The organism is Ruegeria sp. CDSA193, assembly GCF_059611885.1.
Window position 1 is genome coordinate 1 of the sequence record NZ_JBXWPN010000009.1, and the last position, 57,671, is coordinate 57,671.

At 55.0% G+C, this 57,671-nt stretch carries 52 protein-coding genes and 3 pseudogenes (1 of these 55 running past the window's edge); 26 read left to right on the top strand and 29 right to left on the bottom strand.

Annotated features, from left to right (window positions below; genetic code table 11):
- Positions 1–228, top strand: a 228-nt coding sequence (locus tag AC2FLG_RS16355; RefSeq protein ID WP_496707086.1) for a hypothetical protein, incomplete at its 5' end; no start/stop codon positions are given.
- Between the two features lie 127 nt (positions 229–355).
- Here AC2FLG_RS16355 and AC2FLG_RS16360 read toward each other — a convergent pair.
- The 8 genes from AC2FLG_RS16360 to AC2FLG_RS16395 form a co-directional block, all read right to left on the bottom strand.
- Entirely contained in the window at positions 356–1,660 is a 1,305-nt protein-coding gene (locus AC2FLG_RS16360) for an aminotransferase class III-fold pyridoxal phosphate-dependent enzyme (RefSeq protein WP_496707088.1), read from the bottom strand.
- 52 nt (positions 1,661–1,712) lie between these two features.
- Positions 1,713–3,275, bottom strand: a complete 1,563-nt coding sequence (locus tag AC2FLG_RS16365; RefSeq protein ID WP_496707090.1) for a trimethylamine methyltransferase family protein — start codon at positions 3,273–3,275, stop codon at positions 1,713–1,715.
- On the bottom strand, positions 3,268–4,500 hold the full coding sequence (locus AC2FLG_RS16370) for an aromatic ring-hydroxylating oxygenase subunit alpha (protein WP_496707091.1): 1,233 nt from the start codon (positions 4,498–4,500) through the stop codon (positions 3,268–3,270). The genes AC2FLG_RS16365 and AC2FLG_RS16370 overlap by 8 nt, the downstream gene beginning before the upstream one ends.
- Positions 4,500–6,560: an oxidoreductase gene (locus tag AC2FLG_RS16375; RefSeq protein ID WP_496707243.1), complete on the bottom strand. Its 2,061-nt coding sequence runs from the start codon at positions 6,558–6,560 to the stop codon at positions 4,500–4,502. Before AC2FLG_RS16375 ends, AC2FLG_RS16370 begins: the two co-directional genes overlap by 1 nt.
- Before the next feature lie 61 nt (positions 6,561–6,621).
- Positions 6,622–7,683, bottom strand: a complete 1,062-nt coding sequence (locus AC2FLG_RS16380; RefSeq protein WP_496707092.1) for an extracellular solute-binding protein — start codon at positions 7,681–7,683, stop codon at positions 6,622–6,624.
- A gap of 17 nt (positions 7,684–7,700) precedes the next feature.
- On the bottom strand, positions 7,701–8,798 hold the full coding sequence (locus tag AC2FLG_RS16385) for an ABC transporter ATP-binding protein (protein WP_496707095.1): 1,098 nt from the start codon (positions 8,796–8,798) through the stop codon (positions 7,701–7,703).
- Positions 8,795–9,583: an ABC transporter permease gene (locus tag AC2FLG_RS16390; protein WP_496690593.1), complete on the bottom strand. Its 789-nt coding sequence runs from the start codon at positions 9,581–9,583 to the stop codon at positions 8,795–8,797. Before AC2FLG_RS16390 ends, AC2FLG_RS16385 begins: the two co-directional genes overlap by 4 nt.
- Positions 9,580–10,449, bottom strand: a complete 870-nt coding sequence (locus AC2FLG_RS16395; RefSeq protein WP_496702811.1) for an ABC transporter permease — start codon at positions 10,447–10,449, stop codon at positions 9,580–9,582. Before AC2FLG_RS16395 ends, AC2FLG_RS16390 begins: the two co-directional genes overlap by 4 nt.
- 109 nt (positions 10,450–10,558) lie before the next feature.
- Here AC2FLG_RS16395 and AC2FLG_RS16400 point away from each other — a divergent pair, with 109 nt between their 5' ends.
- Complete coding sequence (locus AC2FLG_RS16400; RefSeq protein WP_496692080.1) at positions 10,559–11,212, top strand: TetR family transcriptional regulator C-terminal domain-containing protein; 654 nt, start codon at positions 10,559–10,561, stop codon at positions 11,210–11,212.
- 446 nt (positions 11,213–11,658) lie between these two features.
- Positions 11,659–12,609 (top strand): proline racemase family protein, encoded by a 951-nt coding sequence (locus AC2FLG_RS16405; protein WP_496707097.1) that lies wholly within the window; start codon positions 11,659–11,661, stop codon positions 12,607–12,609.
- Positions 12,610–13,319: 710 nt separating this feature from the next.
- Here AC2FLG_RS16405 and AC2FLG_RS16410 read toward each other — a convergent pair.
- The 4 genes from AC2FLG_RS16410 to AC2FLG_RS16425 form a co-directional block, all read right to left on the bottom strand.
- Positions 13,320–13,634, bottom strand: coding sequence for a monooxygenase (locus tag AC2FLG_RS16410; protein ID WP_496702815.1), 315 nt, complete (start codon positions 13,632–13,634; stop codon positions 13,320–13,322).
- A gap of 30 nt (positions 13,635–13,664) precedes the next feature.
- Positions 13,665–14,042, bottom strand: a complete 378-nt coding sequence (locus AC2FLG_RS16415) for a hypothetical protein (protein WP_496702817.1) — start codon at positions 14,040–14,042, stop codon at positions 13,665–13,667.
- Between the two features lie 11 nt (positions 14,043–14,053).
- Entirely contained in the window at positions 14,054–14,497 is a 444-nt protein-coding gene (locus AC2FLG_RS16420; RefSeq protein ID WP_271952659.1) for a MarR family winged helix-turn-helix transcriptional regulator, read from the bottom strand.
- A gap of 168 nt (positions 14,498–14,665) precedes the next feature.
- Positions 14,666–15,124 carry an Lrp/AsnC family transcriptional regulator gene (locus tag AC2FLG_RS16425; RefSeq protein WP_281973936.1) on the bottom strand — a complete coding sequence of 153 codons (459 nt, stop codon included), beginning with the start codon at positions 15,122–15,124 and terminating at the stop codon, positions 14,666–14,668.
- Between the two features lie 113 nt (positions 15,125–15,237).
- On the opposite strand from AC2FLG_RS16425, the gene AC2FLG_RS16430 reads away from it, so the two are divergent.
- The 4 genes from AC2FLG_RS16430 (at position 15,238) to AC2FLG_RS16445 (ending at position 20,983) form a co-directional block, all read left to right on the top strand.
- Entirely contained in the window at positions 15,238–16,443 is a 1,206-nt protein-coding gene (locus AC2FLG_RS16430) for a methionine gamma-lyase (RefSeq protein WP_496707099.1), read from the top strand.
- Positions 16,444–16,454: 11 nt separating this feature from the next.
- A complete protein-coding gene (locus tag AC2FLG_RS16435; protein ID WP_496707101.1) occupies positions 16,455–18,830 on the top strand; it encodes a thiamine pyrophosphate-binding protein in 2,376 nt (791 codons plus the stop codon).
- Between the two features lie 333 nt (positions 18,831–19,163).
- The gene (locus tag AC2FLG_RS16440) at positions 19,164–20,555 is read left to right on the top strand and encodes an MATE family efflux transporter (protein ID WP_496707103.1); all 1,392 of its coding nucleotides are present in this window, start codon (positions 19,164–19,166) and stop codon (positions 20,553–20,555) included.
- Entirely contained in the window at positions 20,552–20,983 is a 432-nt protein-coding gene (locus AC2FLG_RS16445; protein WP_281973536.1) for a glyoxalase superfamily protein, read from the top strand. The genes AC2FLG_RS16440 and AC2FLG_RS16445 overlap by 4 nt, the downstream gene beginning before the upstream one ends.
- A gap of 25 nt (positions 20,984–21,008) precedes the next feature.
- Here AC2FLG_RS16445 and AC2FLG_RS16450 read toward each other — a convergent pair whose 3' ends face one another.
- Positions 21,009–21,326 (bottom strand): hypothetical protein, encoded by a 318-nt coding sequence (locus AC2FLG_RS16450; RefSeq protein ID WP_496707105.1) that lies wholly within the window; start codon positions 21,324–21,326, stop codon positions 21,009–21,011.
- Positions 21,327–21,577: 251 nt separating this feature from the next.
- Here AC2FLG_RS16450 and AC2FLG_RS16455 point away from each other — a divergent pair, with 251 nt between their 5' ends.
- The 3 genes from AC2FLG_RS16455 to AC2FLG_RS16465 all read left to right on the top strand — a co-directional run bounded on the left by AC2FLG_RS16455 (position 21,578) and on the right by AC2FLG_RS16465 (position 24,482).
- Positions 21,578–21,958 carry a DUF4345 domain-containing protein gene (locus AC2FLG_RS16455; protein WP_496692088.1) on the top strand — a complete coding sequence of 127 codons (381 nt, stop codon included), beginning with the start codon at positions 21,578–21,580 and terminating at the stop codon, positions 21,956–21,958.
- Between the two features lie 35 nt (positions 21,959–21,993).
- Positions 21,994–22,833: a DUF302 domain-containing protein gene (locus tag AC2FLG_RS16460; RefSeq protein WP_496707107.1), complete on the top strand. Its 840-nt coding sequence runs from the start codon at positions 21,994–21,996 to the stop codon at positions 22,831–22,833.
- A gap of 71 nt (positions 22,834–22,904) precedes the next feature.
- Entirely contained in the window at positions 22,905–24,482 is a 1,578-nt protein-coding gene (locus AC2FLG_RS16465) for an arylsulfatase (protein ID WP_496692090.1), read from the top strand.
- Positions 24,483–24,588: 106 nt separating this feature from the next.
- Here the strand turns inward: AC2FLG_RS16465 and tnpB are convergent, their stop codons facing one another.
- Together tnpB and AC2FLG_RS16475 are read right to left on the bottom strand one after the other, a co-directional pair.
- Positions 24,589–24,942: an IS66 family insertion sequence element accessory protein TnpB gene (gene tnpB, locus AC2FLG_RS16470; protein ID WP_496703611.1), complete on the bottom strand. Its 354-nt coding sequence runs from the start codon at positions 24,940–24,942 to the stop codon at positions 24,589–24,591.
- A gap of 646 nt (positions 24,943–25,588) precedes the next feature.
- The gene (locus AC2FLG_RS16475) at positions 25,589–26,980 is read right to left on the bottom strand and encodes an aminotransferase family protein (RefSeq protein ID WP_496707109.1); all 1,392 of its coding nucleotides are present in this window, start codon (positions 26,978–26,980) and stop codon (positions 25,589–25,591) included.
- 243 nt (positions 26,981–27,223) lie between these two features.
- Here AC2FLG_RS16475 and AC2FLG_RS16480 point away from each other — a divergent pair, with 243 nt between their 5' ends.
- Positions 27,224–28,852, top strand: coding sequence for an acyl-CoA synthetase (locus AC2FLG_RS16480; RefSeq protein WP_282022212.1), 1,629 nt, complete (start codon positions 27,224–27,226; stop codon positions 28,850–28,852).
- Here the strand turns inward: AC2FLG_RS16480 and AC2FLG_RS16485 are convergent.
- The 7 genes from AC2FLG_RS16485 to hmgA all read right to left on the bottom strand — a co-directional run bounded on the left by AC2FLG_RS16485 (position 28,849) and on the right by hmgA (position 35,510).
- Positions 28,849–29,184, bottom strand: coding sequence for a DOPA 4,5-dioxygenase family protein (locus AC2FLG_RS16485; RefSeq protein WP_281973544.1), 336 nt, complete (start codon positions 29,182–29,184; stop codon positions 28,849–28,851). The two genes, AC2FLG_RS16480 and AC2FLG_RS16485, sit on opposite strands and share 4 nt — an antisense overlap.
- Positions 29,185–29,272: 88 nt before the next feature.
- Positions 29,273–29,911, bottom strand: a complete 639-nt coding sequence (maiA, locus tag AC2FLG_RS16490) for a maleylacetoacetate isomerase (RefSeq protein ID WP_496707111.1) — start codon at positions 29,909–29,911, stop codon at positions 29,273–29,275.
- A 19-nt stretch (positions 29,912–29,930) separates the two neighbouring features.
- A complete protein-coding gene (locus AC2FLG_RS16495) occupies positions 29,931–30,128 on the bottom strand; it encodes a DUF2783 domain-containing protein (RefSeq protein ID WP_142639098.1) in 198 nt (65 codons plus the stop codon).
- Between the two features lie 5 nt (positions 30,129–30,133).
- On the bottom strand, positions 30,134–31,744 hold the full coding sequence (locus AC2FLG_RS16500) for an FAD-dependent oxidoreductase (protein WP_496707112.1): 1,611 nt from the start codon (positions 31,742–31,744) through the stop codon (positions 30,134–30,136).
- A gap of 127 nt (positions 31,745–31,871) precedes the next feature.
- Positions 31,872–32,822 (bottom strand): MBL fold metallo-hydrolase, encoded by a 951-nt coding sequence (locus AC2FLG_RS16505; RefSeq protein WP_496707114.1) that lies wholly within the window; start codon positions 32,820–32,822, stop codon positions 31,872–31,874.
- Positions 32,823–32,832: 10 nt separating this feature from the next.
- Complete coding sequence (fahA, locus tag AC2FLG_RS16510) at positions 32,833–34,089, bottom strand: fumarylacetoacetase (RefSeq protein WP_282022216.1); 1,257 nt, start codon at positions 34,087–34,089, stop codon at positions 32,833–32,835.
- A gap of 65 nt (positions 34,090–34,154) precedes the next feature.
- Complete coding sequence (hmgA, locus tag AC2FLG_RS16515; RefSeq protein WP_496707116.1) at positions 34,155–35,510, bottom strand: homogentisate 1,2-dioxygenase; 1,356 nt, start codon at positions 35,508–35,510, stop codon at positions 34,155–34,157.
- 58 nt (positions 35,511–35,568) lie between these two features.
- Here hmgA and AC2FLG_RS16520 point away from each other — a divergent pair, with 58 nt between their 5' ends.
- Both AC2FLG_RS16520 and AC2FLG_RS16525 read left to right on the top strand, forming a co-directional pair.
- Positions 35,569–36,021 (top strand): MarR family winged helix-turn-helix transcriptional regulator, encoded by a 453-nt coding sequence (locus AC2FLG_RS16520; RefSeq protein ID WP_142639108.1) that lies wholly within the window; start codon positions 35,569–35,571, stop codon positions 36,019–36,021.
- A gap of 61 nt (positions 36,022–36,082) precedes the next feature.
- The gene (locus tag AC2FLG_RS16525; protein WP_282022217.1) at positions 36,083–37,321 is read left to right on the top strand and encodes an adenylate/guanylate cyclase domain-containing protein; all 1,239 of its coding nucleotides are present in this window, start codon (positions 36,083–36,085) and stop codon (positions 37,319–37,321) included.
- Positions 37,322–37,591: 270 nt separating this feature from the next.
- Here AC2FLG_RS16525 and AC2FLG_RS16530 read toward each other — a convergent pair whose 3' ends face one another.
- A complete protein-coding gene (locus tag AC2FLG_RS16530) occupies positions 37,592–37,981 on the bottom strand; it encodes a hypothetical protein (RefSeq protein ID WP_496692096.1) in 390 nt (129 codons plus the stop codon).
- 367 nt (positions 37,982–38,348) lie between these two features.
- On the opposite strand from AC2FLG_RS16530, the pseudogene AC2FLG_RS16535 reads away from it, so the two are divergent.
- From AC2FLG_RS16535 to AC2FLG_RS16585, 11 genes and pseudogenes are all read left to right on the top strand, one after another.
- Positions 38,349–38,850: pseudogene (locus AC2FLG_RS16535) on the top strand (tyrosine-type recombinase/integrase).
- Positions 38,851–39,173: 323 nt separating this feature from the next.
- Positions 39,174–39,569, top strand: coding sequence for a hypothetical protein (locus AC2FLG_RS16540; protein ID WP_496707117.1), 396 nt, complete (start codon positions 39,174–39,176; stop codon positions 39,567–39,569).
- Positions 39,570–39,998: 429 nt separating this feature from the next.
- Positions 39,999–40,478, top strand: coding sequence for a hypothetical protein (locus AC2FLG_RS16545; protein ID WP_496688766.1), 480 nt, complete (start codon positions 39,999–40,001; stop codon positions 40,476–40,478).
- 78 nt (positions 40,479–40,556) lie between these two features.
- A complete protein-coding gene (locus AC2FLG_RS16550; protein ID WP_010443740.1) occupies positions 40,557–41,447 on the top strand; it encodes a serine hydrolase domain-containing protein in 891 nt (296 codons plus the stop codon).
- Between the two features lie 880 nt (positions 41,448–42,327).
- Entirely contained in the window at positions 42,328–42,987 is a 660-nt protein-coding gene (locus AC2FLG_RS16555) for an ester cyclase (protein ID WP_496702271.1), read from the top strand.
- A 123-nt stretch (positions 42,988–43,110) separates the two neighbouring features.
- Complete coding sequence (locus AC2FLG_RS16560; RefSeq protein ID WP_496702269.1) at positions 43,111–44,349, top strand: ABC transporter substrate-binding protein; 1,239 nt, start codon at positions 43,111–43,113, stop codon at positions 44,347–44,349.
- 60 nt (positions 44,350–44,409) lie between these two features.
- Complete coding sequence (locus AC2FLG_RS16565; protein WP_496707119.1) at positions 44,410–45,438, top strand: carbohydrate ABC transporter permease; 1,029 nt, start codon at positions 44,410–44,412, stop codon at positions 45,436–45,438.
- The gene (locus AC2FLG_RS16570) at positions 45,438–46,319 is read left to right on the top strand and encodes a carbohydrate ABC transporter permease (protein ID WP_496697402.1); all 882 of its coding nucleotides are present in this window, start codon (positions 45,438–45,440) and stop codon (positions 46,317–46,319) included. Before AC2FLG_RS16565 ends, AC2FLG_RS16570 begins: the two co-directional genes overlap by 1 nt.
- Positions 46,320–46,458: 139 nt before the next feature.
- Positions 46,459–47,460 (top strand): nuclear transport factor 2 family protein, encoded by a 1,002-nt coding sequence (locus tag AC2FLG_RS16575; protein WP_496707122.1) that lies wholly within the window; start codon positions 46,459–46,461, stop codon positions 47,458–47,460.
- A complete protein-coding gene (locus AC2FLG_RS16580) occupies positions 47,457–48,608 on the top strand; it encodes a nuclear transport factor 2 family protein (RefSeq protein WP_496707124.1) in 1,152 nt (383 codons plus the stop codon). Before AC2FLG_RS16575 ends, AC2FLG_RS16580 begins: the two co-directional genes overlap by 4 nt.
- Positions 48,601–49,596, top strand: coding sequence for a nuclear transport factor 2 family protein (locus tag AC2FLG_RS16585; RefSeq protein WP_496702573.1), 996 nt, complete (start codon positions 48,601–48,603; stop codon positions 49,594–49,596). The genes AC2FLG_RS16580 and AC2FLG_RS16585 overlap by 8 nt, the downstream gene beginning before the upstream one ends.
- On the opposite strand, the gene AC2FLG_RS16590 is transcribed toward AC2FLG_RS16585, so the two are convergent.
- Positions 49,597–50,622, bottom strand: coding sequence for a LacI family DNA-binding transcriptional regulator (locus AC2FLG_RS16590; protein WP_281973846.1), 1,026 nt, complete (start codon positions 50,620–50,622; stop codon positions 49,597–49,599).
- Between the two features lie 529 nt (positions 50,623–51,151).
- Between AC2FLG_RS16590 and AC2FLG_RS16595 the strand changes: the two are divergent.
- Positions 51,152–51,729, top strand: a pseudogene (locus AC2FLG_RS16595) (tyrosine-type recombinase/integrase).
- Between the two features lie 445 nt (positions 51,730–52,174).
- On the opposite strand, the gene AC2FLG_RS16600 reads toward AC2FLG_RS16595, so the two are convergent.
- Positions 52,175–52,669 (bottom strand): DUF1579 domain-containing protein, encoded by a 495-nt coding sequence (locus tag AC2FLG_RS16600; protein ID WP_496707126.1) that lies wholly within the window; start codon positions 52,667–52,669, stop codon positions 52,175–52,177.
- Positions 52,670–52,747: 78 nt separating this feature from the next.
- Between AC2FLG_RS16600 and AC2FLG_RS16605 the strand changes: the two genes are divergently transcribed.
- On the top strand, positions 52,748–53,698 hold the full coding sequence (locus AC2FLG_RS16605; RefSeq protein ID WP_496707128.1) for a helix-turn-helix transcriptional regulator: 951 nt from the start codon (positions 52,748–52,750) through the stop codon (positions 53,696–53,698).
- 308 nt (positions 53,699–54,006) lie between these two features.
- Here AC2FLG_RS16605 and AC2FLG_RS16610 read toward each other — a convergent pair.
- The 4 genes and pseudogenes from AC2FLG_RS16610 to AC2FLG_RS16625 all read right to left on the bottom strand — a co-directional run.
- Positions 54,007–54,147 (bottom strand): annotated as a pseudogene (locus tag AC2FLG_RS16610) (IS5/IS1182 family transposase); the annotation flags it as partial.
- Between the two features lie 131 nt (positions 54,148–54,278).
- Positions 54,279–55,925, bottom strand: a complete 1,647-nt coding sequence (locus tag AC2FLG_RS16615) for an amidohydrolase (protein WP_496707129.1) — start codon at positions 55,923–55,925, stop codon at positions 54,279–54,281.
- 59 nt (positions 55,926–55,984) lie between these two features.
- Positions 55,985–57,010 (bottom strand): ABC transporter substrate-binding protein, encoded by a 1,026-nt coding sequence (locus AC2FLG_RS16620; RefSeq protein WP_496707131.1) that lies wholly within the window; start codon positions 57,008–57,010, stop codon positions 55,985–55,987.
- 18 nt (positions 57,011–57,028) lie between these two features.
- Positions 57,029–57,671, bottom strand: the 3' portion of a protein-coding gene (locus AC2FLG_RS16625; RefSeq protein ID WP_496707132.1) for an ABC transporter permease. Its footprint extends 167 nt past the window's final position; 643 of the gene's 810 nt are visible here — the last part of the coding sequence; its start codon lies off the right edge, out of view; its stop codon occupies positions 57,029–57,031.

A 57,671-nucleotide genomic window follows, 5' to 3' on the forward strand; every position in this document is an offset into this window, starting at 1 on the left:
GATCCACTGGATCAATTGCTAACCTCTTCAACTCGTCAGGCTCATAACCTGAAGGCCAAAGGTTCAAACCCTACTCCCGCAACCAAAATCACTACACAATATCAATATATTACACACCGTGCCGGAGCGGGCTTTTGCGTTGCGCCATCACAACTGGAAGCACCGTGGAAGCAAGCAGTACGAGAAAAACACTGTGACGGACCCGTAATAGATAATGCCAACCCGTAGGAAACCGTCGCTGTCAAAACCTTCTTCAAAACCGCCAAGGCCGAACGGTTTTGGCGGAGATCATGGAGCATACGACAATACGCTGAAATGGCGGCCTCCGGGCTTTCGCAACAATAGCGCAAGCAATTCATTGGCCTCTAATCCCGCTGAGCCACGCACTTGTCGCTTCAAGCCCTTTTCGCAAGACAGCAAACATTTGCTCAATTTCACTTTCGCTAATGATTAGGGGCGGTGAAAGAACACACATGTTGATCACAGGTCGAACCAATAACCCACGTTTCTGGCATTCGAAATCGATCTGGCTACCAATCTCGTAGTCGCACCCCAGATCGCTCTGGGGATCACCATCGACTGAGCACTGAACGCATCCCATCAACCCCATGCCGCGCACATCGGTAACGATGTCAATCTGACCCAACTGCTGTAGCTGATCCTGAAAAATCGGAGTGACCCTTCGAACGTGTTCGAGAAGCTTTTCCCGTTCAATAATTTCCATACTTTTCAGACCAGCGGCTGCGCTGACCGGGTGGCCAGAATAGGTGTAGCCATTAGAAAAGGTTGCATCTTTTCCCGCAATATCGGCGATTAGCCTGTCCGAGATAATAGCGGCACCCATCGGCGCATACCCAGATGTCATTCCTTTGGCGCAGGTGACTATGTCTGGCTGAATGCCAAAGACTGTTTCTGACGCAAACCAATGGCCCAATCGCCCGAAAGCGGTCACTACTTCGTCGGAAATGTATAGAACATCATACTTCTTGCAGATGTTTAGGCAACTTTCGTGATACCCTTTCGGCGGCACTATCACGCCACCAGAGGCAAGAACCGGTTCGGCGATAAAAGCGGCAACATTTTCTGGGCCAAGCGCCACAATGGCGTTTTCCAGGTCCGAAACTTTCTCTTTCAGAAAGCTCTCTTCGCTTTGACCAGGCGCACGATAAAGCGGATTCACGTCTGGCAAGAAATGTGCGAGGTCATCCGCCTTGTCGAGCCAAAGCCTGTCACGCTCTTTTCCACTGACGCTGGCCGCCAAAAAAGTGCTTCCATGATAAGCTTTTTGCCTTGAAATGATTTTCTTCTTCTCGGGGCGTCCCAAGAGGTTGTTGCGGAAATGAACAAACCGGATGGCCGTATCAACTGCGGTGGAGCCGCCAGTGGTAAAAAAGACATTGTTCAAATCGCCCGGCGCACGTTTAGCGATTTCGCACGCGAACCGCGCAGTAGTCGAGTTGGAATTGTTAAAGGGTGAGAAATAGGCAAGGTTTCGAGCCTGCTCAGCCATGGCCTCGGCCATCTCTTCTCGGCCATAACCGATCTGGGTGCACCACATGCCTCCCGGTCCGTCGATCAAGCGTTCGCCTTTTTCGTTCATGACATGGATGCCGCTGGCACCTTCGATAAATGTCCGATCGTTTTCGCCCAAAGTTGCCATTCCTTCCCACGGGTGCAGGAAATGGTCGTTGTCCCAGTGCTTGACGTTAGAGTTATCCACGGCGGGCCATGCTTTCTGTGCTCATCACAATTGGGAACTCTTCGCGCACCTGAGCGTCTGAAGCGCCGAAGTAGTTGGGGAAATGGCTGTCGAGAATGGAATTGGCCTTGTCACGGGCGCGGTCCAGCAGATCAGTTTTGCCTTCGTTTTCCCATGTGTCCGTGCGCTCACGATCCATGAGCCGTGGGTAGACGAATTCGCTGTTCATATAGCTCAGTGTGTGCGGGTTGCCGAGAAAATGACCAGGGTCGATGGCACACTGATGGATCACATCCACCGCCATGGTTTCATCCGTGACTTCAATCCCGCGCAACGACCGCAGGATCATACCGCCCGCTTCGTCATCGATGACCATGCTTTCAAAACTGCATCCCATCAGGCTACCGATCATACCCCCGAACTCGCACAAACGATTGGCACCGGCATGAGCGGCAAGCGTGAAGGTTAGTGCCTTTTCCAACCCGTATTGCGCGTCGGGTATCTTAGCATCGGTCATGCCTGCGCCTACAGAGGTTGGAAGGCCATAAAAGTTACCCATCTGAATGGCTGCGGCCCCGATCAGAGCCTGTTCGCCACTGCCGCCGGTGAACGACCCGCTGCGCAGGTCAGTGATGAAGGGCCAGGCGGCAAAGCAGACCGGACAGCCCGGTGTGATGAGGTTTACGATGGCAACGCATGCCAGCGTTTCGGCCACGGTTTGCACCAATGTTCCCGCAAGCGTCGCAGGGGCTGTCGCCCCGGCCTGAGGAGGCACCGCCAGATCAACCGTCAGGCCTAGCTTGGCGGTATCAATCAGGATTTCCATGTTTTCCTTGCCGACCCGCAAGGGGGAAACCATAGGGCAGCCGCCAAATATGACGCTTGGCTTTTTCATGAAAGCCCCTTCGCCACCTTGAGCAAAATCAAACATGCGGATGGCATGCGGAATATGGCTGCGGTCGCGAAAAGTCAGACAGGCAGGTTTTTGACTGCCTGCGAGCATGGCATAAATGGTGTTCATGTCGTGAGCGAAATCATCAGTCACATCGGTGGCCAAAACTGTGTCGCCCAGCATATGGATGTTGTCCAAACGGTCCACCAGACGGGTGAAATCATAGACATCGCGCAGGATCGACGGGCGATAAGATTTAGTTTCGGAATCGAAGGTGGTCACGGCGGTGCCGGAGTTGGCGAAATAGACACTCTCTGCCGAGCAATGCATGTCGTCTTTGCCTTCACGCTCTCCGCGGGCATAGACGTAAAACTCCTTGGCAGCACCAGCCAGGATGTCTTCCATCAGTGCGCGGGGGAAGCACAGCCGATTTAGATCATTCATCACCGCGCCCTTGGGCAGCACCAGATCAAGTAATTCCGGGAAATGATCGGTAATGCCGGTTTTTTCCAGAACGGTCAGAGCCGCTTGATGGATGTTCTCCATATCTGTTGGGGTAAGCGGCTTATAGCGGCCGCCACTTAATCCCCCACGCACGGCCTCATTGCCCGTGGTCGCCTGTTGAACCTTTATGCGCGCGGCGCGCCCACCACCTCCGCGACGGCGTGATTTTACGTCAGCCATTACCGGCCATCCTTTGTTCTGGTTCCGAGCGGATCATGGCAAAATAGAAATCGTAAAAATCCTGGATCGAGGTTTCCATTTCGCCCAAGGGCCCCGGTTGGAAGTATTGAGAATTAACGCCGGACTGGTTGTGCCGAATGATGCGTTCGTCATCCAAAGATGTGACATGCCAAAGCCAGGTCAGGTCTTCCTTGTTGTAATCTTGGCCTTCTTCGGCATCAGCGTTAACCAGCCAGACCACCTGAATGTCGGTTTCTTGTAGACCACGTGGAATAAAGCGGTAGCCCACCATGTGATCCGAATAGATCAGGAACCAATTCAATGGGCCAATATCAAAGTCAGTTGCGCCACCGTCGAAGCCTTTCAGCGTTCCAAGCAATGGCGCAAGTGCCTCACCCGATTTGCTGCCGGTTTTGTAACCTTGGTAAAGCGGGTAGCGCCGATAATACCCGCTGGTGAATGGGGTGGGCGCAGCCTCGCCAACAAGCGCCAATTCATCAGGTGTCAGCCCGACTTCTACAGCCCTTGCATTTAGCGGCTCGACCAAGCCAGCCATGTCTTGTGGCGATTTCAGGCTATGAGAGCGAGAGTATTCTTTGTGTGCTGGTCCGCAGTGGTAGCATTCAAGATAGTTCTCAACCGCCAGTTTCCAATTCGCTGGAACGGGAAATGACGCCGTATGCGCAACTTTCAGATCGTCAAAGCCATAGGGTTCGACGAGTGGCGAAAGCTGGCTGAGGACAGGATCAAGCGATGGTGTGTTTACATCGGTACAGACAAAGATCAGGCCTTTGAAGACACTCACCTGAACGGGAAAGAGCCCGAATTTGGACGGGTCAAAGTGTTCCCCCATATTGTGGCCTGCACGAAGTTTTCCCGATAACTCATATGTCCAGGCGTGATAGGGGCAAACAAGAACACGGGCGTTGCCGGACTGTTCAGTGCAGACGCGAGATCCACGATGGCGACAGACGTTCAAATGAGCGCGAACTTCGCCTTCGCGGTCGCGAACAATAATGATGCTCTCCGGGCCATAGTCGAACAGAAAATAGTCTCCGGGTTTTGGAATTTGGCTGACATGCCCTGCCCAAAGCCAGTTGCGGTTCCAGACCTGGGCAATGTCATAGTCATAGATGTCTTGCGAGGTATAGAATCCGCGCGGCAGAGCGTGGCCGTGCTGGTGCGAGGCCATCAAAGCATCTAACCCAATCGGTCGGCTGTTCATCACGTTTCCTCCAAATCGACTATCTCGCGGCGAAACCAATCCTTGTCTGCTTCTGCCTTTGGGCGTTCAAAATCGCGGGCGGCGCGGTGGCCTGCGAAGACTGCGTCCACGATCAGTCCTGGAGACGCGGCATCGCCTAAAAGTTCGAGGGTCTTCAACCCAACCCCTCGCAAGCTGTCGTAAAGCGCTGTCTCTCGCTGGCGCTCGGTAACCAGAACTGTCGAGGCACAGGGAATACTCGCTTCGCGACCGGTAAAGGCACATCCGATGCGGGCCATGTCACCTTCAACCGCGGTGAGCACCTGATTGCAGTAAATGTTTATGCCAAGTTCGATCAGACGAGCCTGAATACGGGGCTGCTCCAAAGTATGTACGGTGTAAGCAGAGACCAAACTCTCCGGCGTGACAAAGACCACCGGATATCCGGCAGCTGCCAGTTTTTCTGCAATCACACCTGCCAAATAGATATGGTCATCATCATAGATCATCACCGGGCCATTCGGAGGCAATATGCCGTTCATGATATCATCAGGTGTCAGCACTCTGGCGCTTTGCTCGATATGAGGCATACGGCGCTGGGTGTTTCGCCCCATGCCATCCGTACGCCAACGGCTGCCGGTGGCGACAAAGACGTGTTCGACGCCAAGCTCTGCCACCTGATCGCCGTCAAGTCTGCTGTCGGTGAACAACTGAACGTTGCCGCGCTGTTTCAGATCATTCAGGCGATAATCGACGACGCGCGACCAGGCCGCTAGGCCGGGAAGCTTGCTTTCCTTTGCAGCACGTCCACCAAATTCAGCTGAGGCTTCGGCCAAGGTCACCTGATATCCTCGCCGTGCGATTTGCATGGCACACTCAAGACCTGCGGGTCCGCCACCGATTACCAGTGCTTCCGCCTCGCTTTTTTTCGGTGCAATGATCTCGGGGTGCCAGCCGCGACGCCATTCCTCGCCCATGGTCGGGTTTTGGGTGCAGCGGATCGGAATACCCAGATTGTCCGAAGACACGCAGATGTTGCAGCCGATGCATTCGCGAATTTCGTCGACCCTGCCTTCTTCAATCTTATTCGGTATGAATGGGTCCGCAATAGAAGGTCGCGCCGCTCCGATAAGGTCGACAATACCTTTCTTGACCATCGACAGCATCATATCGGGGGAGGTCAGGCGACCGACACCTACCACGGGTTTCCGCGTGATTTGTTTGACGTGGGACAGAAACGCGTTCTGATAACCATCTTCCGGCTGGAATCTGGTTGTGGCACTGTCATTGGACCAGTCGGCCACATTCACATCCCATAGGTCAGGAAGATCGGCCAAAAGCTCGACCACGGCACGGCCTTCTTCTGCGGCCTGCATACCGTCGGCGCCCACCATCTCATCAATGGCAAAGCGGAACGCCACGGCACAGCTGTCGCCTACAGCTTCGTGGGTATCTACCAGCAATTCGCGCGTCAGGCGCACGCGATTTTCAAGCGAACCGCCATATTCATCACTACGCTGGTTCATATGCGGCAGCATGAAATGTTGCGCCAAAGTCATGTTGTGTCCGGCATAGACGTAAATGATGTCAAATCCGGCATCTTTCGCGCGCAGGGCGGCCTCGCGATGCCAGCGGCGGAATTCCCGGATATCGGCCTTATCCATGGCCTGCGCCTGCTTGGGATGCGTCATATCAACGGACATCTCGGACGGAGCAAGAACCGGAGCGCGGGTCAGCAGGTTTTGCGCATGATTGCCATTATGTACCAGCTGGATGGCCGCCAGCGCACCATGTGCATGTACTGCATCTGTCATCAACCGCAACGCAGGCACATCGCGTCCATCCCACAATCGCCCCTCGGCATAGGGGGACAAGTCCGAAGTCGGGTGTATCTCGGTCTCCTGATTGGAAACCACTGCCCAACCACCTTCAGCCTTCATTCCGCGGACGGCAGCATCCGCCCGTGGCCTGAGGTGTCCCAGCCCGGTGCAATGCGGCACCTGATAAAAGCGGTTTCTGGCTGTGACGGGCCCGATCTGAACCGGTTCGAAGAGCAGAGCGTATGGGTTCGCGTCCGACATAATCACGCGTTTTTCCTATATTTGGGTTCCGGAGCCCGAAGGCCCCGGAAATATGGTTGTGTTAGAATCCGGCTTTGATCCGTTCAAATTCTGCCAGCATTTTTGCCTCCAACTCGGGGTTCACCGCGTCAAAGAACAAACTGCTTTCGAAGAAGCTTTTCGGATCGGCAAAACCATAGGCTTCGATATTGGCTTGATCGGCAACTTCGAAGGCTTTTGCGTTGGAATGCGGGTAGCCCCAGTTGTCGATGATGTATTGGCCGCTTGCAGGATCAGTGAGCGCGTTCAACAGATCATAGACCTGATCGACCGGTGTCGTGGAAGACTTCAGATGCACGTAGCCACAGGCCCAGGTCGCGATACCTTTGTCGACGTCACGCATCATGGCGGCAGGCACTTCGTTCCAGATCAGGTTCAGTTCGGACTGGTTCCAGGCCCAACCCATTTCGATCTCACCGCTGGTCATGGCCTGATCAAACTGACCCGCATCGGACCAGTAAAAGCGCATGTTTGGGTGGATTGAGCGCAGGAAATCCGATGCTTCTTTGAACTGCTCATCGCTCAGATTTGTGTAATCATCAGCGTTTCCAGTGGCCAGCGCAGCCAGGGCATATGCAGACGACGCCGCATCCGGGATCGCGATCTTACCTGCATAGGCCGGGTCAGCCAGCAATTGCAGCGAGATATCATCCCCCGAGATTTTGTCGGTGCGATAGATAAGACCCGTGTTCCCCCACTCGAACGGCAACATGTAAAGCTCGCCGTCCAGGACGATGGCGTCGACTTCCTTGATCTCGGGCAGTACATCGGCCCAGTTGGTCAGTTTGCTTTCATCCAGGGGCTGAATCAGGTCGGCTGCGACCCATTTCCGGACCGCGTCGGAACAAGGATGCGCCAGATCAGCCGTGAAACCTGAACTCAGTTTCGTAAAGGCTTCCTCCTGACTTCCGAAATAGGAATAGCTTGGCGCTTCATCCCCGTATTTTTCCATGTAGCTGGCAAAGAACCCGGGGTCTTCATATCCCGACCAGTCAAAAACCGTTAGATCAGCGCCACCTGCTATGGCACTTCCCGTGCTTATTGCCGTCGCACATGCGAAGGCAGCAATTCCCTGAACTTTCATTTTATCCTCCCACTATTTTACTTTGTGTCTGTACCTAGATCGATCACGCTTGCACCCTGAAGTCCCAGCCAAACTGCGTCGCCGCGTTTGAAATCGACCGTGTGAAAATAGTTTGGAACTGAGACCGAGATTGGTTTCTCAGCTCCCGCAACCTGAATGTGATAGTGAATGTTCTCGCCATAGAAGGCGACGTTGCTGACAGTGCCTTGAACCGTTGATGGATAGTCTTCTGGCTTTTCAGCAGCGATTTCCAATTGTTCCGGGCGAATACCGATGTTCATGTCTTTAGAACTGGTCGCAACGTTGGGATTTCTCTCAATCTCAATCCGCCCGAAGGCGGCTGCATCGATCGACAACATATTGCCGGTTTCGCCCGATAACTGGGCAGGCAGTATGTTCATCTCACCGATGAAACTGGCCACTTGCTGATCACAGGGACGGGCATAAAGCGTGGTTGGTGTATCCACCTGCTTGAGCCGTCCTTCGAACATCACACCAATACGGTCGGACATCGTCATTGCCTCATATTGGTCATGGGTGACCATCACAAAGGTGATGCCAAGCGACTGCTGCAGATTGCGCATTTCAAACTGCATCTGTTCGCGCAGCTTCTTGTCGAGTGCTGACAAGGGCTCGTCCAGCAACAATACTTTGGGTCGCATGATCAGCGCGCGGGCAAGCGCCACCCTTTGCCGCTGCCCACCCGACAATTCACTTGCGCCGCGATCCTGAAGACCGCCCAGCTCGACCATTTCCAGGGCCTCGGCTACGCGCTGTTCGATCTCGGCCTTGGGCGCCTTGCCCCGCAAGCCATAGGCCACGTTGTTCCCGACGTTCAGGTGCGGGAAGATGGCGTAGCTCTGAAATACCATATTCGTTGGACGGTTGTTGGCAGGCACACCTTCCATATCTTGACCGTCGATCAGCACGGTACCCTCGGTCGGTTCCTGGAAGCCCGCGATCATCCGTAATACCGTGGTTTTGCCGCATCCCGAGGGGCCGAGGAGTGAAAAAAACTCGCCCTCTTTGAGATCGAGATCGATCCCGCTGGCCGCCAGGAATGTGCCATAGCGCTTTTCGACGCCCCTGAGTTCTATGATGTTTCTGTCTGTCATCGGACCTCTGATGCGGATGAGCGGCGGCGGAAATACTCGGCCAGCACCAAAAGCAGAACCGAGGTAAGCAGCAGGATAGAACCCAAGGCCAAAACGTTTGGAAGCTTGGCGGGGAAACGGATCTGGCTCCAGATATAGACCGGCAGGGTTGGCTGGTTGCCTGACAGAAAAAAGGCCAGGACGAACTCATCGAAGCTGACCGTAAAAGTAACCAGCATGCTGGCTACGATGCCGGGGGAAACGACCGGCAGCGTCACGCGACGGAAGGTTTCGAACACGCCGACGCCCAGATCGTAAGATGCCTCTTCCAGCGACGCGTCGAAGTCATCAAAGGCAGACTTCAGGATCGAAACGGAAAATGGCAATGCAAGGAACGTATGGCCCAGAACAACGGTCAGCAGAGATGGCTTGAGACCGAGAAACAGAAACAGGACCAGCATTGAAGAGGCCACGATAATGCCAGGTATGACCAAAGGCAGCATCACCAAACCTTCAGCCGCACGCTGACCCCGAAAACGGTATCGAACAAAGGCGCGGGCAGCGAACAGCCCCATAGCGGTGGATAGAAGTGCGACGACCGTGCCAACACCAAGCGAATTCCAAAGGGCCTGGATCAACGTATCCTGTTCGCCCAGCTTCCGATACCAGTCCAGCGTCCAGCCCTTGATCGGAAAGGCAACGATTGTACCGCTGTTGAACGAGAACAACGGTAGGAAAAGAACCGGCAGGTATAGAAACACCAAATACAGGAAAGCATAGGCTGTCAGGGTCGAGGGGCGCTTCATCTGATCCTCCTCCCAAGCCGGGTAGCGGTAATGACAAACACGATGGCGACGAAGCCGACCGACAGCATCGCGATCAGCGAAAGTGTGGCGCCGAGAGGCCAGTTGTTAGCGGCCCCGAATTGCACCTGAATAAGATTGGCAATCATCTTCCCGTCCGATCCGCCGACCAGCGCTGGGGTCACGTAGTCACCGACAGTCGGAATGAAGATGATCAGGCAAGCAGCAATGATCCCTGGGATGGTCAACGGCAGCGTCACCCGCATGAAGCGTTGCAAAGGACTGTTGCCGAGGTCGGTGGCAGCCTCCAACAGGCTTGGATCGATCTTCTGCAACGAGACATAGATCGGCAAGATCGCAAAAGGCGCCCAGGCATGAGCAAGCGTCAGCACGACGGCGAATTCATTATAGAGCAAGAAGTCGAGCGGTTCGTCGATCAGACCAAGCATCAGTAGTGCAGAATTCATCACCCCGTTGAACCCAAGGATGAGTTTCCAGGCAAATACGCGCAGGAGGTAGCTGGACCAGAACGGAATGGTGATGAGCAGAAGCCAGATGGTCTTTTTCCGGGCCTTCATCGCGATGAAGTACGCGATGGGATAGGCCAGTGCGACAGTGACTACCGTAACTGCTCCGGCGATCCAGATCGACCGCAACATCAGGTGACGGACCAGCGGATCAGCAAACGCGTCGCTATAGTTTTTCAGCGTCGGTGTCTTGTCGAGCGTTACGTAGGTTTGGGTCCAGAACGAATAGGCGATCAGGATCACCAAAGGCGCCGCCACCAGAAACCCCACGTATGCCGTGGCTGGTGCGCTGAGGGTATAACCCCGGGACGCTTCGCTACGAAAAATCACCCTATCTCCCATCTCGGTACTTACGAGTCTCTAATGGACGATCGTCCATTTAATGTTGCGCCAGAAAGGCCTTTCGTGTCAATCTTCCTGTGAGCCACCCATATGAGAAGACCCTAAGCTGATGGAATCATTGAATAGAGTGACAGAGCCTAAAGGAAGAAAACGTAGCTCGAAGCGCGATCCAGAAGCCAACAGGCAGCTTCTGATCAAGGCGACACTGGATACTATTGCTGATATTGGAGTCACCGATACCTCGGTCAGTCGCATCTGCGAGCGTTCAGGTCTGTCGCGCGGAATGATCCATTTGCATTTCGGGGGGAAGGACAATTTGCTGACCGCAGCGGCCCAGCATTTCAGTACCGAGTATTATGCCGAGATGGACAGAATGACCGATCTGGGCTCGGATGCATCGCCCGAAGAGCGAGTGATGGCTGTGATCGAGGCGGATCTGTCCGAAGCTTTGCTCAATCCACGAAGTACGAAAATCTGGCATGCATTCCGAGGCATCGCGAGCTCACACCCAGGTATTGCCCGATACAGCAGCACTCAGGATCCCAAACTTGTCGAGACATTGCGGCGTGCGTTCACGGAGATAGCCCAACAAAACGGACATGATCCGAACTTGGTGAATGATGCCACCAGCGGAACGTTGGCCTTACTGGAAGGAATGTGGGTAAATTACCTTACCGATATGCAGGTTTTTTCGCGACGACGCTCTGCTGAACTTATTCGAAGATTTTTAGGCGGACTTTTTCCAGGAAAATTCAAGTTGTGAGCCTTCACGACGCTCAGGTTTGAGATGGAAACAATGCCTCTTCCTGGAAAGCAACTACTGGTATTGGTGAGGCCTCTAGCGTCCAAGTAGCATCCACCTAGCTATTGAAAAATCTCGACGTCCGCTGTGCGCTATTAGCGGACTTTCACAATTAAGCTTTGTAGTCCGAGATGCGCAACAAAGTGGGGTTTTGCAGCATTATTGACGTCGTGGTGTGGCTACGCACCCGTTGGTCCAATCTTCAAGCTGGTCGGGAAAAGCATCGACTGACTTCGCTCGGCGCCTGCGATAAATCTCGACATACATGCCTCCAGCCTTTGCCGAAAAGCATACATCATCCAGAGTTTTCACACAGACTCAGTCCAATACACCATCAGCTGAAAGCAAGCATGGATGTTTGCAGCCAGAAGCTACAAGGTAGCACACGATATCCAGGACGCCGAACAATGCCTAATAAACACCAGGGACAAACGGGTGCGATAGATGTAGATCTCGCTGGAGATATTCTTCGAGTGGCAGTTTCTGGTCTTCCTAAACTAGTTTCTAGGAACGCGGCTGGCGCCTTGCTGGAGCTTCGTTCGGATCATGAACAGTTTCGGGGTTTTTTGAACCTCCCACCAAATGGAAACCACCTCATCAACTCTTGCCTACTCTATCCACCCTTTGAGCAAGGTACCGATGGGGCACTTTTTCTAGCCTCTCAGTTTGCATACGCACCATATGCCGGAACCGCACTCATGGCTGCAGCCACCATAATTGCGAGCGCGAAGCGTCAAGCATTAGCCAAAGATCAACAAGTTGTTGCTTTGGAAACAGCAAATGGTGTCATGGAAGTACAAGTAACCCGAACAGGTAGCGTTATGACACATGCCAAGTGGTTTACTGTCAAGCCCAAGCTATTGATTAATAATCAAATATTGAATCTTCCTCTAAATGGAAACATTCCAGTTTCTCTAGTCGATGCCGGGTTGCCGTATTTGGTTGTCGATGCAGACTATCTAGGTATTTCGCTTAGTGAGCGCCAAAAATTGACCAACGCTGCAATTGAGTTAAGCGGGGCGGCTAGTAAACAATACCCGATGTCTAATTTTGGCATTGGCGGCAGCTACGGTAAATACTTGGTCATGTTCAGTTCGAAATCAGGGAAGAACCATATTAAAACTGTCTGGGCCTCTGAAAAGGGAGAACTGGCAAATTCGGCTGGGGGGACAGGCGCATTGTCTGTTGTGGTGGCGTGCGAGGGCAACGGGTCACTATCTCCCGGCAGGTCCGTGACAATCGAAGCACCGGGCGGGATTTTTGAATGCCAAGTTGTCGGTCAATTCGCCACTGTATCAGCAGAAGTTAGGATCGTTGCAAGGCATAGCTTTCCTTCTTTTTACTACGCTAATCCGTAAGGCAGCTTTTTAAATTGGGTGTTTGGGTGCAGAACCCTAACAAACCGAGCAACTGAATTCCATTCTGCCAGAACCCGTTGTGGCGCCTTAATTGCAACCCAGTGCCTGGTAGGGCCACTGAAAGCTTCGGACATTGCCGACGAGAGTATTGGGCCGACCCCCGACGAATATTCGGAAAGGCCTTCTGCGGGCAAGTTTTTCGCCCATCTTCACTAAAATCTGGTTTTTTTAGCTCAATCAGCCCAAATCGGACATTGGTCGTGGCAGTAAAGAACGACAGGAGTACACTAAAGGCACCAAAATCAGCGTGCTTTCTTGATCTTTATTTTGTCAAGCTTCGCTCTGCTCTTGGTCGATTCCTCAGAGCGCGTGAGAGCTTTGGCAATGGCCTTCAAACCCATCCCCTTTGACACCAGTAGGTGCAATTTTTGAATTTCCTCTTGTGTCCAAGCTTGACGGTGACGCTCAAATCGTTCTGCCATGGTTTTCGTCTACCTTATCAATGTGTCTGATCTGTCATAAAGCATGGTGGTCGTGTTGACGCCAGCTCAAGCAAAATCACGAGTATCTTAGTGAAGCAGCGGTGATACCAAACGCTACAAATGACAGACCCAGCCCAAAGCGGACAATCAAGACCAAACTTTGCAATTCCGGATAGCGGACCGAACCGGACATCAACGTTTAGCGTGCCAATGTCCGGTCATTGCTCGTCAGCCTTCAAGTGGGGCTCTGTTGATGCGACTGACCTCTTCCATAATGTCGAAAACATGGTCGGCGGTCACTGTGACCCCTATCGCTTCCAGGCGCTTCAGATGCATACTTTTATAGCTTTCCAGGTATTCGCGGTTCCGAAACAGGTATGTGGACCCATAGTGATTGGTTCCATCTTCGACAGTCCAAATCTTCCAGATTATTCCTGGCTCCTCCGCGATACTCTTTGCAAGTTGCTCGGTGCCGGCGAGAAATTCTTCTGTGATCGGACCTTCATAGGTCATATGCAGATCCCAGACTTTCAGTGTACTCATGTTTAGTTTCCTTTGTGAGTTTGGGAAAGTTCAGCGGTTTTTCCCGAGTTGGTAGAAGCATAGGACCGCAAGCAAGGCGAAGAAGATGGGGTCAGACCAGCCAAACCCGGTGAAAACTCCTGTCAGGCAGGCGTAAAGCGTGATGATGACGCCAAGTAGATTGGTCCACATCAATCCTGTGAGAATGGCGATTGCAGCTTCACTGCCATGTTCAACGTCCCGAAACAGAAAGCTGATGATCCCGATGCCGCCCAGAAATATCGAGTTATGCTGTGACAGGAACACAGCGTATTGGTCGTTTAATTGCAGGCCGTAGTTTGGCCAGAGGATGGCCGGGGCAAAGAACAGCGCGAGCGCGAACAACATGTAAATCACGCCATGCGCGGTCAGGAGTGTTTTGTTAGGCATGTTACGACTTTCTAAGGTTGAGGCAGTTTTTTTCGGAGTTGGTTGAGTGTCTTGATCGTCTGGCGTTTGTCCTGCACGCTGAGATCACCAAAAATCTGTTCCAGAGCTTGATTGTGGAGTGGCAGGAATTCGGCCACTTTTTGGCGCCCGGCTGCGGTCAATAACAGAACGCGCGCCCGTCTGTCGGTTTCATCGACACTCTTTTCCACCCATCCGGCTTGAACCAGGTTTTTGACAACCACATCCAGGTTGCCGGATGTAGACAGTGTCAGCCGCATCAGATCGTTGATTGACAGCGGACCCTTGTTGCTAAGTGTTTCCAGCGCGTCCCATTGTGGCGCTGTAAGGCCCGCTGAACGAAACGCTGACACCATAGCGCGCATGAACAATTGCTGACTGCGTAGCAGGGCCAGCACCAGGGTTTGGTTTTCTCGGGCTTGATTTTTATGTCTCATGTTGCGCATGTATCCCTAGTTAGGGATAAATTCAAGCACTCTCCATAGAATGACCTAATCCACTCATTCGCTCGATGTGCAGCATTTGTTGGAATGACGCATAAAGCGAGCTTTCGCTGCATCTGCGCGAATGTCCGCAATCATTTCATCTCAGTTCATCAAGCAACGTTATTCTGTCACTGGAAATACATTTGTCTTCTTGACAACTCCGTAGACAAAGCTGCTGTCCATGGAGGCAATACCTCCAAGAGGATGCAGCTTTCTGCGAACGAATTTTTCGTAATCTGAAAGATCAGCCACGACCACACGAAGCAGGTAATCCGATGAGCCGGTCATAACGAAACACTCCAGTACCTGGTCAATCCGCGCAATGGCTGCTTCGAATTTCTTTACTGTCGCTTCAGTATGGCTTTCCAGTTTGACGTGAACGAATACCGTTACCGGCAACCCGTAAGCCTCGGCGTCTATGTTGGCGCTATAGCCGGTGATGATTCCATTTTGCTCGAGCAGTTTCAGCCGCCTCAGACAGGGCGAAGGTGACAAGTTCACCTCTGCTGCCAGGTCTTGATTCGTCATTCGGCCATTGCGCTGCAACGCTCGAATGATCTGTTGGTCTTTACGGTCTATTTTTTTCATAGATTAGCATATACTGCTACAAACGAGGTAGTATAAGATATTTTTGGAATATTTTGCCACTCGTGTAGTCATACTCTGCTTCTTGAAAACCAAGGAGTCACCCAATGCGCAACCGCCCCGACAGCTTCTCCACTCTTGCCATTCACCATGGCTATAACCCGATGGAAAACGAAGGAGCGTTGACGCCTCCGCTGCATCTGACCTCGACATTCGCTTTCGAAACCGCGGAAGCAGGCGGTGCGATGTTCGCGGGCGAGCAGGCAGGGCATGTTTATTCGCGCATCTCGAACCCGACTTGCGATTTGCTGGAGCAACGCATCGCGGTGCTTGAGGGGGCAGAGGCAGGATTGGCCCTGGCCTCGGGGATGGGGGCGATCACTGCAACGATGTGGACTCTTCTTGCCCCGGGGGATGAGGTCATTCTCGACAAGACGCTCTATGGCTGCACATTTTCCTTCATGCGGCACGGGCTGGCAAAATTCGGTGTGACAGTGACCCATGTGGATCTGACGGAGCCGGAAAACCTGGCAGAGGCGATCAGCGGAAAAACCAAGGTGGTCTATTTTGAAACACCCGCCAATCCGAATATGCGCCTTGTAGATATCCAGTCTGTATCAGCCATTGCCCATGCCAACGGCGCCTACGTGGTGGTGGATAATACCTATGCCACGCCCTATCTGACCCAGCCAATCAAACATGGCGCAGATATCGTTCTGCACTCGGCGACGAAATATCTAGGCGGTCACGGAGATGTTGTTGCAGGGTTGCTGGCCGGATCGGCCGAACTGGTGACTGAAATCCGCCTCTATGGGATGAAGGATATGACCGGCGCGGTCATGGCCCCGTTTAATGCAATGCTCATACTGCGCGGCCTCAAGACACTGGAATTGCGCATGGATCGGCATTGCAGCAGCGCTGCGACCATCGCCGAATATCTGGAGCAATCCGCCGGTGTGCGAAAGGTCTGGTATCCGGGACTGAGCAGTTTCGAGCAGCATGATGTCGCGCAGCGGCAGATGTCCAAATTCGGCGGCATGATTGCATTTGAACTGGATGGCGGGCTGGAAGCAGGGCGCGCGATGATGAACAGACTGCAAATGATCACCCGCGCCGTATCATTGGGAGATGCTGAAACACTGGTGCAGCACCCGGCCAGCATGACCCATTCGACCTATACGCCTGAAGAACGCGCCGCACACGGCATCAGCGATGGGCTGGTGCGATTGTCCATTGGCCTGGAGGGGATCGACGACGTGATCCACGATCTCGAACAAGCCTTGCCAAGACCCCCTGTCCGCAGCGCAGCTTAAGGAAATTGACCATGTCCATTGATCTCAAAACAATTGAACAACGTTTGCTGTGGCTGTCCCACTGGATGATCCACCATGCGAACCACATTCGGCCCAAAGCTGACGGGATCAAGGTTGGCGGGCATCAGGCGTCTTCGGCGTCGATGGTATCGATCATGACCGCGTTATATTTTCAGACCCTGCGCCCGGAAGATCGCGTAGCAGTCAAACCGCATGCCTCGCCGGTCTTTCACGCGATTCAGTATCTGATGGGCAACCAGACCCGTGAGAAGTTGGAGAACTTTCGCGGATTTGGCGGCGCGCAAAGCTATCCTTCCCGCACGAAAGATATCGATGACGTGGATTTTTCGACCGGGTCGGTGGGTCTTGGCGTTGCTATCACCTCGTTTGCGTCACTTGTGCAGGATTATGTACAGGCCAAATCCTGGGGCGATACGCAAAAGCTTGGACGCATGATCGCATTGGTTGGCGATGCTGAGCTGGACGAAGGCAATATCTATGAGGCCCTGCAAGAGGGATGGAAGAACGATCTGCGTAATTGCTGGTGGATCATTGATTATAACCGCCAGTCATTGGACGGCGTCGTGCGTGAAGGACTGTTCCAACGGATTGAGCAAATCTTCGACGCCTTCGGATGGGACGTTGTGCGGGTTAAATACGGCGCTTTGCAACGCGCTGCGTTTAAAGAGCCGGGCGGAGAGAAGCTGCGTCAATGGATTGATCAGTGCCCCAACCAGCTCTACTCGGCACTGACTTTCATGGGGGGCGCGGTGTGGCGCGAGCGACTGATGGAAACCCTCGGCGATCAAGGCGACGTAAGCGCGTTGCTTGATGCGCGCAGCGATGACGAACTGGCCGCTCTGATGGAAAATCTGGGTGGGAACTGCGTCACCACCATGGCAGATACCTTCGCCGCAATAGATCACGACCGCCCGGTCTGTTTCCTTGCCTATACGATCAAGGGCTGGGGGACGCCGATTGCTGGTCACAAGGACAACCATGGTGGGTTGATGAACAAGACTCAGATGGCAGAATGGAAGAAATTCATGGGTGTTACTGAGGGTGATGAATGGGAGCGCTTTGCCACCATCGCAGACCCGGCAGCGTTTGAGAAAATGCTGGCAAAGACGCCCTTCTTCGCCAGCGGGCCGCGCCGATACTCAGATGACGTTATCGACGTCCCCTCAGTTGAGTTGGATCCGGGTCGTGAAATCTCGACTCAAATGGCATTCGGCAAGATTCTGGATGACCTGTCCAAAGGCAACAGCGCGCTGGCCGAGCGGATCGTGACGACCTCTCCGGATGTGACCGGCACAACCAATCTTGGCCCTTGGGTCAATCGCAGGAAACTGTTTGCGCGCACCCATCAATCCGACACTTTCAAGGCTGAAAATATCCCCTCCACCGCGAAGTGGGAGTTTACACCAGATGGTCAGCATATCGAACTTGGCATTGCTGAAATGAACCTGTTTTTGCTTCTGGCGGCGGCAGGGCTTTCGCACTCGGTTTTTGGCAAAAGGCTTATTCCCATTGGAACGGTCTATGATCCTTTTGTGTCCCGTGGCTTGGATGCGTTGAATTACGCCTGTTATCAGGATGCCCGTTTCATGATCGTGGGCACGCCCTCTGGCGTCACTTTGGCGCCGGAAGGCGGGGCGCATCAATCAATCGCTTCGCCGCTGATTGGCATGTCGCAAGACGGGTTGGCCGCATTTGAGCCCGCCTTTGCGGATGAATTGGCGGTCATCATGGAATGGGCCTTTGCCTATATGCAAAAAGATGGCGAGGGAGATCCCGATGAACGCACGTGGTTGCGCGACGAGACCGGCGGTTCGGTCTATTTACGTCTGACGACCAACCCGATTGAGCAGCCCGGTAAACGCGTGGATGACGATTTCCGTCAGGGGGCCATCGACGGTGCCTATTGGCTACGCAAACCGGGACCGAACTGCGAAGTTGTCATTGCTTATCAGGGCGCGGTTGCCCAGGAGGCCATCAGGGCAGCGGGCCATATCGCCCAGGGGCGGCGGGATGTCGGCGTTCTGGCAGTGACCTCTGCCGACCGGTTGAACGCCGGCTGGACTGCAGCGCAACGGGCGCGCACAAATGGCATTCGGGGCGCTGAGGCACATATCGAAACGCTGCTGGCAGATGTGCCGCGCGACTGCGCATTGATCACAGTGATCGACGGACACCCGGCAACTTTGTCCTGGTTGGGTGCCGTTCATGGCCACAAAACGATTCCGCACGGTGTGGAGCATTTCGGCCAAACCGGGTCTATTGCGGATTTGTACCGTCATTTCCGCATTGACGCCAACACGTTGATCCAATCAGCTGGCGAATTGTCCCATGGTCGTAAAATCCCTCCGATTGTGGCTATAGCATAGCAGCAGCAGACATTGGTTCACGTTGCTGCGTCTCTAACTATGGGCTCTCCTGTCGCCACTCTCTGCGGAGCACTTCAACTGGTGGTAAGAGCCCATTTTACCAATTTTTCTGCAACGCGGCGTAAGTCAGCTTCCGCAAAATCGGATGCAGACTAACCGCTTGACGACAGAAAAATTTCAGATTAACCAACGTAGAGGCTGTGGACGCCTGCCTCCCGCTGACTTTTGTCTTGGTTAAGTTCTGCGACGTAATTCTCTATCTACCTCTTTCCGCATATCGCGCGGATGGTAATGCGGGTCCCATCTCAAATTGCGCGATCAGGCAAGAGAGATATGACCGATAGCCCCACTAATACATTCACCGATGGGCCGCTTGGCACCATCTACTTTAGGACCGCACTCCCGATCATTTTCGTGATGGGGATGAATGGGCTTCTGTCTGTTGCAGATGCGCTGTTTCTGGGCATTTATGTAGGCCCTGATGCGCTGGCTGCGGTCACGTTGATGTTCCCGATCTACATGCTGATTGTGGCGCTTTCCACGCTTGTGGCGAACGGCATGTCGAGCCTTCTGGCGCGATCCCTTGGCGCGGGTGACATGAACGGCGCGCGTGCCACGTTTGCTGGCGCACATGGGCTGGCAATTGGGTTGGGCGCAGTTCTGATAGTGTTGTTCCTTCTATTGGGCCAGCCAGTTGCATTGCTGGCCGCTGGTGGGTCAGAGACTTTGGCGCAGATGGGGTTGGTCTACCTGCGGATTACGGTGTTCTTCTCACCGCTTTTGTTCGTGTTGTCGGTAAATTCTGATGCGCTGCGCAACGAAGGGCGCGTGGGCTTTATGGCCGCGATGAGCCTGCTGGTTTCGATTGCAAACATGGGGTTCAACTACGTACTCATCGCCGTTCTGGACATGGGCGTAGCTGGGTCAGCCTATGGAACTGCGGCGGCACAGGCGCTCGCGTTTGCTATCATTTTTGCGTACCGATTGTTTGGGGAAACATCGCTGCGTCCTGCGACCTTGCTGTCCCATTCCGTATGCGGAAAATGGGGGCGGATCCTCGCACTGGGTGCACCACAAAGCCTCAATTTCATTGGACTAGCTCTCGGGTCGGCCGCGATTATCTCAGCCCTGCAATGGATTGGTCGCCCGGGTTACGCCGACACAATTACTGCTTATGGGATCATCACGCGGGTCATCACCTTTGCTTTCCTGCCACTTCTGGGCTTGTCGTTTGCAATGCAGACGATCACGGGCAACAACTATGGTGCTGAACTTTGGCAAAGGTCAGATGCAAGCCTGCGCATGGCACTTTGGGTCGCGTTTGTTTATTGCGCAATCGTGCAGGTCGTTGTGATTAGCATGCCTAGCCGGATCGCCAGCGCGTTTGTAGACGACACGTCGGTCATTGCAGAGGTTGCGCGCATCTTGCCGGTCATGACATGTGTCTTTTTTCTGTTGGGCCCGTTGATGATGATTGCGACCTATTTTCAGGCGATTGGATCTGCAGGAAAGGCAGCCCTTCTAGGGCTGACAAAACCTTATGCATTTGCGATCCCGTTGACGTTTCTGTTGCCCTTCTGGTTTGGCGAAGTTGGCATCTGGTATGCGGGTCCGCTGGCCGAAGTGATGATGTTGGGTCTTACTGTTGTAGTGCTTTGGCTCTCCGCCCAAGACCCAGAGCTAAAATGGGGCATTTTCCACACCAAAAAAGGAGTGGCGTCATGAACACGCAATTTCCGTCAGCTACGCAAGCTAAGGATCAAGCTAAGCGTTTGCGCACAAAATTGACCGAGGAAGGTGCATCGATTGGCCATGCCAAGTCCCTCGAGTTGGTCGCCCACCAACACGGGTTCCGCGATTGGAACACGATGTTTGCAGCCATCGGAAACGGACCACCCAAGGGATGGGCCATCGGTGACAAGGTCAGCGGAACGTATCTATCGCAACCGTTCACGGGGCATGTGGTCTCTATTTCGATCATGAAACCAGGATGGTTCCGGTTAGAGGTGCACTTGGATGAAGCCGTAGACGTTGTCACATCCGAAGGCTTCTCAAATTTCCGCTCGCGCATTCGTGGTGTAATTGGTCCCAAAGGACATTCTGTTGAACGGACAAGCGACGGGCAGGCGCACCTTCAAATCAATTTATGCTGACAGGGAAATCCGGTTCTTAAATTTGTCAGCGGCTGTTGGCGCGATTGAAGCCGATGGCCGTCTTGTCTTGCAACCTGTGAATATGTCGTATTAAAAATTCTGCGCAATCGACGAATGGCAGATTTTGCCGCTGCCCTGCGACGGCGGAACCTGACCTCTTACGGCGATTTTCGTGCTGCGAACGCGCAGCAAAAATACTGAAGGTACAGGTTGGGCTCAGTGCCGACCTCAGATGCGGTGCGGCATCTGCCAGATTCGCAGAACTAGCATCGTAGCAGATGGCCCAAAGGAGACATCCATCTTCCTCGACGGCGCCGCAATGCAGCTTCACCAGACCGGCCATTCGCTGCGCAAGCAACATCAACGGGCGGATTAAGGATCAAGTCGCGGTACGAAGCGGTAATTCGTCTCGTGGTACATGCGTGACTGAGTTGGGGACAAAGCCTGATATGCAGGTCGTGCCTGCGGTACTATCCTAACGTCCCGCGTAAGTTTCCGGCGGTAAGGAAATTGACCATGGTTCTGAGTTGCCTAACGCGGAATTGAAAGTATATTCTATCTGGCTCTTGTAGAGGCAGCCAAAAGGGAGATTCCTTGTCTGGCCGTTTTGTTTTGTTGCTCGCATCCGTTGGGTTGTTCCCGATCGCACTGTCTTATGGCGCGATGCCGTCGGCGAGTGTGCCGATGTTGCTGGGATTTCCAGTCGACACGACAGAGCTCACCCACATCTTCCGGGCAATTATGGGGCTGTATCTGGCGATGTTGATGTTTTGGATTGCCGGGGCATTCAAGCCCGCCCTTACAAACGCCGCCCTTTGGAGCCTGTTCCTCTTCATGGCCGGGCTCGCCGCTGGCCGACTGCTGAGCTTTTTGGTCGATGGCTTGCCAAATTTCTTGCTGGTGTTCTACTTTTTGGCAGAAATCCTTTTCGCAGCTTTGGCTCTGCTTCGTTTGCGTCAACAAGGCGCGGTTTGATCAGGAGGGTCAACTTGGGTATCCGAAACACTCTGTTGGCCGCTGCGCTGGCATTAACTCCGATCTCCGCCGATGCAGATGATACACTGCAAGCCGACACCGATGTTTTGTTCGAAGCAGTGGCAGAGGCGGTGACAGATGCCAAAATGGCAAGGGTGATCGAGATAGATCATGCCCGTTTGGCGGCTGGCGAAGGCGTGGAGATGCCACCGTCGAGAGTTTTGCTTTTCTCTGATCCCGGCGTGAACGCTTCCATCCTGAGCGAGAACATTCGTGCGGGGTTGGATCTGCCCTTCAGGGTGTTGTCATACGGCGACGAGGCTAAGCCGTCCTTGTCTTACACGTCCTCTGCATTCATCGCCAAACGTCACGGACTTGAGGGGTCAGCGGCCCTTGCTGCCTTTGATGAGCGCCTGCAAGCGGTACTGCGCGCGGTAGATGGCGCAGATCCGAGCCCGATTCCCACCGATGCTGTCGAGCGTGATTTTGGCATTATTGAAATTGCGTCGGCGTATGGCGTTGCCGAAACGGTTGCGCGCCTCGAAAAAGCAGTGACCGCGCAAACAGATACAATTTGGTTCGGCGAGATCGATTTTATGAAAGAAGCTGCCGCGTTTGACGTTGCCCTTCCCGCCGCAAAGCTGCTGCTGTTCGGGGGGCCAGCGCCCGGTGGAGTCGCAATGGCGGATTACCCGGCGATCGGTCTTGATGCCTTTTGCCAGAAACTGCTTGTCTATGAAGGCACAGATGGCAACGCTGTGGTTCTGTTCAACGACATCGCCGCCTTTGCACAGCTCTACTATGGTAGCTCAATCGAGCCACACGCGATGCTCAACAAACGTTTAAGCGCGACATTTTCCGCTGCTGTACAGTAATTACGCGCTTATAAATTTGGGGCTATGAGGACGACCAGACGACCCCGATACGATGCAAGAAAGGATGATTCATGCAGAAACGCTTATCAATCGCGCGCACTTTCGTCGGAGCGGTCGTCGCTTCGGTTGCTGTCGCCGCAAGCGCAGTTGCTCAAGAGGACAAGCCAAATATTTTGGTGATCATGGCTGACGATGTCGGTTGGGCCAGCTTGGGAAGCTACCACCAAGGCGTCAAAAGCATCAAAACACCGAACCTGGACCAGCTTGCCGAAGCGGGAACGCGGCTGACGGACTACTACGCGGAACCGACCTGTACCGCAGGTCGCGCTGCGTTTTTGACGGGTCAGTTTCCTGTACGTGTCGGGATGCACACTGTTGGTCTTCCCGGTGATCCCGTGGGTCTGAGCAATGAAGACCCCACGCTTGCAAACATGCTAAAGGCCTTGGGGTATACCACCGGTCAATTCGGGAAAAACCACTTGGGCGACCAGAACCAGTTTTTGCCAACAACAAAAGGTTTCGACGAGTACTGGGGCTGGCTCTACCATTTGAATGCGATGGAATATACGTCGGACCCTGACTGGCCAGACGATCCCGAATTTAATGCCCAATTCGGTCCGCGCAACATCATACATGCCTTTGCAACCGAAGAACTGGATGAAACGGTGGATCCGCGTTGGGGCGTGGTCGGCAATCAGCGCATCCTGGACGATGGACCCGCGCCGCCCGAGCGTCAAAAGACGCTCGATGATGAGGTGACCGAAAAGACGATCGACTTTATTGATCGCGCTGTCGAAGCGGATACACCGTTTTTTGTATGGATGGCCCCGGCCAGAGCGCATGTTTGGACGCACCTGAGCCCCAAATACGAAGACATGCTGGGCGATGGGCGTGGGCTGCAGGACGTTGTGATGCAAGAGCTTGACGACAATGTGGGCAAAGTGATGGCGCGGCTTGACGAGCTGGGTGTCACTGACAACACAATTGTGGTTTTCACTGCTGACAATGGCCCTGAAACGATGACCTGGCCGGATGGTGGCACGACACCATTTCACGGGGAAAAAGGAACAACCTGGGAAGGTGGTTTCCGCGTTCCGGCGATTATCAAATGGCCCGGCAATGTTCCTGCTGGACGCGTTGCAAACGGCATTATGTCCGGTATGGACTGGATGCCGACGCTGGTGGCAGCGGCAGGTGGCCCTGACAACCTGCCCGAGGCGCTCTTGTCTGGATATGAAGGCTACACAGCACATTTGGACGGATACAACCAACTGTCGTATTTGACGGGAGGTGCCGAAAGCAACCGCGACGAAATCATCTACTACGAAGGCACGAGCCTTCAGGCCGTCCGCTACAGGGACTGGAAAGCCCATTTCGTAATCCAAGAGCATGGCTGGGCCGGACCAAAAGAAGAATTAAATGCGCCGATGTTGTTTAATCTGCGCCGCGATCCTTATGAAAAGGCCGCCGAAGAATCCGGGATGTATACCAAATGGATGGGGCAGAAGATGTGGGCGTTTGGACCTGCTGCGCGACTGGTGCAGCAACACCTTCAGACATTCCAAGAGTTCCCGCCACGTGGCTCTGACCTGGCCAATCAAAGCCAAGTTGAGAAACAGGTTTCCAGCGAAGGCGGGATGTCTCAATAACGGCTAGAAATACACAATTCAGCACTTCGCCGTGGTGACGGCGGAGTGCTCCTTCCACTATCTCTCAAGATTCTGCTTTGGGCTCGGTATCGCCGTTCGCTGCTATTCACATCAGGGACTGATTGCAGTCCGAAGCGCGCGTTATCACACGCTTCGAATCAAGCCCTTCGAAAAGGGCCTCAAACTGCGATTTGGTCATCGTCATCACCCCGTCACTGACGCGTGGCCATTCAAAACCTTCACCCCCGATCCGCTTATAGATCAGCACAAGACCCGCCCCGTCCCAAACTATGAGCTTCAGCCGGCCCGTGCGTGTCGAACGGAAAACAAATATGGCAACACAGCATGGATCGAGATCGAATTCATTCAGAACGATCGCCTCCAAACCACCCATGCCTTTACGAAAATCGACTGGCTTGGTTGCGGCGTAGAATTTAAAGTTGCCAGCTGGTGAAATCATGAATGGCTATCCATCGCGAGTGCAATTTTGACCAAACAGTTCACCGGATAATTGGCAGGAAAGGCATGGTGCTTTCCCGGTGCGCCAGAAGATTGCGATTGTCAGTTTCTGGATCACGGCCTGGCTGCGTCTCTTCGTTAATAAGAACCTTTGAAAAAATTTGTTCTTCGTTCCGCGCGACGCTATTGACCCGTGAAGATTTCACGCCTGACCTCCATTTGTAGACGAGGGATTGCGAAACGTTGCAATCCTCCATGATGTCACCAACAGTCAGTTCACCGAGATCAAGTTTGGTTTTGACAAACCGCTTGAAGCCGGGTGGCCAGACACGGCGTCCTCCCGCATGCACCTAAATGGTGAAACCATAGACTTAGAATGATTGTGGTACTTGCCTCATTGCTGCCGCCTCTCGTTTTAGACAATATGCCATGGAAACAAGAGGCAGATCAGGGGCTAATTCGGAGGTCAGTTGCAACGCTTACGCTCAACGAATACATCAACGGATTCTACAATCCGGGCCGCCGACATTCAGCACTGAGCGGGAACATCCGGTCGCATATTAAGGGTTTGGGCATCCGTATTGAGAAAAAACCGGTGCAAGCAGCGCCGGTTTTCATGGTCTCATCCTAAGAGACTGCTAACGGTATCAGCCGAATACACGCCCCAGTGCGCCATCGACAGCATCGGTGATTTGGTCGATGTCATCCGCGGTGGCAATCAGCGCTGGTGAGAAGCACAGAGTGTTGTTCCGACCGGGGACCGAGCGGTTGGTGACGCCGATGATCACGCCCTGCGCCATACAGTCGGCCACAACGGCCTGCGCCAGTTTTTCATCGACCGGCTCACGGGACGCGCGGTCTGCGACCAGCTCAGCACCCAGGAACAGGCCCTTGCCGCGGACGTCGCCGACGACCTTGTGCTTTTCCATCAGCGCCTGAAGGTTGCCCGTCATCCGGTCACCCATAGCGACACAGTTGGCCAGAAGGTTCTCATCCTCGATGATCCGCATGTTCTCGATCGCGGCCGCTGGACCGGCGGTACAGCCACCAAATGTCGAGATATCGCGGAAGTAGCCCATCGGGTCCGAGGCGTCTTCTTTGAACATGTCAAAGACTTCCTCGGTGGTCACCATGCAGGCGATGGCGGCATAGCCCGAGGCGACACCCTTGGCCATGGTCACGAAATCCGGCTTCACACCATATTGTTGATACCCGAACCAGGTACCGGTGCGGCCAACGCCACAGACGACCTCGTCAATATGCAGCAGGATGTCGTACTTCTTGCAGATCTCCTGCACACGCTGCCAATAACCCTCTGGCGCTTCGATCACGCCGCCACCGGCTGTCACGGGCTCAAGGCACAGGGCGCCAACCGTATCGGGGCCTTCGCGCAGGATCACATCTTCGATCTGATCCGCGGCCCATTCGCCGAAATTCTCTTCGGGCGCGCCGTCCAGCTCGTGCTTGCGGTATTCCATGCAATGCGGCACGCGGATGAAACCGGGGGCGAAAGGCCCGTACTGCGCGTTGCGCTCGTCCTGACCACCTGCCGACATCGCTGCCAGGGTCGAGCCGTGATAGTCGCGGTCACGGTACAAAATCTTGGTCTTCTTGCCGCCGTATTTCTTGTGGGCGATTTGGCGAACCATCTTGAACGCCTTCTCATTCGCCTCGCTGCCCGAGTTGGTGTAATACACGCGGCTCATGCCAGGCATTTTCTCGATCAGCTTTTCGGCGAACAAAGCACCTGGGATCGAGCCCGCCGAGTTGGCGAAATAGCACAGCTTCATCAGCTGGTCGTAAACCGCCTTACAGATCGATTCGCGGCCATAGCCGACATTCACAGTCCATACGCCGCCCGATACAGCGTCCAGATGCTCTTTGCCTTTTTGATCCCAGACACGCATGCCCTTACCTTCGACAATGATGCGCGGGTCGTTGGTTTCAAAGGGTTTATGCTGGATCAAGTGGTGCCAAATATGGGCGCGGTCGGCTTCGACGACGCGGGAAAGATCGTTTTCGTTGAACGTGCCGTCCATGACATGTCCTTTCAAAATTAGCGTGTGCACATCTTACAGAGGCGGTGTCGCCTCGGCTTGTATATTCGATGGCTCAGATCAGCGTGAATGGCCAGTACAAGATAGGGCCAGATCGGGTAGGTTCGTATCGCCAGTCGGGCACAGCACGGTTATTTGGCCGCCTCAGCCCGTATTTCTACGGGTTTGTCATGGGACTATGTTTGTGTTCAATTCGCGCAACTTGCGATTTGGGAGGATCCGCAGATGACAGGGGCCAACATATATGAACGCCACTTGGATCAATGTCAGGCGAATTATACGCCGCTGTCACCGCTAAGCTTTATCGAACGGACGGCGCAGGTCTACCCTGATTACCCGTCAGTTGTTTATGGCGTCCGCCGGTATTCCTGGGCCGAAACCTATACCCGTTGTCGTCGACTGGCGAGCGCTCTGGATAGGCGTGGAATAGGGCGAGGAGATACAGTTTCGATCATCGCAGCAAACATCCCCGAACTGTACGAGGCCCATTTTGGCGTTCCCATGGCCGGCGCCGTGCTGAACGCGATTAACACCCGGCTGGACGCGCCGATCATTGCCTTCATCCTGAACCATGCGGAAACCAAGGTGCTGCTGGTCGATCCGGAATTTTCTACGGTTGTGCAAGACGCACTGGAACAGGTTGATCACGATATTCTCGTCATCGATATCGAGGATCCCAGCTTTGATGGTGGCGAGAAACAGGGCAGTCTGACTTACGATGCGCTCTTGGCCGAAGGCGATCCCGAGTTCGCATGGTCCCTGCCAGCGGATGAATGGGATGCGATCACGCTGAATTATACCTCGGGCACCACAGGCAATCCAAAAGGGGTTGTGTATCATCACCGCGGTGCGGCCCTGAATGCCCAATCTGATCTGCTGGACTGGGGCATGCCCCGGCATTCAGTCTATCTGTGGACCTTGCCGATGTTCCACTGCAACGGCTGGTGTTTCCCTTGGGCCATGGCGGCAAATGCAGGGGTCTCGGTTTGCCTGCGGGCGGTTCGGGATGAGCCGATTTATGCCGCCTTCCGGGACGAGAAGGTCACGCATTTCTGCGGTGCGCCGATTGTTCTGAACATGTTGGCCAACGCGCCCGATCACCTTAAGGATTTCGATCACGAGATCAAAGTGATGACCGCAGGCGCTCCACCTCCGGCGGCTGTGGTTAAGAAGATGGAGGATATGGGGATCGAGGTTACCCATGTCTATGGCCTGACCGAGACTTATGGTCCGTCCGTGGTCTGCGCCTGGAAGGATGAATGGAACAGCAAAGAAGGCGAAGAACGCGCCGCTTTGAAGGTTCGTCAGGGTGTGCGGTATTCGGCCCTGTCCGGCCTTATGGTGGCCGACCCGGATACGTTGGAACCCGTGCCTGCGGATGGCGAGACGCTGGGTGAGATTTTCATGCAGGGCAATGTTGTCATGAAAGGTTATCTCAAAAACTCCGATGCCACGGACAAGGCGTTCCGGGGCGGCTGGTTCGCCTCGGGCGATCTTGGGGTGATGCATGCGGATGGATATGTCGCACTCAAGGACCGGTCCAAAGATATCATCATCTCGGGAGGTGAGAATATCTCATCGGTTGAGGTTGAGGATATCTTGTACAAGCACCCCGCCGTGATGGAGGCCGCCGTGGTCGCCCGCCCCGATGACAAATGGGGCGAAACACCCTGCGCCTTTGTTGAACTCAAACCAGATGGGCAAGCGACAGAAGCAGAGATCATCGCGTTCTGCCGGGACAACATGGCCCATTTCAAGGTGCCTAAGACGGTGGTCTTCGGTCCTTTGCCAAAGACCTCGACCGGCAAGATTCAGAAGTTCAAGCTGAGAGATCAGGCGAAGGCATTGGGTTAAGGCTGGTCGAAGATCGACAGATCTAGATCCAGCATCTCACCCATCCAAATGGCGCGGTCGCGGTGGTCTGCTAGATGCTCGCCGGTTTCGGGATGGGTGAATATCGTCAACCCTTGCCGATTCAGCGTCAGCCAGGGAATGACCTGATCAAATGCGTCGGCTGCAAAGCCCAACTGGCAGCTCCACCTTGGATGTGGGCCTACATTGCGGGCGTGCATCCGCCCCATTGCAACTGGGAACAGGCGCACTGCTTCTTCACAGAGCTGCCGGGCGGTATCCTGCGTTTCTGCATCGAAATAGACATGGGCGTGATAGCCGATGATTTCGGGCATTGGGGCCTCCTGCATTTTGTTTTGAAGAACGTAAGGCAGGGGTCAGGCAATTCCCATTCGCATCGTCACACAGACCCTGTGCAGAGGATCAGGTGGGGGCGTGTTGATCGGGATGCGCTGCGGCAAAGGCTGGGTGTTTGGCGCAGGCGGCCTCGACGCCCAGGATACGGGGCAGGTCGGTCAGATCGACCTGATAGCGGCGGGCATTGTACATCTGTGGGATCAGGCACAGATCAGCCAGCCCTAGCTGCGGTCCAGTGCAATATGGGGTCTGTTGGAAACCGCCCAACTGGGCTTCGAACGCAAGCAGACCTGGTCGTATGAAATGGTTCATCCAGTTGCCAGGCATGCCTTCTGCATTCCCACTGAGCGCGGTTGCATGGCGTGCGACTGACAAATTGCAGACTGGGTGAAGATCAATGGCGATGGTTTGTGCCAGCGCCAGTGCTTGTGCGCGGATACCGGGTTCCGCAGGAAGCAACCCCAGACCCCGTGTCATGTCCAGATAGTCGATGATTGCCAAAGATTGCGTCAGCCGCAGCCCGTCAATCTCAAGCACAGGAACCAGCCCCTGCGGGTTGCGCCTCAGATGAGTGTCAGATTTGTGATCTCCGGCGACAAGATCGACAGACACCGCACGATAGGTGATGCCAGCCAAGTTTAACGCGATCCGCACCCGGTAGCTGGCCGACGAGCGCCAATAATCATACAGAACTACGCCACTCATCGCTGGCCTCCTGTTTACGTCAATTCTCGTTCAGCTTGGCGGCTTTTAGGGCTTCAGACAACACCTCGGCATTTCCGATATGGTTGGCTAGCACCAGTACCAGCCGCGCATTCAGCGCGTCGCTGTCGGTTTTATCCAGCCCGTCATGGGCGGCGATCAGTTCAAAATAGAAATCATCTGCATTGTCCAGATTAGGGGTGAGGATCAGTTGGGTCATCTCGCTTACTCCTTACCGGTGGCCCTGCGGATCGCCTGCCGGAATGCGTTTTCTTCGTACGTATCACGGCGGGCGGCCACGTGTTGATCGGGACGGATCAGATAAACCGCGCTGGTGGCATCCCCCAGATAGCGGCGCTTGAGCGCCAGGGTCGGATCGTCCTTAACGGACAACGCCAAGCGGGTTGCCAGAACCCCGTCTTCCTCAAGAGTGTCTGGTGCGTCGGCGTCAATCGTCAAAAGGGTAAACTTGCCCGCGAGTTTCGGCAGCAGGAACGCGGCGCCGAGGGGGGCATCCGGGCACGCAGCGCCGGGACGGGTAATATCTGGCCCGTTCAGCGCATCTGCGGAATTCAACGACGAGCCCGCATAGGTACAAGGTGTGCTCAGACGGCCGGAATTCACCAGAGGGCGCGCGAATTCGTAGTGCTCGCCCAGGTCAAGAACGGCGTCGCGCAACAGGCGGGACATCTGGGATTTCGGCGTGATGAAGTCGGTCGAGCGACTGGAATAGGCAATATTCTCATCAGCGGCCTGCACCCGTTCATGGCTGTAGCTATCCAGCAAATAATCGGGCGCTTTTCCGTCGATAACCAGCTTCAGCTTCCAACACAGGTTGTCCGAATCCTGCACACCCGAATTGGCCCCACGCGCACCAAACGGGCTAACCTGATGGGCGCTGTCGCCGGCAAACAGGACCCGGCCATACCGGAATCGCTCCATCCGGCGACACTGGAAGGTATAGATCGAGACCCATTCTAAATCGAATTCGACATCTTCGCCCAGCATCTCCTTGAGGCGCGGGATCACATTCTCGGGCCGTTTTTCCCGTTCCTTGTCGATATCCCAACCCAGTTGCAGGTCAATGCGCCAAACATTGTCAGGCTGTTTGTGAAGCAGGGCGGATTGCCCCCTGTTGAACGGTGGATCAAACCAGAACCAGCGTTCGGAAGGAAAGTCAGCCTCCATCACGACATCAGCTATCAGGAAGTTATCTTCGAACACGCGCCCGTCGAAATCCAACCCGAGCATCCTGCGGGCCGGAGAGTGCGCGCCGTCACAGGCGATCAACCAGTCGGCTTCGATGTTGTAGGGGCCTTCGGGGGTCTCTACCTCAAGCGTGACATGGTCCTCATGGGTGCCGATCGCCTCGACCCTATTGCGGCCGCGAATATCGATTGGCGCGCCTTCAGCTTGGAGTGCGCGCAAGCGGTCCACAAGGATCTGTTCTAGGTGATATTGCTGCAGATTGATAAATGCCGGATTGGCATAGCCTTGTTCTGGCTGCAAATTGAATTCATAGATCTGTCTTGTGTCGAAAAAGACCTTGCCGGTATCCCAAAGAACACCTTTCCGGACCAAGGGCTCTGCGCATCCAAGCCTGTCGGCTATGTCCAGCGTGCGCTGTGAAAAACAGATGGCCCGGCTGCCAAAGCTGACCTTGTCATTTTCGTCCAGAACGACAACCTCAACGCCCTGTTGTGCCAGATCAATAGCTGTGGCCAAGCCGATTGGCCCGGCGCCGATGACGATCACCTTGTGGCGTATTGCGGCTACGGCGTCCTGATCGGGATTTCGCGCGTAGGCGTAAAGCGGTATTTCGAAGATCTTGTTCATGGGGCTCTCCCATTGCGCTGCGCTGAGGGTCCTTTCCACCAGCCGTTCAGGCTCAGTGGTCCCGATCCCAGGGTCTCACCAATCCGTCCTGCGAAAAACGATCTGGATCAAATGCGACCGTATGTCCTTAACTCTGCAAGGCTTCCCACATCTCCAGATCTCGTTGGGCGGTCCAGATGCGCGGGGTGTCGATCCCGCGCGCCTCGTCATAGGCACGGGCGACGTTGAAGGGCAGGCAGTGTTCATAGATCGCGTAATCGGCGAATTTCGGGTCGCATTCGGCGCGCACCGCGTCCCATGCTTCCTTCAGACTTCCTCCGCGCGCCGCAACCTTGGCTGCCGGACGATAGGTGCTGTCGACAAAATCGCGGGTGTTTTCGATGGCTGCATTGACCATGTCCTTGCCGACCAGGGCATCGCCACGGCCTGGCGCAATGGCGTCGACATCAAACCACTTGATCTCATCCAGTGTATCGCCCCAGTCGCCGAAATGCCCATCGCCGCAGTAACAGGCCGAGTGATACTCGACGATGTCACCGGTAAACATCACATTCTGATCGGGTACATGGATCACGATATCGCCTGCTGTATGTGCGCGGCCCAGATGCATCAGGTCAATCCGACGTTTGCCCAGATATACCGTCATGGTGTCGCTGAACGTGGTCGTGGGCCAGGTCAGACCGGGAATGCTTTCGTGCCCTTCGAACAGGCGCGGGAAACGCTGGAACTCACTGTCCCAATCTTCCTGTCCCCGTTCCACCACCATCGCGCGGGCCATGTCTGACATCATGATCTGCTGCGCCCCAAAGGCGCTGGCACCCAGAACACGGACGGCGTGATAATGGGTCAGCGCCACATGCGTGATCGGCTTGTCGGTGATCGAGCGCACGCATTCGATTACCTTGTTGGCCAAACGGGGCGTCGCCTGTGCCTCGACAATCATGACACTGTCATCACCGATGATGACGCCCGAATTCGGATCCCCTTCGGCGGTAAAGGCATAAAGCCCGTCTCCTACCTCGGTGAACGAGATTTTCTTTTCCGACATGTCCCCTTGGGACGCAAATGCCTTGGCCATTTCTGGTTCCTTATCGCGAATATGGGTTTTCGAGAGCGGGCAGCACGGTTCCGGCACATTCGCCAAATCCGATCGTGTACCCTTTCCCCTTGGCCGCCCCTGTCAGGGTCAGCGTGTCGCCATCCTCGATAAAGCTGCGGCTTTCGCCGGTCTCCAGCGTTAGCGGCTCTTTCCCGCCCCAGCTGAGCTCCAGCATCGAACCGCGCTCGGGCTTTGTCGGGCCAGAGATGGTGCCGGACCCCAGCAGATCGCCGGTGTTCATCGGGCAGCCCGAGGTCGTATGATGGGCCAGTTGCTGCGCGGCGGAGTAATACATCTGACTATAGTTTGTCCGCGCAATGGTCGTCGGGGCCTTGCCGTCCGGGGCCATGGTGATCGACAGATCAATGTCATACAGCATCGGGCCGGGTTCTTTGAGGTGGGCCAGCAACTCAAAATCCCGCTCGGGCGTGTCACAGCGGAAAGGTTCCAGCGCCGCCTTGGTCACGATCCATGGGCTGATCGACGTGGCGGTGGCCTTGGCCTGAAACGGTCCAAGCGGCTGATACTCCCACGCCTGAATATCGCGGGCGGACCAGTCATTCAGAAGGACATAGCCAAAGATATTGTCGTCTGCCTCTTGTACGGAAATTGGTCCGTCAGAGGGCGTGCCCACGATGGCACCCATCTCAAGCTCTATGTCGAAACGACGGCTGGGAAGGAAGGCCGGAAGGTCCTGATCAGGGGATTTCAACTGGCCCCAAGGGCGGCGGATATCTGTTCCCGACACCACGACCGAAGACGCCCGGCCATTATACCCGATGGGAATATGCAGCCAGTTAGGGGGCAATGCATTCTCTGGTCCACGGAACATGGTGCCGACATTTTGGGCGTGGTGCCGACCGGCGTAGAAATCGGTATATTCGCTGACGGCAAAAGGCATGTGCAGCTCGGCATCTGCCTGCGCCACAAGCAAAGGCGCGACGTCCTCTTGTGCCGCGCTGCCTTCGGCCAGCAGATCCATCAGACGGTTGCGCAGGGCGGCCCAAACGGCGGGGCCTTGCTCCATCAGCGGGTTCCAGAAAGGCAGGTCGAACAGCGGTTCGTCGTCCAGAACGACCAGGCCCTCGGCCTCGGCAGCTGTGACATCAAGGATCATGTCGCCGATTGCAACACCACAATGCGGGTCTTCGCCGCCTGTCGAAAACACGCCATAAGGCAGGTTGTTCAAAGGAAAAGGGTGATCGGCAGAATTGGCCGAGCTCACCCAGGATTTCTTCAATGGCATTTTGTCTCCAAACCTCTGTCAGGGGCCAAGATTTTTCGTCGAAAAATCTGCGACCTCAATCGGTATTATTTCTTGCCCGGTGTACCGTCGAACTTTTTCTCAAGCGACGTCCAGCAGTCAATGTAATCATCCTGGAGCGGGGCCTCGGTCGCTGCAAATGATGTCAGATGCTGCGGGAACCGGGTTTCGATCATGAAGGACATCGTGTTATCCAACTTATCCGGTCCAAGGTTCGAATTCGACGCGTTGTCAAAGGCATTCTGGTCAGGTCCGTGCGGCAACATCATGTTGTGCAGACTCATGCCGCCGGGAACAAAGCCCTGTGGTTTGGCGTCATACTGGCCATAGATATTCCCCATCAACTCAGACATGATGTTCTTGTGATACCAAGGGGGGCGGAACGTATCTTCGGCCACCATCCAGCGTTCGCGGAACAGGACAAAGTCGATATTGGCCGTGCCCGGTTGTCCAGACGGCGCTGTGAGTACGGTGAAGATCGACGGGTCAGGGTGGTCAAACAGGATCGCACCCACCGGGCAATATGTGCGCAGGTCGTATTTGTACGGGGCATAATTGCCGTGCCAGGCGACTACATCCAACGGGCTTTGCCCAATCTTTGTGGTGTGGAACTGCCCGCACCATTTGACAGTGACGCTCGATGGTACCTCACGGTCTTCATAGGCCGCGATAGGTGCCTTGAAATCTCGTGGGTTAGCCATACAGTTGGCGCCGATCGGGCCGCGTCCGGGCAGTTCGAATTTTTGCCCGTAATTCTCGCAGACAAAGCCGCGGGCAGGGCCCTCAAGAACCTCAACCCGATAGACCAACCCGCGCGGCAGAATGGCGATTTCCTTGGGCTCAAGGTCGATGATCCCCAACTCGGTCGCAAAGCGCAGGCGGCCTTCTTGCGGCACCACCAGCAATTCGGAATCGGCCGAGAAGAAATAGTCATTCACCATCGATTCGGTGACCAGATAGATGTGGCTGGCCATCCCGACCTGCGTATTCACATCCCCTGCTGTGGTCATCGTGCGCATGCCTGTCAGCCATGTCAGCCCATCTTGGGTATGAGCGACGGGGTCCCAGCGATACTGGCCCAGGCTGGTAACATCTGGGTCAACACAAGGCGCCGATTTCCAATAGGGCAGGTCGATCTTATCGTAGCGATGCGAATGCTTCACCGAAGGGCGGATACGATAGCACCAGGTGCGCTCGGGTGGGTTGGCGGTAAAGGCAGTGCCGCTCAGTTGTTCGCCGTATAGCCCATAGTTGCAGCGTTGCGGGCTGTTCATGCCCTGCGGCAGCGCACCGGGTAGGGCCTCGGTTTCGAAATCATTGCCAAAGCCGGGCATATAGCCCGGATGGGTGCCAGCGGGCGTACTGGCCTGGATCATTTTATGCGGGTCTGTCGGATGGTTCATCCTTGGCTCCTGCTGTTTTCTGCTTGTGAAATAATAGTTGATTTTGTAACTAACAAGCATGACAAAGACAGAAAGTACCGAAAGAGACGGGTTTGATCTGCTGGATTTCCTGCCCTATCTGCTGAACCGGGCAGCCGAGGAAAGCGCACTGGAATTTCAGCGTGTATACAAAGACCGCTATGGGATGCTGCGCACGGAATGGAGAGTGTTGTTTCATCTGGGCAATTACGGAGAATTGAGCGCGAAAGAAATCGGTCAACGCGCCCGGATTCACAAAACAAAGATAAGCCGCGCGGTCAGCAGGCTTGAGCAGCGCCGATTTCTTGTCAGAACCGTCAGCCAGACGGATCGCCGCGTTGAACATCTTGCATTGACCACGGCCGGACGGTCGGTTTATCGCGAATTGCGCGGTATTGCGCAGCAATATGATGCTCAGCTTGCCGCAATGTTCACAGAAAACGAGGCTACCTTGTTGCGCAAAATGTTGCGAAAGCTGGCTGATATGAATTGACCTCTGGTAATTCGAACCTTTCGCTCCCAGATGGAAGCCAGAGCGGACACAGGAATGTGAAATGACAGCCCCGAACCAAAACGCGGCAAAATCAAATGATCTGATCAACTGGCTGGTGACGCGGGGCCTTGAAGGTGCCGAAAAAGAAGAATTGCTGGATGGCTATTGTACCCGTCTGATTGAACTTGGTGTGCCCCTGATGCGATTTCATGCGGCGCAATCGGCGCTGCACCCGGTATATGGCGGCACCGGATACAGCTGGTATCAAGACACCGGCGGTGACTATCAGAAATTCGAGTATTCAGAAGAGACTAGAGAAGACTGGATGAGCAGTCCTCTATATGCGATTTTACATCACGATCTTGACGGCGTCCATGAACGCATGGTCGATCAGAACGAGCCCAGCCGCTATCCATTGATCAATGAATTACGCGAGGCTGGTGCGACGGAGTATTACGCTAAAGGTGTGAATTTCGATCCGCGGTCGCAGACCTCAAAAAAAGCCGTAGATGGAGTCCTGTTGTCGTGGGCTTCGAACGCGCCGGATGGGTTTCGGGAACAGGATCTTGACCTTATCAATACGGCTCTGCCCCATTTGGGCCTGGCACTAAAGTCAGCCTCGAACGCGCGGATATCCAAAGATCTGATGCGCGTCTACTTAGGTCGGGATGCTGGACGGCGTGTTTTGTCGGGTGAAATTCGTCGCGGATCCCTACAGCAGATCGACGCCGTGATATGGAATTTCGACCTTGAGGGCTTTACCAGCCTCTCCGAGAATCTGCCCGGAATCGAGATCATCGATATGTTGAACGACTATCTGGCGGTTGCCGTTGGCGTCGTGCACGATAATGGCGGCAATATTCTGAAGTTCATGGGCGATGGACTGATGGCTATGTTCAATGTCGGCGAGATTGAAGAGGACGTGCAGGCGGCCCTGCAGGCGGTTCCCATGTTGCAGGACCGGATCGCCGAACTGAATGCGCAGCGCGAATCCGCTGGACTGCCGGTGGCCAACTTCACACTGGCCTTGCATGCGGGCGAAATTCTGTATGGCAATATCGGTTCTGAGACACGTTTGGATTTCACGGTGATCGGCCCAGCGGTGAATCAGGCCGCGCGTATCGCTGGCATGCATCGGTCTTTGGGGCAACGGATACTGATCTCGGATGACGTAGCCCGCGCGGCGCAGCCCTGCGATCAGGATCTGATCTCGGTCGGGCGCTATATGCTGCGCGGTGTGGCCGAGCCGAAAGAGCTGTTTACGGTTTATAATGTTGCCGGAACGCAATCAGGCGTTTGAGCGTCCGGTTTGAGCCCATTCTGTGAATTCGGTTTTCTCGCTGCGTGCGCTCGCAGCACGAAAATCTCCACGGCCGCATCATTCTCAGCGCCGCTGCGCGGTGTGAAAACCGGCCATTCAAGCATGCCGCTGCGAGATTTACTTCCCAGATTTACAGGTTGCGGGACGAAGGGTAAATTCGCTGCGGTTGCGCCGATGTCCGTTTTACAGCAACGGCCAGAAAAATCTCGGTGAACAGCTAACTCGCATCGCATTTTGTATCCGACTAAATCAGCAGCTGAGTTCGACCTGCCAACCCGTAAATGGATGGCGTACATTGGGTCGGAGATTGCTCAATTCAAAGTTCTTCAAATCACCGAGGAAAAACCACTCCCCCGGTACAATTGTTGCGTCGCACCCCGTAATCTGCTCCGCGGCGGATTCGACATCACTTCCAGTATATGATCCGCGTTGCCTTGGGATGCCAACCAATGCCGCTGATCTGTCATCCGAAGTAGCGACCATAAATGAAAGACCATCTATTTCAGCCACTTGAGGTGCCGGATTGCTTTGAGATGCAGGAGTTTCTGACAGTGTAAAACCCTCTACTTCCGACGTGGGCGCGACATCACAAGATGCCAAAACCACCAGCGAAGCTGATAACAAAAGAGCGTTCTTCATACATTGTCCCATCGAGTCATCAAGAGTGAACTCCACCTGTTGGCGCTGGTATAGGCAAAGGGCTATTTCCATTCAAGACTACACGGCGCTACAGAATTTGATTTTGACCCAGTTCGTATGAGTCGCGGCTCCATCACTGCGTCCCTAAGTGAAAACCCTTTCACTCAAACACACACCTCGACTTTTAGTAGCAGTCATTCGCTGCACTGCAACAGCTAGGAAGGATTGGGCTCCTAGCTGCCGAATGCACCGGCAGAAATGGTGTTCTCGGCTGACTTCCGAGAGCAGGCATTCACTCCGCTTGTACGATAACTTCGTCAGCGCGGTGCTGATGTCTGGGGATGGAGGGAGGATCGGAGGGCAAATCATGCCAAGAGTCCAACTTCCCGCTGTCACTCCGAAACGAAAAGCCTGGAATAAGGGCCGGATTGTCGGCCAGAAACGGCCGCTGCTTCCGAAACAGGTTTGGGCTATCCGTGCGCGTGTCTGTTATCCAAAGCAAAACCAAGCGGCCCGTTCAGTTCGAACTCTCTGAAAACACGCGCGATACGATTGCCTCTTGGATCACGTCACCGGAAATGATCGGCTGCCGTTTCATGTTTCCCAGCCGGTTTCACGACCGCTCGCATATCTCAACACGCCAATATGGTCGACTTGTGCGAGATTGGGTGGCGGCGATCGGGCTGGAGCCCAGTGGATACGGTACCCATTCGCTGCGCCGGACCAAAGCAGCGGAGATATACCGCAAAACCGGAAATCTCAGAGCAGTTCAACTCCTGCTTGGACACACAAAGGTAGACAGCACTGTCAGATACCTTGGTGTCGAACTTAAAGATGCGCTGAGCATCGCCGAGCAGATCGACATTTGAACCACGTTAGCGGGCCGCACTTGCCGTTCGCCAATCCGGATCGGACTCACATTCGTGCCGCAGCGGTTGTTCGATTCTAGCCCGTATTGACCGATGCTGCGGCTTGTATATTTTGGTAATAAGGGCGGATTCCGGACTTTCTCTGCATGAGCGAGCCGATCATGGTGCAACGTTGAAAGCCGACATACACATTTGCTGCAAGCCAGGAATTTCTCTGCACCGCCGCATGGCGGCTGAGAGCCCTTCGCAACAAATGCTGCGGACGGAACGAATGGCTGCTATGACGAGTTGGCTAGGAAGCAGTATGAGGTTTACCAAACTCAATGTTCGAAAAGGTTCTGTGTCTTTGGGCGTGGGGATCACCTGAAACACCTATGCAGCGATTAGGTGCATTCTTGATGATGTTGGTGTCTGTTTTTGCCGCCGCAATCACTTTGGGTGCTGTTTCTCAGGCTCTCGACAACACTTGGACCGTCTCAGGAGTAGCCGCAAGTGTATTTGGTGTCGGAGTGATGTCACTCTTACTCCCCACCGGGCTGGCACACGGTCTTGCGGCGGCTTTTCCTCTGATTTTTGATCGTTGGAAGCATAAGCGAAACATGCGATTGGGAGACTATGTGATGCTACAGCTGGATGGACTTAAGTTCTTTTATTCGCTTTTAGGTTGGGCTAGCTCAATTGGATTGGTCGTACTTATTGCGTATCTGCTAGTGTCCTAGGTCGCATAGCCCGTCTCGTTTCGTCAAACACTGCAGCCATTTGAGGGTTTGTTCCAAATGACCGCAAAGTCCGCAGAGCCGACATCAGGCGCTCCTTATTGTTGACTCTCGAATGTCTGCTGAGAGCCCTTTCTGACAAATTCTGCGGAGGGATTGAATGTCCGGTCTCGAAGTGTCACGCGATCCAATCTAAGACTACGCTATCACTATTGGAGATCGCAAATACGATGAACTATGTCTCCTTCTTCTGGCACTCATACTGGCCGCGATCTGGTGAGCCTTTTGTGGTTGAAGGCGTGCTACGGGCTTTGCACAGGCAACTGGTGCTAAGATTTTCGGATTTGTTTCAAGTTTGCTAGACATAGCAGTTGGTATTTTCAATAACGAAGTCGCGTTGGGAATTTTGGATTGCGATTGGGGGGGAATGTATTGGATGTTGAAAAGTCTGAGGCAGAGGCTTCGTTGAGTGACCGCGAAGCAAACTACCTTCTCGAAGAGTACAAAGCGCTAAGGGCTTCAATCGAGGCAGACACTGAAAGAAACTTTCGTCTCGAACGAGGGGCCTTCGCAGCGCTAGTGGTCATCTACGGATTGATTTTCAGCGATAGCTTCCTGATTAGCAACGAGTTCGAAACATGGGTATGGTTTGCGCCACCTTTTGTCTCGCTATTCTCGCTGCGTAGAACCTTTCTGCATCGCGTTTTCATAGAAAGTATCAGTGAATACATCCGAGCGAATATCGAACCTGTTATCGGTCCAAAAGCAGGTGGTTGGGAGCAAGAGCGATTTGCAGCAAGCCAAAGAAGAGTTCGGTACTTCTCGACAGACTATCGGCCAAGTAGGCTCTGGCTACTTATTTTCTTGGCGACCGCTGTTGCGGCTTTAACAAAGGTTTTTGGCTTCCACTAGGCCTCCTATTTGTGAACTCTCGAATGTCCGCTGAGAGCCCAAATTGACACCGGCAAAGCAATGCCAGACATATGCAAAATGACCGTTCAAACAGTTCACTCTTATTGGATAACAGCCTCTGGCCGAGAAGGATTCTCTGGTTCGGTTGAGGCCTGCTTTCCCTATTGGAGCTTCACCAAAACTGTAATTTCAATCTGTGCTTTGAAACTAGTTGAACGCGGGAAACTCGACCTGGACGCCACGCTGAAGGGCGAACGTTACACCCTTCGCCAACTTCTAAAGCACACCTCTGGTCTCCCAGATTACGGGCAGTTTTCTGAATATCACTCAGCCGTTGCGGCCAAGGAAACACCTTGGACACGCAACAAACTACTTGATGTGGCGCTTGCAAAAGGAATGTTGTTTGAGCCGGTACAAGGTTGGTCTTATTCCAACATAGGCTACATGTTTGTAGTCGAGCTAATCGAAGCGACGCTGGAGACGCCGCTTCGTGAGGTTATTGCCGATATGGTGTGCAAGCCGTTGGGCCTGAACAGTATTGTGCTTGCAGAAACATGCGAACAATTTCGGAGGGTACATTGGGAGGCCGCGACTGACTACGACCCAAAATGGGTCTACCATGGGTGTTTGATCGGAAACGCGCCAGATGCCGCGCGGCTACTGCACGCGCTTATGTCTGGTCATCTGTTGCAGCCAGTTACCATGCGCCAAATGTTAGATGCAAAAATCCTTGGCGGTGCTATTCCCAACCGTCCATGGACAGAATGTGGATATGCTCTTGGCCTGATGTCTGGTGCTTTGAATAGTGTGGGTAAGGCGGTAGGGCATTCCGGTGGTGGACCGTTTAGCGTAAACGCAGTCTATCATTTTCCTGACGTTACTGATCCAATCACTGTGGCCTCGTTTACAGATGGGACCGCTGAGGGTGTTGCCGAGTTTGCAGCGGAGAGGCTAGCCGAAGATCAATGACTGCTTCGTCCGCATAGCAGACCTTGAAGCCCTCAGAACCGGCTCAATGTCCTACTGAAAATGTCGGATGACCGGTCTGAGCCCTTCCTGTGAGTTCACTGTTCTTGCTGCGAGCGCACGCAGCGCGGATTTTTCTGCTGTTGCTGAATTTAGACGGTCGCAACGCGGCGAGAAAACCGGCCGTTTAAACATATCGCAGCAAATCTGGAATCATCAATTCATAGGTCGCGGACAATGCAGAAGATCGGCATTCGCGACCCGAGGTCCACCTTAGTGAGCATCGCGAAAGCAGGGAAAGCGCCACAACGGGATCCGAAAATTTGATGCGGTTATTCTCTCAGCCTAGTTCAATGTGGAAATTAGAAGCTAGTATCATGCGTGAAGTCGTGGCGCATGCTCTTCCCTATCGTCCACCAAAGCTGAAGGGAGTCCCTTTCAGGTAAGGTTGGTGTTGATACCATTTTCAGGGTGTTCTTTTGGGATAGAGTGAAAGCGGTAATTTGTAGAGAAAAGGGCACCAATGGATCGACGTGAGAGCGCATTAGACGCAGCCAAGAAGACAGTCTTGTCGCATCAGCGGCACATAGACACTGCGCCGAAGTTTGCGCTTGCTGAAGGGCTTTCGGTCGAAACCAGCGCGAATTGCAGTTTTCAGTTCACTGCACCGTTCCGGGAATGCGTCGGCGCCGAAGATGCCGACAAGAATTTTTGGGGCCCATTGCGAAGTTCGTTTTCTCCCCTTCAACGCAGACCGGACATATTTTTTGCAGGCTACAATCACCTGAGCGATGAACCTGGCGTTTGGGTTGCTTCTATGGGGCACCTTCTTGGTCTGTTCGATCAGCCGTTTCTCGGAATGCGTCCGACCCGACAGTCAACAATGCTCAGATACGCAGAATTCAGCCTGGTCGTGGACGGCAAGATAACCGAAACAACGATGTTCCTGGATGTGCTGAATCTGATGGCGCAGGTGCGGGCCGAAGCACTTCCGCCGTCGACCGCCGCGACGATGGTGACGCCCGGGCCGCGCACGCATGACGGCCTGCTTTTCAACAGCCAACCTTCGAGCGAAGGCGAAAAGACTTTGAAGCTGTTTCTCAGGATGATCGACCGTTTGCTGGCGGAAGATGTTCACACAACAAACACGGATCTGTCGTTGGATTGGAAGGAAGACATGATCTGGTGGGGGCCAGGCGGCATCGGTGCACCCTACACCCAGGAACGCTATCTTGAGCAGCATTGCGTTCCCTTCGAAGAAGGCTTGAAGTGGGGCGACTTTTTCGGTCACCGAACGGAGTTCGCAGAAGGCCACTATGGTGGATTCTTCGGTTGGCCCACATTTGATGTGACCTCGCTTGGGGGATATATCGGGCTTGCCCCGAAGTCCGAGAAGAAGGCGACGATGCGCGTTGTCGACCTCTATCGGCGGGAGGGTGACAAAATCGCTGAAAATTGGAACTTCATTGATCATCTGCACTTTCTTGAACAATTAGGTGTCGATCTTATTGCGCGACAACGCCTGCTGACCGGATTGGATTGAGGTTTTGATATTTTAAGAGAATCGAGTATAGTCGACATCGCATACGTATGCGATGTCGAGCGACCAAACTGCTCGTATCTGCTTCTAAGCTGACCCAACGAGGTCGAACCCAGGGAGAAAAACATGTCTATCATCACTCGTCTGGCAGTTACTTCAACTGCGCTTGGAATGACGGTCGGGGCTGCGTTCGCTGATTGTCCGGTTACCAGCGGAAGCGTCAGAATCCTTGCCAACGACTTTCCAGCGCTGCATGCGGTTGTCGATAACGCCGAAGCGTGCGTCGGAGAGGGTGCGGAATTCTCGAAAAACCACTCAACCAAGCACAATGAAATACAGGTTGCAGCGCTCACGGCCAATCCGGCTGAGTATACGACTAAAATCGTAGCGAACTCGTCCATCGTTCCTTTGTTGAATGATGGGCTGATACGCCCGCTGGATGATCTCGTCGCCAAGCACGGTCAGAATTTGCAACCAAACCAGCTAATTCGTGTCGATGGTAAGATCATGGCGATTGCCTTCATGGCCAATGCACAGCATCTGATCCTGCGCCAGGACATTCTTGACCAGGTCGGCAAAGGGGTGCCGACATCCTACGAAGAGGTGCTTGATGTTGCCGAAGCCATCCGCGCGGCTGGCATCATGGAATACCCTTTCGCAATGCTGACCAAATCGGATTGGAACCTCGGCGAAGAGGTCGTGAACATGTATCTCGGTCACGGCGGCGAATTTTTCAAGCCCGGCACGGCTGAGGTGTCCATCAACAACGAAGCAGGCGTCGCGACGCTGAACATGCTGAAATCGCTGATGGAATATTCCAACCCTGACTTCCTGACCTACAATACTGGCGCAGTCGTGCCGCTTTGGGAATCGGGTGAGTTAGCAATGGCTGTCATCTGGGGATCGTCGGTGGGTGGTCTGCTCGACGACGAGGGTTCTACACCTGAAATCGTTGCGGCGACGATGCCTGCCGGTGCGATGACTGTTGCGGGCGGTTCGACGCCAGCGTCATCGCTCTGGTGGGACGGTTTCACCATCGCCGCGAATATCAGCGATGAAGATGCCGAAGCTACTTTCATTGCGATGGTCAATGGCATCTCTGATGACATGGTCATGGCTAATAACGACAAGGCCGTTTGGTTGATGGAAAGCTACAAACCAGGCGTCGCTGCTGAGGGCGTCGCGGCCGTCGCAGGTGCCGGTGCCGAGCCTTATCCGATGCTGCCCTACATGGGGCTTCTGCATTCGGCATTTTTCCAAGAGGTGCCAGACTTTCTGCAGGGCAACGAAAGCGCTGAACAAACCCTAGCTGACATCGAGGCGGCTTATACCGCTGCTGCAAAGGAACAAGGGTTCCTCAAGTAAACACTCAAATGGTGCGCGGCGCTCTTTCTGCGCCGCGCACAACTTTGTCGGGTTTTCGCTATGCCGCACGGAACTTTTGCACGATTTATCTGGCCATCATTCCTGGCAATGATCCTGTTCATTGCCCTGCCGATCGTGTCGGTAGCGATGCAGTCGTTCTTTGTTGAACATGAACAGGTCATGCGTGAGGTCGAGAATTGCGGGCCCTTCACATGTACCACGATTCTACAGGTCGATCTGGAAGCAACCGACGCGTTGAAGGTCGACGCACCTCTCGGGCGTTATAACGGCTTGGGAACCTACACAAACCGTGGGCATCTGGCCTTTGACGAAGTGAGCGAGATCTGGTCAGCATCTGAATCTTTCGGGGGATTCATCTCGGGGGTTTACAACCTGCCGTTCTACAAGGCGCTTTTCTTCACGCTTGCCTATACCTTCGTCGTCACACCGTTGGTGATCGTCTTTGGTCTATTGATAGCTCTGGGTGTGAACCGCCTTCCAAAAGTCACCAAGGGGCCGACAATCTTTGCCTCGCTCTTGCCGATGATCGTGACGCCTCTGATCGGGGGCTTGATCCTTTTTTGGATGGTAGACGCAGACGGCATCATCGGGGCTACGCTGCAGATCATCTTTGACGATCCTGATCTTAGCCTGAAAGCTTCGGCACCGCTCACCTGGATCATGCTGATGGTCTACGGCGTCTGGCATTCGACGCCCTTTGCCTTCGTTGTGTTCTACGCGGGGTTACAGACGGTTCCCACGGATACTCTCGAAGCTGCGAAGATCGACGGGGCAAGCAGGTTTCAACAGGTCCGCTATGTCATCGTTCCCTACATGATGCCGCTTCTGGTCTTCATCACCTTGATGCAACTGATGGACAATTTCCGCGTCCTTGAACCCATCGTGTCCTTCTCGGCCGAAGCCAAGGCCAGATCGCTCAGTTGGATCATCTACAACGACCTTTCGGGGCAGGATAAACTCTTCGGCTCGGCCGCAGCGACTTCGATGCTAACAATCCTCGGCGTTGCCATCCTGCTGACACCAGTGCTGATCAAGACCTGGCAGGACTTTAACCGGAGGGCGGTGTGATGGCGTCAGCGGCTAACAAATCACCGCGTCTGCTGACGTGGTTCGCGACCTCGATGATCATCTTCTGGCTGATGATCGCGATCGGGCCGTTTGTCTGGACGGTCTGGGGATCTTTCAAGGTACAGGGCGATTTCTTTTCCAAGGCCGATTGGCGGAACGCGATCTACGGCGTTTACACACTTGCAGAAACCGGCAGCAACTTCACTGGCAATGGCTATCACGGTGCCTGGATCCAAGAAGAATTCTGGCGAAATGTATTGAACACGACTGTTGTCGTTGTTTGCACCGTCATTATTTCACTGACCCTAGGAACTTTGGGCGGATATGCCTTGGCGCGTTCCGGATATCGTTACGCATTCTGGCTTTTGATCGCAGCACTCGTGTTTCGGGCCATGCCGCATATCACGCTGGTCTCAGGCTACCTACTGCCATTCTTCGAATGGAACCTGTGGGGACGACTCTCGACCACAATCGTCGTACTGGTCGCAATTAATCAGCCGTTTACGCTTTGGATGTTGCACTCGTTCTTCCTGAACATCCCGAAAGATATGGACGAAAGCGCTATGGTCGATGGCTGCACCCGGTTCCAGGCGTTCTGGCATGTGATAATTCCGGTCATGTGGCCGGGCGTCATTACCACCGGGCTATTTTCTTTCCTTCTGGCCTATAATGACTTTGCAATTACCTCGATGCTTCTGAGTTCGGAAAACCAGACGATGGTGCCCAAAATCGCAAGCTTCCTGACGCAGATCCGCGAACAGGGCAACGTGATGTTTGCCGTTTCGGCGGTGGTGAGCGCTATGGTGCCTCTGTTCTTCCTGGTTTTGTTCTTCCAACGCCAGATCGTTAGCGGGTTGACCGCCGGCGCGGTGAAAGGGTGAGGCGATGGACCGTCTGACACTCGCCTCCGCTCCGCTGATTTTCACATGGTATCTGGGAGATCGTCTTCAAACCTAGGGTGTGTCGCGCCGTTAACGCAACGCCGCAACCCAACCGTCACCTCTAGATCAAGGAAGATCCATGTCAGTAGACCTGCAATCCGCCAAGTCGCTTGTTCAAGCGTACTTCACCGCCCGTGACAAAGGCGCCCCCGGGGCCGAAACCGCTGCTGCTTGCGCAGAGTACCTGTCCCCTGAGCACACCTACCGCGGTATGCGCCCGTTTTACGATGTCGAAGGGCCCGAAGCATTGGCCGACACCGTCTGGACACCGCTGAAGAATGCCATGTCCGCCATCCAGCGGCGTCCCGATATCTTTTTCGCCAGTCATGCCGATCTTGACCCGGGTGCCGGCACCTGGGTTGTTGAAATGGGCAATTTCCTGTGCGATTTCACGGACGACTGGCTGGGCATGTCCGCCACCGGAAAAACCACCTATCTGCCCTACGCGACGATGTCTCGGGTCCAGGACGGAGCCATTGTCGAAACGGTAGAGTTTCTGGATATTCTCGCCGTCTTGAGCCAGGCAGGCCGGAACCCACTGGCGAAACACCAGACCGGGGGCATGATGATGTCGCCGGGACCAATGACCCACGACGGGCTTCTGCATGACCCCCAGCCCGGGGACCTGACCCAGAACACCTATGATCTGACCCACGCCATGCTGACCGATCTGGCGCTGAGCTATACGTCGCCAGGCGATCATCTGGTCCGGTTCTGGAACGCGGACATGAACTGGTTCGGCCCGGCCGGCATCGGAGCCAGCCTCTCCATTCCCGGCTACCAACGCGGACACACCCTGCCTTTCGAAGCAAAGCAAGACGTGGTGAAGATCCACGATTGGGAACTTGCACTGGCCGAAGGCAACATTGCCGCCTTCATGTGGTGGCCTTGCCTGACCCTTCGCAACACCGGCGATTACCTCGGCGCGCCTGCCAATGAAGTGGCTGCCGAAATGCGCGTCGTGGACCTTTACCGCCGCGACGGCGACAAGCTCGCCGAGAACTGGATATTCATCGACATCCTGCATTTCCTTGCCGAACAGGGCGTTGATCTTTTGGCCAATACTGGAGAGACCGAATGACTCAATTCATGCCCGATCGCTCGAAATCGCATCATCCAGCCACCGCCTTGTCGCGGGGTCACATGCCCACGTCGTTCGACATATCTCTCAAGAACTACACCAAGGGCGGGGCGCACCGCATCCCGCCCTATCTCGGGCCGTCGCAATCGCTTGGCGGGTTCGATCCCGAGTACCGCAACATCGTCGACTATATCGTCCGCATCACCTATCGCATCTGGGAAACCGAGGCCCGTGAAGTCGAATATATCGAAGCGTGTTACTCCGACGATTGCCTTGTCTATGACGACTATGGTCTGCAGCACGGCAACGCCAAGATCGTCGGCGACACGCACCACACGACTGGCGCAATCCCCGACATTATCCTTAACGCGGAAGAGGTGATCTGGGCTGGAGATGACACTATCGGATTTCACACTTCACACCTGACGCGCATCAAGGGCAAGAACACCGGGCCGAGCAAATACGGCGACCCGACCGGAGCTGAGGTCGACGTCATGGTCATTGCCAACTGTGTGGCACTTGGCAACGACATTTTTCTTGAGCACGTGCTTTACAACACATCCGCCATGCTCAAGCAGTTGGGCCTTGATCTTTGGGAAGAGGCGGACAGGCTGGCCGTCGATCCTTTCCCCGGCTGGCCGCGTAGCGCCGAAACTTGGGCCGATCTGCGGTCCGGTGTGCGTCCTGAGCGCCCGTTGAGCGTTGGCGAACCTGTTGAGGGGTTCGACCCCGATGCTTTTGCCAGAGCCATCCATGACAGCCTTTGGAATGCCGATGGGGCGGCACTGGATGAATGCTATGCCGCCGATGTGTCATTCGAAGGGACAACCGATCGCAAGTATTTCGGGCGGGACGCTTATCGCGCCTACATCGCCGAACTGCGTGAAGCCTTCCCTGACATGAAACACCATGTCGACGAGGTCTACTGGATGGGCAACGATGACGACGGTTATCTGATCTCGACCCGTTGGAGCGCCGCTGCCACCCATACCGGTGGCACTCTCTACCGAGACCCCACGGGGCAGAAATGCCAGATCTGGGGCATCACGCAACAGCGCGTCAAGAATGGCGTGGTTCAGCAGGAATGGCAGCTTTTCAACGAGTTGGACCTGATGATCCAGATCGCCATGGCCCGCCGCGATGGCTGATTATCAGGACGCCAAGGTGCTTGTCCGCTCCGCCAATGCGGCTATTGATGCGGCAGGCACGGAAAGTGTTTCCGAGGCGATGACACCTCATTTCGCCGCCAATCTTGCGTGGCGCGGCATGTACCCGTTTCATGAGCAGATCAGTCCGGAACGCGTTGCTGACGTCTTCTGGCGGCCGTTGAAACAGGCCATGGGGCCATTGCAACGGCGGCCGGACATTTTCTTTGCCGGACGGAACGAACTTGACGGGTTTTCCTCGGTCTGGGTTGTCGAAATGGGGCATCTGATGGGCACATGGGATCAGTCCTGGATCGGGCTCGCACCCTCCCGCAAGCTTTCGTTTCTGCGCTATTGCGAGTTTCACCGCATTGAGAAGGAAAAGATCGTCGAAACCGCCTGCTACGTCGATATCCTGAACCTTTTGGCGCAATCGGGACGTCATCCAAGCGCGGGCACAACCGGATCGGTCCTGTTGACGCCTGGACCTGCGACGCATGATGGCCTTTTGTACGATGCGCATTCGGAAACCGAAGGCCGGGCGAGTGTCGGTCTGATCTCTGACATGGTCACCGATTTGCGCGCGAACAAAGTTGGCTCGCCCGAAGAGCACATGACCCGTTTCTGGACGCCCAATATGTGCTGGTTCGGCCCCGGCGGCATCGGCGCCAGCGCATTCTTCGATGGTTATCGGCGCGGCCACTCAGGACCGTTCGAGGAGGGTCTGGAATACGTTCGCCACACCGAACATGTCGCGCGTTTGGGCGAGGGCAACTACGGCGGGTTCTTCGGCTATCCCAGCCTATCCCTACGGTCGAAGGGTGGGTTTCTTGGCCTACCGCCTGGCGAAGTCGAAGCCGACATGCGGATCGTGGATCTCTACCGCCGCGATGGCGAAAAACTGGCCGAGAACTGGATCTTCATCGACATCCCACATTTCATGGCCATGCAAGGAGTGGACATTCTGGCAGAGCTTGGGCGCGAAAGCTGATCAGGTTCTGTTCGCCACGGTGCCGCGCTCGACCAGTTCTGGCACGATGCTCACGTTACCTGCTGTGTCGTTTCCGGCTATCGCAGCTAGCATCAGCGAGACGGATTGGTCGATCATCCGGTTGATCGGCTGGCGCAATGTCGTCAGATCATACTCAGGCAATGCCGCCATTGGAATGTCGTCAAAGCCGACAATCGACACGTCTTGCGGCACCGTGAGTTTCAACTCGCTGCGAATTACGCCGAGTGCTTCGATCGCCATGTAGTCGTTGGCGATGAAGATCGCATCTGGCCGCTTTGACGCTGGTCTGTCCAAAAGTTTGAGGGCAGCAGAGCGCGTCTCAGCCAGATCAAAATGCCCGGCAGCATGATCAAACAGGCTGTGTCCCTGATCCGACAGCTCTTGCTCAAATCCCAATTGGCGGTCGCGCCCGGTCGAAGATTCCGCCCAACCGGACAGCAACGCAATCTTTTGGTGTCCAGTTTCAATGAGATAGCGCGCTGCCAAGCGTCCGCCCAGGACATTGTCTGACGACACGCAAGACACACCTTCCTCAGCCTTTATCCGGTTGAACATAACGACTGAGATACCTTGATCCTGGCAATGCTTGCAAAGCGACGAAGACAGTTCGACCGATGCGGTGATAATCCCGTCAACCTTGTATTCCAGCAATTCGGATACCGTCTCTTCGACCCCGACTGCGGTTTCCGGCATCATGAAAACCATCGCGTGATAGCCGTTCTTCTGCAATTCGATACAGAGCTTTTCCAGTGCCAGCGCATAGAATTGATTGTCCAGATAGCTGAACAGCAAGGCGATGATCTTCGAGCGCCCAGTGATCATCGACCGGGCAAGAGCGTTTGGCCTATAGCCCAACTCCTTGGCCGCATCGAAGATTCTCTTCTTCGCTTCCGCCGATACGCCGGACTGAGTGGGTACACGAGAGAAGGCGCGGCTCACGGCGGATTGCGACACGCCCGCCCGTTTGGCGACGTCGACCGAAGTTACTGAGTTCTTCCTGGCCATGTTCCAGATGCCCCGAATTTTTTGTTCCATTTGCCCCGTAATCAACGGAGAATCCGAGGATATTTTCTGCGTGGGCCGGAAGACTTTCCACGATCCTATCTCTACCGAATGACCCAGGTCAATTGACGGATAGGCAGTATGTTTTGAAGCCTTCACCCCGTCTCGACGTCCGCTCATTTCAGTCGTTCTAAACGGCAGAGGTTTCGTTTCGTCTTGACGCTGCACATCCTCAAACCATTGGGTGTCCTGCAGACATGACATTCTGCCGCGACCGTATCCGCGACACACGCTGCTGCATTGCCTATCATCGCCATGGCGGCCAAGGCCCGTCTTCAACATCCACAATGTCGGCTTATACGTTTCGAGGCCATCGGCGCAGTTCGCCCTTGGACCTCCAAGCCGCCGAAAGCGCTCGCAGAAGATGCCCATTTGAGTGGCTGCCCTAAACGGGCGTTCAGCCCTGCTTGCACAATCGCCCAGTCAGCACGGTGCTGATGACGGGCGTGGAGGGAGGATCGGAGGGCAAATCATGCCAAGAGTCCAACTTCCCGCAGTACCCCCATGTGCAAAGCCTGGAACAAAGGGCGCATCATCGGACAGAAACGTCCACTGCTGCCAAAACAGGTTTGGGCGATCCGTGCTCGATTCGAGCTTGCAGGCAATCTGCGCGACCTGACTTTGTTCAACGTCGCCATCGACAGCAAGCTTCGAGGCTGTGATCTGGTCAAGCTAACCGTGCCTGATCTTATCAAAAACCATCGCGTCCGGGAACGTGTTTCGGTGATCCAGAGCAAAACCAAGCGACCCGTTCAATTTGAACTGTCGGAAAACACGCGAAAAACCGTTCTGGCCTAGGTCAGAATTCCAGAGATGCTTGCTTGCCTGTTCATGTTTCCAAGCCGGTTTCACGACCGACCACACATCTCGACGCGTCAGTACGCACGGCTTATTCGCGACTGGGTGAAGGCGATCGGGCTGGAGCCGAGTGGATACGATTTACACTCGCTCCGCCGCACAAAGGCGGCCGAGATCTATCGTAAGACGGGCAACCTTCGCGCGGCGCAACTGCTCCTTGGCCACACCAAAGTCGACAGCACGATGCGTTAACTTGGTGTCGAATTGGAAGATGCTCTGAGCATAGCCGAGCGCATCGACATATGACCTACCTTGGCGAGCGGTTCTGCCGTTCGCCATCTCATAACGCGATAAACGGCGACTTCGGCGATATGAGTTGCAAAACAGCGATAGCCATGCCGCAGATGCGAGGTATTTCTGCGTCAGCAATAGCTGCGACTGCACAAGTCCGGTTTGTCCCGCACTCCCGAAGTCGGGTCACGCTACAATCTCGTGGGCGCAGCGAATGGCCGGTTCGGTGAAGCTGCACTGCGGCGTAGTCTGACACGATAAATGTCTGGTATGGGCCGTCCTCGTGATCAGCAATTGGCGGGGCAGGGGGCTTTGCTGCAACGGCACCGAGGTCAGCAGCGAGCCCAAAATACCCGATGCTGCTCTCGGTTCCAAAGTCGGTTTTCCCGCAGAACTCGGCCCTTCGTCAGGCAACCGGCGTGAAGTCCATCGTCCAGTTGGTTTCCCAGGTGGCTCCATCATCAGTCGAGAAAGCTTGTTCCCAACGTGGGACCGCCCCCTTTTTCCAAAGAAATCTGACGATGAGGGGCTGCCCGTTCAACACATCATGCGCGCGAAATTCACCGGTATCTCCTGTGAATCTACCCTTTACCGGCGTATCAAGCCTGTGGGGCGATCTACCGTCGAGCCACCAAATTGCCCAGTCCCCTGAATCTGGATCGAAGCTGCGCAAGGCAATGGCGCGATAGGGGTGCCCGGGAAGCTCGACAAAGTTGTCTTCAACATTTCCATGGCCTGCAAGAATTGGCTGCGTGTGCGAAAGGCCTGCGAATACCTCCCAATCATCGCAGTCGGTTAGCCGCTCTTTCAGGCGTCTGTGCTGCACGGTCCAAGAACCGAACATGAAGTCAAAAGCATTCTGAACGGTGTTTGTAGCCTCGCGGCCGCGATCGGTTTGCATGGATTGTCCTTTCTCCGTGACATGCGTGCTTATGAACGACATAAACTGACAAGTTGTGTCATGTTTTACGGAGAGCAGATGAAATCTTCGCGCTTACTTTCAATTTTATTGCGTCTTCAAACCCGCGGCCTGATGACGGCGCAGCAGCTGGCCGACGAATTTGAGGTCAGCTTGCGTACGATTCAACGGGACATCGACCAGCTAAGCTATGCAGGTGTCCCGGTTTTCGCCGAACGCGGACGCAATGGCGGCTATCGGTTGATGGATGGATACCAGACCCGATTGACGGGCCTTGATGCAGATGAAGCGCGCAGCCTGCTGCTGGCGGGGCTTGGCACCGCATTGGATGATATCGGTTTGCTGGAGGCCGCGAGCCAGACAGAGCTGAAAGTCATGGCGTCGCTCTCTGGGGCCACGCGCGATCAGGCCAATGTTGTATCCGAAAGGTTCTTGTTGGATCCGCTGGGTTGGTATCAAAAGAAGACCACGGCTCCATTTGTGTCTGAAGTTGCCTCGGCGGTGTGGAATGAAAGGCGACTGTCGATAGAATACGAAAGCTGGAACGGTGTCGTGGACCGTGTTGTGTCGCCCCTGGCGATTGTGCTGAAAGCCGGTAACTGGTATCTCATCGCGCTCGTCGAAACCCCACGTGTCTATAAGATTGCAAACATCCGGAGCATCAAGGTTCTCGATGAAACGTTTTCACGCCCGAAGAATTTTGAAGTCAGCGCCTTTTGGCACAGCTGGGGCGCAGATTTCGAGCGTCGGCTGAAGTCTCAAGCCATTGCGCTTCGGGTCAGCTCAACAGGTTTGCGCATCTTGACGGAAAGGGGCTTTGCGCCGCAGTCGCCTATTGAGATCCCGAACCGAAAAGGATGGTTCTCTGTCAACGTACAAATGGAGGTTGGCGTGAAGGCCGTTCGTGATGTCTTATCTCTGGGTTCTGAGGCCGAAGTCCAGGAGCCAGCCGCATTTCGGGAAGACGTAATCGCTGAGGCACGCAAAGTTATCGATCTACATGTATCTTGATTTCGCCGAGGTCCGTTTAGTGTAGATAACCCGCCACCTTTTGCGATTGCAGCGAATTCACCCTTCGTCCGCAACTTGATCCTTGCCACCGATTTATTTGCTGCGCTGTGCATGAATGACCGCTGCTTCGGCTGCGATGCGGCATAGAAAATTACGCGCAGGCGGCAATTGTCACGCTGCGAGCGCACGCAGCAAAAAATAGTAATGACCGCCACGGGCTGATTTCGTTGAAAAAGTCGTCCTTTTTCTGGCGCAATGGCGTGCTATCGCTTTGATTTCTTTTGAGCGTTGAAGGCTCGTTCACCGTTTTAACCGGTGGCGGGCACCAGTGGCTTGAGTTTGGCTAGTTTTCGGAGGTTTTGGGCGGTGGCTGCGAGGGTGAACTCGTCTTGAACGCCGCATGGACCTCGCAATCGGAGCCGCCCCAACCCGAGAATGCGTTTGAGGTGGCCAAGAGCAGCGCAAGCAAGGATCCTGCGGGCGTAAATGGGCGAAGGCACCGGGAGGAGGAGTACCTTCGCCGAGCCGGCGGCTGGGGGGAATGATATCGCTGGCTTATCCCGGGTCTGTCGCGCCGGTCTTAGGCCTGATGGGTGATCCGGCCACCGCAGATGGTGACGGCAGCACGCGCGGTGCTGAGCTGGCTGGGCTCCAGCGCCTCCAGGTCCTTGTCCATCACTACAATGTCGGCCATCATGCCTGCGCTCAGGCGGCCCTTGCGGTGCTCGTTGAATTCCACCCAGGCGTTGTCGCGGGTGTAACAAGCGAGCGAGGCGCGCAGGCCCAGACGCTGCTCCGGCCAATGGGCCGGCAGTTCTACGCCGGCAACAGCACCCTGGATCGACAGCATCGGATCCACCGGCACAACCGGCCAATCAGTGGACAGCACCACCTTGGCACCGCTGTCACGGATGGTTTTCCAGGCAAAGGCGGTTTCGAATTGATGCATGTGCAGGATGTCGCCGCCACCGTAGGGGGGAAAGAACCCGCCGAGCGGTGAGTGCAGCGGCTGCAGCGAGGCCACCGCGCCCAGCTGGCTGAGGCGGGGAATGTCATCGGGGTGGATGGTTTCGATATGTTCGATCCGGTGGCGGCTGTCGCGCGCACCGTTTGCCTTTTGCGCGGCCTCATAGCCATCCAATGTGAGGCGAACAGCGGCATCGCCAATTGCATGCACCGCAATCTGCAGGTTCTGCGCATCGGCCCGGATGCAGACCTCGTTGAAATGCTCGGGCGAAAACAGCGGCTCGCTGCGGCTGTCAGTGCCGGGATATGGCTCCAGCATATAGGCGGTCTTGCTGTCCAGCACCCCGTCCACGAACATCTTGACCCGGTTGGACCAAAGCATATCGCCGTTGTAGAAGTTGCGCATTTCCACGGCTTCCGCGATGCGGTCCACCGGGTCGGTGTGTTTCAGATGCAGCGGGATTTCGGTGCGGCACAGCAGGCGTTCTTCGGTCTCCAGTTCTGCCAGCAGCCCGAGCTGGTAGAAATTGCCGTCCATATTGTGCAGACCGGTAATGCCTTGCTCGGCGCAGTGTTTCATCCCCTTGGCGAGAACGTCCTTATCCGAGGCCCGGATCGCCGCTGGTGGCGGGGGAACCGGATCAGCGCCGGTGGTCATCCCCAGCATTTCGCGGCCGCCAAGGGCAGTCAGCGCCAGGATATTTTCATAGGCCGCAGGCTCCAGCAGTTCGCCAGTGGCCAGACCGTCCGGACCCATGACTACCTCCGAACCGACGCCGCAGTCTTTGCCATGCAGTAGTCCGGCAAGCTCCAGCGCCTTGGTATTGGCATAGACGGTGTGGTGGTCTGCGGTAGAGGCAGCAAAGGGGCGGTCCGTGATCGCGGCGTCCAGATCGTGGCGGGTGATCGGACGGTCCCCCATCAGGGCGTAGTCGAGCGAACAAGCAAACAGAAGCTGATCATCCGGACGCCCCGCCGCATAGGGCTGCACGGCTGCGCGCAGGGCTTGCACTCCGATGACGCCGTGCAGGTTCAGGAATTCAAGCTCGGCTGAACCGCCGAAAATATGCACATGGCTATCGATGAAGCCGGGCAGGACTGTGCCACCCTGTGCGTCGATCACCCGCGCCATTCCTGCGATGTCACGGATTTCAGCAGTGGTGCCAACGGCGGTAATTTTGCCATCTTCGATGGCCAGAGCTTCGGCATCCGGACCATCAAAAGTGATAACCCGCCCATTCAAAATGACGATATCGGGCATGAATGTCTCCAATATTCGGCATGCCCGCCCCCGGGCATACCGCCTGCCGTCAGGCAGAGTTACTTTTGCAAGTCAGTCCAGATTTTTGTATAAATTCGCTGCACGCCGGGCGGGCAGGTCTCAGAGATATAGCCCGCATCCTGCAAATGCTCGGGTATGATCACCTCAGGGGCCGTGGCCATGTCTTCCGGCATGAATTCCTCGGATCCCATGATGCCGTTGGCATAGCGCGCAAAGGTCGAGATCAGCGCAGCGTTTTCCGGGTCCATCACGAAGTTCTGGAAGATTTTTGCATTTTCGGGGTTCTTGGCGTCGGCCAGAACAACTGCATTGTCCATCCAGATGGGGAAGCCTTCCTGCGGATAGCCATAGACAATATCTGCGTTTTGCAGCCGTGCCCGGTAGGCGGGGCCGTTCCAAAACACACCGGCGGAGACATCGCCCTTGGCGAATTGCTCGACCGTGCCATAGTCGATCGACAGCCAGTGTTTCTTGGCCTCCACAAGCGTATCGCGGACCTGCTTCAGAATGGCCTTGTCACCGGTGCATTGTTCGCCGCCGTGGTAGCCGATCGCCAGCCCCATGATGTCGTTCATTTCCGGGATGACATTGATCTTGCCTTTCAGCTCTTCCGGGGGATCCAGGAAAATGGCTGCGGTATTGGGATCTCCGTCATAGATTGCACTGTTGACGGTAAGGCCGACAGTTCCCCATTGCCACGGCACGGAATACTTGCGGCCCGGGTCAAAAGCCACATCCACCCAGCGCGGGTCAACGTGCTTGAAGTTTTCCATCGTATTGGGGTTGGTTTCCATCAAGAGGCCTTCGCTGGCCCAGATCGGAATATACGTGCCCGAAGGAACTACGATATCAAACCCGTGACCGCCGGCCTTGACCTTGGCCAGAGCCGTGTCGTTACTGTCATAGTCGGTGAGCGTGACCTTGATGCCGGTCTCATTTTCGAATTTGGTGATCAGGTCAGGGTTGGTGTAATTGCCCCAATTGTAGATGTTCAGCTCACCCTCGGCCCAGGCAGGCACGGCCAGCGCTGCGGCGGCCCCCAGTGCAGTGATAAGAGTTTTCATGTGTTTCCCTCCCTTGGGTTACTTTTCTTTACTCTTCGACAGCAGATAAAACGCCACCACCAGCGCGACGGAGATCGCCAGCAGGACAGTTGAGATCGCATTCACTTCAGGCGTGATAGCCCGGCGCAGCTGGCCCAGCATGTAGGTGGGCAGCGTGTCTTGGCCTGCGGATTTCACAAACTCGGTGATCACCACATCATCCAGCGAGATCACAAAAGACAGCATCGCACCCGCCAGCACCCCCGGCCACAATTGCGGCAGGGTCACCCTGCGGAACACCTGCCAAGGACGGCCATAGAGATCGGCTGCAGCCTGCTCAAGGTTGAGGTCCATGCCCTGCAACCGGGCACGGATCGGCATGTAGGCAAAAGGAATGCAAAAGGCGGAATGGGCGATGATCAGGTACCACAGGCCGGTATAGTCGGTGGCGACCTTGATCATGGCAAAGAACAGCAGCAGGGCCACGGCGGTCACGATTTCCGGGATCATCAGGGGCTGGTTGATCATTGCAAAGACCAGGCCGGAGCCGCGGAACTTGCCGGTCCGGGAGGTGGCCAAGGCTGCCATCAGCGCAACGCTTGTTGCTACCAGGGAGGCGCTGGAGGCAATGGTCAGCGACAGCACGGTGGCCTCCTGCACCTTATCGTTTTCCCAGGCCGCC

Bases quoted from the DNA above. Each gene is read 5' to 3' on its own strand.
- AC2FLG_RS16360 (WP_496707088.1), bottom strand. From the start codon at position 1,660: ATGGCAACTTTGGGCGAAAACGATCGGACATTTATCGAAGGTGCCAGC.
- AC2FLG_RS16365 (WP_496707090.1), bottom strand. From the start codon at position 3,275: ATGGCTGACGTAAAATCACGCCGTCGCGGAGGTGGTGGGCGCGCCGCG.
- AC2FLG_RS16370 (WP_496707091.1), bottom strand. From the start codon at position 4,500: ATGAACAGCCGACCGATTGGGTTAGATGCTTTGATGGCCTCGCACCAG.
- AC2FLG_RS16375 (WP_496707243.1), bottom strand. From the start codon at position 6,560: ATGTCGGACGCGAACCCATACGCTCTGCTCTTCGAACCGGTTCAGATC.
- AC2FLG_RS16380 (WP_496707092.1), bottom strand. From the start codon at position 7,683: ATGAAAGTTCAGGGAATTGCTGCCTTCGCATGTGCGACGGCAATAAGC.
- AC2FLG_RS16385 (WP_496707095.1), bottom strand. From the start codon at position 8,798: ATGACAGACAGAAACATCATAGAACTCAGGGGCGTCGAAAAGCGCTAT.
- AC2FLG_RS16390 (WP_496690593.1), bottom strand. From the start codon at position 9,583: ATGAAGCGCCCCTCGACCCTGACAGCCTATGCTTTCCTGTATTTGGTG.
- AC2FLG_RS16395 (WP_496702811.1), bottom strand. From the start codon at position 10,449: ATGGGAGATAGGGTGATTTTTCGTAGCGAAGCGTCCCGGGGTTATACC.
- AC2FLG_RS16400 (WP_496692080.1), top strand. From the start codon at position 10,559: ATGGAATCATTGAATAGAGTGACAGAGCCTAAAGGAAGAAAACGTAGC.
- AC2FLG_RS16405 (WP_496707097.1), top strand. From the start codon at position 11,659: ATGCCTAATAAACACCAGGGACAAACGGGTGCGATAGATGTAGATCTC.
- AC2FLG_RS16410 (WP_496702815.1), bottom strand. From the start codon at position 13,634: ATGAGTACACTGAAAGTCTGGGATCTGCATATGACCTATGAAGGTCCG.
- AC2FLG_RS16415 (WP_496702817.1), bottom strand. From the start codon at position 14,042: ATGCCTAACAAAACACTCCTGACCGCGCATGGCGTGATTTACATGTTG.
- AC2FLG_RS16420 (WP_271952659.1), bottom strand. From the start codon at position 14,497: ATGAGACATAAAAATCAAGCCCGAGAAAACCAAACCCTGGTGCTGGCC.
- AC2FLG_RS16430 (WP_496707099.1), top strand. From the start codon at position 15,238: ATGCGCAACCGCCCCGACAGCTTCTCCACTCTTGCCATTCACCATGGC.
- AC2FLG_RS16435 (WP_496707101.1), top strand. From the start codon at position 16,455: ATGTCCATTGATCTCAAAACAATTGAACAACGTTTGCTGTGGCTGTCC.
- AC2FLG_RS16440 (WP_496707103.1), top strand. From the start codon at position 19,164: ATGACCGATAGCCCCACTAATACATTCACCGATGGGCCGCTTGGCACC.
- AC2FLG_RS16445 (WP_281973536.1), top strand. From the start codon at position 20,552: ATGAACACGCAATTTCCGTCAGCTACGCAAGCTAAGGATCAAGCTAAG.
- AC2FLG_RS16450 (WP_496707105.1), bottom strand. From the start codon at position 21,326: ATGGCCGGTCTGGTGAAGCTGCATTGCGGCGCCGTCGAGGAAGATGGA.
- AC2FLG_RS16465 (WP_496692090.1), top strand. From the start codon at position 22,905: ATGCAGAAACGCTTATCAATCGCGCGCACTTTCGTCGGAGCGGTCGTC.
- tnpB (WP_496703611.1), bottom strand. From the start codon at position 24,942: ATGATTTCACCAGCTGGCAACTTTAAATTCTACGCCGCAACCAAGCCA.
- AC2FLG_RS16475 (WP_496707109.1), bottom strand. From the start codon at position 26,980: ATGGACGGCACGTTCAACGAAAACGATCTTTCCCGCGTCGTCGAAGCC.
- AC2FLG_RS16480 (WP_282022212.1), top strand. From the start codon at position 27,224: ATGACAGGGGCCAACATATATGAACGCCACTTGGATCAATGTCAGGCG.
- AC2FLG_RS16485 (WP_281973544.1), bottom strand. From the start codon at position 29,184: ATGCCCGAAATCATCGGCTATCACGCCCATGTCTATTTCGATGCAGAA.
- maiA (WP_496707111.1), bottom strand. From the start codon at position 29,911: ATGAGTGGCGTAGTTCTGTATGATTATTGGCGCTCGTCGGCCAGCTAC.
- AC2FLG_RS16495 (WP_142639098.1), bottom strand. From the start codon at position 30,128: ATGACCCAACTGATCCTCACCCCTAATCTGGACAATGCAGATGATTTC.
- AC2FLG_RS16500 (WP_496707112.1), bottom strand. From the start codon at position 31,744: ATGAACAAGATCTTCGAAATACCGCTTTACGCCTACGCGCGAAATCCC.
- AC2FLG_RS16505 (WP_496707114.1), bottom strand. From the start codon at position 32,822: ATGGCCAAGGCATTTGCGTCCCAAGGGGACATGTCGGAAAAGAAAATC.
- fahA (WP_282022216.1), bottom strand. From the start codon at position 34,089: ATGCCATTGAAGAAATCCTGGGTGAGCTCGGCCAATTCTGCCGATCAC.
- hmgA (WP_496707116.1), bottom strand. From the start codon at position 35,510: ATGAACCATCCGACAGACCCGCATAAAATGATCCAGGCCAGTACGCCC.
- AC2FLG_RS16520 (WP_142639108.1), top strand. From the start codon at position 35,569: ATGACAAAGACAGAAAGTACCGAAAGAGACGGGTTTGATCTGCTGGAT.
- AC2FLG_RS16525 (WP_282022217.1), top strand. From the start codon at position 36,083: ATGACAGCCCCGAACCAAAACGCGGCAAAATCAAATGATCTGATCAAC.
- AC2FLG_RS16530 (WP_496692096.1), bottom strand. From the start codon at position 37,981: ATGAAGAACGCTCTTTTGTTATCAGCTTCGCTGGTGGTTTTGGCATCT.
- AC2FLG_RS16540 (WP_496707117.1), top strand. From the start codon at position 39,174: ATGTTCGAAAAGGTTCTGTGTCTTTGGGCGTGGGGATCACCTGAAACA.
- AC2FLG_RS16550 (WP_010443740.1), top strand. From the start codon at position 40,557: ATGACCGTTCAAACAGTTCACTCTTATTGGATAACAGCCTCTGGCCGA.
- AC2FLG_RS16555 (WP_496702271.1), top strand. From the start codon at position 42,328: ATGCTCAGATACGCAGAATTCAGCCTGGTCGTGGACGGCAAGATAACC.
- AC2FLG_RS16560 (WP_496702269.1), top strand. From the start codon at position 43,111: ATGTCTATCATCACTCGTCTGGCAGTTACTTCAACTGCGCTTGGAATG.
- AC2FLG_RS16565 (WP_496707119.1), top strand. From the start codon at position 44,410: ATGCCGCACGGAACTTTTGCACGATTTATCTGGCCATCATTCCTGGCA.
- AC2FLG_RS16570 (WP_496697402.1), top strand. From the start codon at position 45,438: ATGGCGTCAGCGGCTAACAAATCACCGCGTCTGCTGACGTGGTTCGCG.
- AC2FLG_RS16575 (WP_496707122.1), top strand. From the start codon at position 46,459: ATGTCAGTAGACCTGCAATCCGCCAAGTCGCTTGTTCAAGCGTACTTC.
- AC2FLG_RS16580 (WP_496707124.1), top strand. From the start codon at position 47,457: ATGACTCAATTCATGCCCGATCGCTCGAAATCGCATCATCCAGCCACC.
- AC2FLG_RS16585 (WP_496702573.1), top strand. From the start codon at position 48,601: ATGGCTGATTATCAGGACGCCAAGGTGCTTGTCCGCTCCGCCAATGCG.
- AC2FLG_RS16590 (WP_281973846.1), bottom strand. From the start codon at position 50,622: ATGGCCAGGAAGAACTCAGTAACTTCGGTCGACGTCGCCAAACGGGCG.
- AC2FLG_RS16600 (WP_496707126.1), bottom strand. From the start codon at position 52,669: ATGCAAACCGATCGCGGCCGCGAGGCTACAAACACCGTTCAGAATGCT.
- AC2FLG_RS16605 (WP_496707128.1), top strand. From the start codon at position 52,748: ATGAAATCTTCGCGCTTACTTTCAATTTTATTGCGTCTTCAAACCCGC.
- AC2FLG_RS16615 (WP_496707129.1), bottom strand. From the start codon at position 55,925: ATGCCCGATATCGTCATTTTGAATGGGCGGGTTATCACTTTTGATGGT.
- AC2FLG_RS16620 (WP_496707131.1), bottom strand. From the start codon at position 57,010: ATGAAAACTCTTATCACTGCACTGGGGGCCGCCGCAGCGCTGGCCGTG.